Origin of the sequence: Sphaerisporangium aureirubrum, from assembly GCF_042658925.1 — a bacterium.
GTDB lineage: Bacteria > Actinomycetota > Actinomycetes > Streptosporangiales > Streptosporangiaceae > Sphaerisporangium > Sphaerisporangium aureirubrum.
Window position 1 is genome coordinate 1 of the sequence record NZ_JBHSRF010000062.1, and the last position, 57671, is coordinate 57671.

The window sequence follows — 57671 nt, forward strand, 5'->3', positions numbered from 1 at the left end:
CGGCGGGCTCGGGCGCGGCGGCGGGGTCGCGGCGGCCGGGCGGCTCGACGGGCTGGGCGGCGGCCGTGCCCTCGGCGAGCATGGCGGCGGGCGGGGCCACGCCGGGCTGGCCGAGCAGGCGCATCAGGACCTCGCCCGCCGCGGGGCGGGCCGCGGCGTCCTTGGCGAGGCACGCGGCCACGATGCCGCGCAGCGGTTCCTCGATCGCGGTGAGGTCCGGCTCGATGCTCATGATGCGGTGGAACACCGCGGGCAGGCTGTCGGAGCCGAACGGCGCGTCCCCGGTCGCCGCGAAGATCATCGTGCCGGCCCAGGCGAACATGTCGGCGGCCGGGCCCGCCTGCTCCCCGGCGAGCTGCTCGGGCGTCATGTACGCGGGCGTGCCCACCACCATCGAGGTGAGCGTGGAGGTCTTGTCCAGCGCCTTGGCGATGCCGAAGTCGATCACGCGCGGCCCGTCGGCGGCCAGCAGCACGTTGGACGGCTTGAAGTCCCGGTGGACGATCCCCGCCTGGTGGATCGCCACCAGGGCCGTCACGGTCCCGATCGCCAGGCGGTACAGCGCGGCGCCGCGGCGGGCGCCGTCCTCCTCCACCACGGCGTCCAGGGTGGGGCCGTCGACGTACTCGCTGACGATGTACGGCCGGTGCCCGGCCACGCCGGTCTCGATCACCTGGGCGGTGCAGAAGGTGGCCACCCGCTCGGCCGTGGAGACCTCCCGGACGAACCGGGCGAGCGCCTCCTCGTTCTGCGCCAGGTCGGAACGGAGCAGTTTCACCGCCACCAGGGCGCCCGCCGGCGAGCGTCCCAGGTAGACGACCCCCTGACCACCCTCGCCCAGACGCGAGGTGAGCTCGTACTCCCCCACCCGTTCCGGGTCGCCCGGCCGCAGCGGCACCGGGTTCGACATGACGCCCCCTCCATCGCCCCACATCGATCGCAATTCACACCATTGTGGGGTGCGGAACAGGGACTCTTCACCTGCTGAGCCAACCCGTACCCGTAGCGTGACCCGCCCGTCGCGCGCGGCGGGGGAATCGGGGCAGGCGGGGGGCGGTGAGGAACCCCTCGGCGATCACCGAGGCGAGCCCGACCCTCGGCAGGTCACGGGCGTCGTCGAAGGCCAGGAACCGCGGCACCCACCGGGGCCGGTACTTGGCGTTGGCCCGGTACAGCGACTCCAGCTGCCACCACCGCGACACGAACACCAGCGTCCAGCGCCACAGCCGCAGCACCGGCCCCGCGCCGAGCCGCGCGCCGCCCTCGAACACCGAGCGGAACATGGCGAAGTTCAGCGAGATCCGCTTGACGCCGAGGCCGGACGCCTCCACCGCCAGCCCGGCCACCATGAACTCCATGAGCCCGTTGTCGGCGTCCCTGTCGCGCCGCATCAGGTCCAGCGAGAGCCCGTCGTCGCCCCACGGCACGAACGACAGCAGCGCCGCGGGCCGCCCCTGCGCGTCGTGGGCCTCCACCAGCACGCAGCGGCCGTCCGCCGGGTCGCCGAGGCGGGACAGGGCCATGGAGAACCCGCGCTCGTCCCGGGTGTCGCGCCACGCGGCGGCGCGCTCGACGACCTCGCGCATCTCTTCGGCGGGCACGTCGGCGTGCCGCCGGATCCGCAGGGTGAACCCGGCGCGCCCCACCCGGTTCACCGCCTGGCGCACGCCGCGCATCTCCCTGCCGTCCAGGCCGAACTCCGCGACCTCGATGACGGCCTCGTCGCCGAGCTCCAGCACGCGCAGCCCCGCGCGGGCGTACGCCAGGGCGGCGGTCTCGCCGGGACCGATGACCGCCGGGGCCCAGCCGTAGCGGCGGGCCTCCTCCAGCCACGCCCGGATGGCGGGAGCCCACGCCTCCACGTCCCCGATCGGGTCGCCCCCCGCGAGACACACCCCGGCCACGACGCGGTAGGACACCGCGGCCTTGCCGCTCGGCGAGAAGATGGCCGTGCGGTCGTGGCGGGTGGCGAAGTAACCGAGGGAGTCGCGCGCCCCGTAGGTGCCGAGCAGCGCCCGCAGGCGTTCCTCGTCGGCCGGCGGCAGCTCGGCCCGCACGCGCTGCGAGCGGAACAGCACGGCGAACGCGGCGAGCACGGCGACGGCGCTGAGCAGGCCGATGACCAGGTCCACCCAGGACGGCGGGCGCCCGGCGCGCTGCGCGTCGAGGGTCGCGGCCCCGCCGAGCGCCCGTTCGAGCGCCCAGGCCAGGTGGTGCTCGCCGCGCAGCGAGCCGGGGAAGAGGGTGACGAGGCCGTAGCCGACGGCGCCGGACAGGGCGAGCAGGCCCGCCAGCGTGGCGAGGGCCTGGCGGAAGGACGCGCGCCGGGTCGGCGCGAAGAACTCGTCGGCCGTCGCGACGAGCACGCCGAGCAGGACGGCCGCCACGGCGAGGTTGACCTGCGAGGCGACCACCTGGCCGGTCAGCCCGAACTCCTCCACCAGGTCGGGCATCAGCGAGGCCGACAGGACCACCGCCAGGTCGCCCAGCACGAGCAGGGTGAAGACGGCCATCGTCACGCGGTGGGCGGCCCGTTTGCGGCGGGCCAGGGCCCCGGCGAGGATGGCGAGGAAGACGGCGTAGCCGAGGTTCGGCGCCACGGGGAACACGGCCGTCTCGATCACGAAGCTGACCGGCCGCAGCAGGTTCCGCAGCGGCGGGACCAGCGCGATGACCGCCGAGTACAGCGCCGCGAGCGCCATTCCGACCGACAGCGCGCGCGGGACCAGCGCCCGCAGCCCGCCGCCGTCGTCGCCCCCCGGGCGGGCCGGGCCCGCCGCGGCGGCGCGGCCCTGCTCGGCTACTGCCACACCGCCTCCCCCGCGATGACCGTTCCTGGTGATCGTCGGGTCGAATACCCGGCTGTTCACCTGCTTAGGACCACATGGGAGTGACTGATCGCTTTAGGTATGGCAAGCAACCGATGGCCGAGCATGGGCCGATGGTGGGGAGAACGCCGGATACCGGCGGGTCACAGGCCGGGCGCGCCCCAGACGGGGAACCACCGGGACAGGTCCTCCTCGACGGGCAGCTCGCCGGTCAGCGCGCCGCGGACCTGCAGCTCCAGCGCGTTGTCCCGCCGCTCTCCGCTCAGCGGGGCGAAGGGGTAGAAGGTGCCGCGCTTGTAGAGGTACACGATGGCGAGGCGCTCACCGGCGGACCCGGTGAAGGTCACCAGCGAGCACAGCAGCGACGGCCCGAAGCCGGCGGCCTCCAGCGAGGAGTTGACGCCGTGCAGGTCGGTGACCAGCGAGGCGACGTCGTCGGCCGGGCGGCGCACCAGCAGCCAGGTGTAGCCGTAGGCGTCCCGCGAGCGCTCCACGTCGACGTCGCCGAGCAGCTCGGTGACGTCCCGCTCCAGGCTCGCGAACGCGCCGCCCTCGGCGGGGCGGAAGCAGACCGAGCCGGCGCCGGTGGGGGTGAAGGCGGTGGCCGCCTGGAGGGTGACCGCCGCGGACGGCAGCGCGAACAGCGCGTCGAGATTGGGTTTGGCGGGTTTGCCCCGGCCGAGCAGCGCGTCCAGCCAGCCCACGATCACACCCCGCCGCGGCCGAGCTGGGCGGAGATGAGGTTGAGCTGCTCCAGGCGCCGCTCCAGCGGCGGGTGGGTGGCGAACAGGGTGGCGAGGCCCTGGCCGGCCCGGCGGGGCGACAGCGCGGGGGCGAAGAAGAAGGCGTTGAACGGCTGCGCCTCGCGCAGGTCGCGCGTCGGGATGCGCGCCATCTCGCCGCTCACCTTGACCAGGGCGCTGGCCAGCGCCGACGGCCGCTGGGTGAGCAGCGCGCCCGCCCGGTCGGCCGACAGCTCGCGGTAGCGGGACAGGGCCCGGGTGAGCAGGAAGCTGATCGCGTACACCACGATGGAGACGAGCATGATGATCAGGCCGATCGGCGGCCCGTTGTTGTTGCCCCGGTCGCGCCCGAGCCCGCTGTACAGCGCGAAGCGCGTCATCAGCCCGGCGACGATGCCGAGGAACGAGGCGATGGTCATCACCGCGACGTCCCTGTGCGCGACGTGGGACAACTCGTGGGCGATGACGCCCTCCAGCTCCGCCGGGTCCAGGCGCCGCAGCAGGCCGGTGGTCACGCAGACCACGGCGTGCTTCTGGTCGCGGCCGGTGGCGAAGGCGTTGGGGACGTCGCTGTCGGCGATCGCCACCCGGGGCTTGGGGGTGTTCCCCATGGCGCTCAGGCGGTCGATGAGGCCGTGCAGCTCGGGTGCCTCCTGCGGGGAGACCTCGCGCCCGTGCATCGCGAACAACGCAATCTTGTCGGACAGGAAGTACTGGACCAGCAGGAGGCCGCCGGCGAGCACGAGCACCACGATCGCTTGCACGCCAAGGGCGACCAGGACGCCTACGAACACGACGTAGAGCAGTCCCAGCAGGAACATGGTCAGGACCATGCGGACAGTCAGACCCCGGTCGGGGGCGAACCGGGTTTGCGTCATATGTCCAAGCTAACCCGGAATGAGGCCGGAATCGCCGAGCATGTCCCTTACTTCATCGATCGATGCGTCAGCGGGCGGCAAAATCAGCTCGGACGGCTCCAGCGCGTCGTCCGGGAGCGGCTTGCCGATCTGGCGCACCTTGTCGAGCAGTGCGTGCAGTTTGGAGCGGAACTGCGTCTCGTCGTCGGTCTCGATGGCCGCCTCGAGCTCGCCGTCCAGGAGGTTGAGGACGTCGATGTCGCCCTCGCCGATCTGGACCTGTCCCTCTCCCATGATGCGGATGATCACAGGCCCTCCCCCTGACGCGGGTACTGCTGCGTGGGCCCGCCCTGCGGCTGCTGCTGCTGCGGCGGGTACTGCGGCTGGGGGGCGTGCTGCGGCGCGGGCTGGCCGGCCTCGATGGCGTCGCGCGGGGCGGAACCCTGGCCGAGCTCGGCCTTCATGCGGGCGAGCTCCAGCTCGACGTCGCTGCCACCGCCCATGCGGTCCAGCTCGGCCTGGATGTCGTCGCCGCGCTGACCGCTGAAGTCGTCGAGCGCGCCGCTGGCGAGCAGCTCGTCGATGGCGCCCGCGCGGGCCTGCATCTGCGCCGTCTTGTCCTCGGCGCGCTGGATCGCGAGACCCACGTCGCCCATCTCTTCGGAGATGCCGGAGAATGCCTCGTTGATGCGGGTCTGCGCCTCGGCCGCGGTGTAGGTGGCCTTGATGGTCTCCTTGCGGTGGCGGAAGGAGTCGACCTTGGCCTGGAGCCGCTGGCTGGCGAGGGTGAGCTTCTCCTCCTCGCCCTGCAGGTTGTTGTGCTGCACCTGCAGCTCGGCGATCTGGTTCTGCAGGCCGGAGCGGCGGCTCAGCGCCTCGCGGGCGAGGTCCTCGCGACCCACGCCGAGGGCCTTGCGGCCCTGGTCCTCAAGCTTCTTGGACTGCTGCTGGATCTGGTTGATCTGCAGCTCCACCCGCTTTCGCGAGGTGGCGACGTCGGCCACACCCCGTCGGACCTTCTGCAGGAGCTCAAGCTGCCGCTGATAGGAATAGTCGAGGGTCTCGCGCGGATCCTCCATCTTGTCCAAGGCTTTGTTGGCCTTGGACCTGAAGATCATCGAAAGTCTCTTCATCACGCTCATGCGCGTTGGCCGTCCCCTTCTTAGGTAGTGCTATGCCTATGTTCCCGCACGCAGCGACGCTCGCCGGCCGTATGCTCGCTGCGCAGGCATCCATGCTCCCTCGCGCCGACGCGCGACTCCATAGGCTGCCCACTCATGCCCGGCCCCCGATTATCGCGGCAAAGTCGCCTACGTCCACCCTACGCATAACGCACGAGGGCGTCATTAAGTTGCACCGCCGGTAGGCTGACGTCGTGTTCCGACGTCGTAATGAGGCCCCCGCGGACGACTCCCCTGTCGCGTCCGCAGAAGCATCGGCCAAGACCGCCGGCAAGGGGCGGCCCACCCCCAAGCGCAAAGACGCCGAAGGCCGCCGCCGGTCGCCGGTGACCGCGCCGACCAACCGCAAAGAGGCCTACAAGCAGCTGCGCGAGCGTCAGGCGTCCGAGCGGTCGCGTGCCCGCGAGGGCATGATGCGCGGCGAGGAGCGCTATCTCCCCGCCCGCGACCGCGGCCCCGCGCGCAGGTTCGCCCGCGAATGGGTGGACTCCCGCCGCACGATCAGCCAGTACTTCCTCCCGATCTCGCTGGTCCTGCTGCTGGTGCTCTGGACCGTCCCGATGTTCGGCGGCCAGACCGGCATCGTGCTGTACTCCTACGCCATCACCTTCCTGTGGCCGTTGATGATCCTCGTGGTGGTCGTCAGCTCCATCTGGGTGTCGCAGCGGGTGCGCAAGGAGGTGGCGGCGAAGATGCCGGACGAGAGCCTCAAGGGCGTCGGCTTCTACGCGGCCATGCGGGCGCTGCAGATCCGGCGCCTGCGCTTCCCGCCGCCCGCGGTGCTGCCCGGCGGCAAGCCGGTCCCGCCCAAGAGATGACCGGCCGTCCCGGCGCGGCCCGTCGTGCGGCCTCGCCGGGGTCGCCCGTGCCCTCCCCGGGGTAGGGCCGCCGCGAGGCGGAGGTTTATGGTCTTCTGCATGGAATTCCGCCATCTTGGCCGCAGCGGTCTCAAGGTCAGTGAGATCAGCTACGGCAATTGGATCACTCACGGTTCCCAGGTCGAAGAGGACGCCGCCAAGGCGTGCGTCGCCGCGGCGCTCGACGAGGGGATCACGACGTTCGACACCGCCGACGTGTACGCCGGCACCAAGGCCGAGGAGGTGCTCGGCCGGGCTCTCGAGGGGCAGCGGCGGGAGTCGCTGGAGATCTTCACGAAGGTCTACTGGCCGACCGGGCCCGGCGTGAACGACCGCGGCCTGTCCCGCAAGCACATCACCGAGTCGATCCACGGCTCGCTGCGCCGCCTGCGCACCGACTACGTGGACCTCTACCAGGCGCACCGCTTCGACTACCAGACGCCGCTGGAGGAGACGCTCAAGACGTTCGACGACCTCGTCCGGCAGGGCAAGGTCCTCTACATCGGCGTCTCGGAGTGGAAGGCCTCACAGATCGCCGAGGCGCTGCGCATCGCCGACCAGATGGGGTTCGACCGGCTGGTGTCCAACCAGCCGCAGTACTCCATGCTGTGGCGGGTCATCGAGGGCGACATCGTGCCGCTGTGCGAGAAGGAAGGGGTCGGGCAGATCGTCTGGTCCCCCATCGCGCAGGGCGTGCTCACCGGCAAGTACCAGCCCGGCCAGGCGCCTCCCCCCGGCTCGCGCGCCACCGACCCCACCGGCGCCAACATGATCGACCGCTTCATGCGCGACGACGTGCTGTCGGCCGTCGGCGGCCTCACGCCGATCGCCGCCGACCTCGGGCTGAGCATGGCCCAGCTCGCGGTGGCCTGGGTCCTGCAGAACCCCAACGTGTCGAGCGCCATCATCGGGGCCTCCAAGCCCGAGCAGGTGCGCGACAACGTCAAGGCGGCCGGGGTGAAGCTGGACGCCGATGTGATGGCCAGAATCGACGAGGTTCTCGGCTCGGTGATCGAGCGCGACCCGTCCAGGACCGATAGTCCCAATCCCCGGCCATAGCCGGTAAATGTCCTTATCCGGGGTAAAGGCGGGACCGTAAGGTCATTCGGTCACGGGGCCCTTCGTAATTCGCGTCACACGCGTCTCAGCGGGCACGGAGGGCCCCGCCGTCACTCCACACGCAGGGACATCCCCTTGTACTCGAGCTTGTCGCCGTCCAGCAGCGACACCTGCTCCACACCGGAATTGAGGAGCACTTTCCAGTTTTCCCCGAGCCACGACTCGGCGTCCGCCTGACTGGGAAACACCTCCCGCGGAAGCGGTCCTTCGGTGACCTCGCCGCCATTAGCATTTTCATATCGCCAACGCCAAGACATGCCATACGCTCCTTTTCGCGGGGTTTGCCGGTCCCCTCCCGAGGCTGTGCGAACCCTATCTCCTGGGAGTGTCCCGCAGATCTTGCCGTGGGGGCGCGCGGACCGGCCAGGAGCACGCCGACCCGTCCTCCGACCTCGCAAGGAGCCCACCCCATGCCGCCTGACCATGCCCCGGCACGGGTGCCCGCCCTCCCCACGGCCTCCACGTCCCCCCCGCGCGCCGCGTCCCCCCGCCCCGCCCGCACGGCCGCTCCTCCGCCGCACGCGCCCGCCCGCACCACCGCTGCTCCGCCGCCCGCGCCCGCCCGCGCGGCCGCTCCCCCGCCGCACGCGCCCGGTGCCCGCCGTGCGCCCGCGGTGACGGCGGTGTCCCCACGCGCGACCGGGGCGCGGTGAAGGTCCTGCTCTCCGGGACGGCGGGGCCGTTCGGCTGGCCCGAGCCCGCCTGCGGCTGTGTCTCCTGCTCCCGGCTCTCCCCCGGCCACCGCGTGCCCACCTCGATCGTGCTCGACGACATGGTGCGGCTCGCGCCGCCCGCCGGGCTGCCCCTGGCGGCCCCCGCCGCGCTGCCCAAGGGCTACCGCATGACCGTCACGCCGGACGGCCACGCGGTCAGCGGGCCCGACCGCGGGCGGGTGCTGCACGCCGTCGCGCCCGAGGAGGAGGACCGGGGCGACCCGTCGCCGAGCTGGGCGGAGGACGCCTACGACCTGGTGCTGATCGACCTGCTCGACCGGCCGCAGCGACTCGGCGACCTGCGGCGCCGCGGCCTGGTCGCCGCGCGCACCCAGGTGGTGGCCGTCCACCTGGACCACCGGCTGCCCTCGGAGGCCGAGCTGGCCCGGCGCCTGGCCTTCTGGGGGGCGCACGCCGTCGACGACGGCACCATCCTCGACACCCGCCACCTCCCGCCGCCCCGCCCGGCCCCGCCGCGGCGCACCCTGATCCTCGGCGGCGCCCGGTCGGGCAAGTCCGCCGAGGCCGAGCTGCGGCTGATCGCCGAACCGGACGTCACCTACGTCGCCACCGGCCCCACCGGCCGCCGCGACCCCGACTGGCTGGCCCGCGTCCGCGCCCACCAGCGCCGCCGCCCCCCGTACTGGACCACCATCGAGACCACCGAGCTGGCCACCCTGCTCAGGACCGCGACCGGCCCGCTGCTCATCGACGGCATGGGCACCTGGCTGACCGCCGTCTTCGACGGCTGCGGCGCCTGGGGCGACCCCGCCCACGACCGCCCGAGAGGCCGCAAACCCGGCCGCTTCACCACCGCGCTGGACGCCGTCGCGGCCCGCTGCGACGACCTGGTCGCCGCCTGGCGCCAGACCCGCGCCCAGGTGGTGGCCGTCACCGACGAGGTGGGCCTCAGCGTCGTCCCCGCCACCGCCAGCGGCCGGGTGTTCCGCGACGCCCTCGGCCGCCTCAACCAGCGCCTGGCCGCCGAGTCCGAGGAGAGCACCCTCGTGGTGGCGGGCCGGCCCATCGCCCTCACCGGGTGAGCCCGCGCGGCGGGGGCGCCGGAGCGTGATACTTGGGGCGTGTCGACCTCCGCACCCCCTGGCCGCCCGGTCGCCGAAGGACTGCGTCTGGCGGCCAGCACGCTGACCATCTGGCCCGTGGGGATGCCCCGGGCCGACCGGGCCACCACGTCCTGGGCGATGACGCTGGCGCCGCTGGTGGGGCTCGGGCTCGGGATCGCCGCGGCGGCCGTCATGGCGGTGGCGGGCCTGGTGACCGGCGGGCTGCTTGCGGCGGCGCTCGGGGTGGGGCTGCTGGCCGTGCTGACCCGCGGACTGCACCTGGACGGGCTGGCGGACCTCGCCGACGGGCTGGGGAGCGGCAAGCCCGCCGGGCAGGCGCTGGAGATCATGAAGCGGTCGGACATCGGGCCGTTCGGGGTGATGGCGCTGGTGTTCACCCTGATCGCCCAGATCGCGGCGGCGAGCGAGGCCGGGGCGGTGGCACTGGCGGTGGCGTGCGTCACCGGGCGGCTGGCGGTGACGTGGGCCTGCACCGTGGGAGTGCCCGCGGCGCGGCCCGAGGGGCTCGGTGCGATGGTGGCCGGGACGGTGCGGCGCAGCGACGCGATCATCATCACGGTCGCGGCCCTGGTCGTGGCGCTGATCACCGGGCTGGTGACGGGCTTCCCCGTGGCGTACGCGGCCGGGGTGGCCGCCGGGCTGGGCGCCGCCTGGGCACTCCAGGCGCACGCCGTACGGCGGCTCGGCGGCGTCACCGGGGACGTGCTCGGGGCGCTCGTCGAGACCGCCACGGCCGTCGCCCTGGTGGTCTGCGCGGCGCTGATCTGACTGCGGCCCGCGCGACCGGCTCGTCCACGTGCGGCGCGACCGGAATTCGTAGGACGAACCCTCGTTTATGCGTACGGAGGAAGCACGGCTAGCATCGGCCTACGTGACGACAGTGCGACTTAACGCGCCTGACCCGAGGTCGGTGGAATCCGACGCCCTCGTGATCGGCGTCCACAGTTCCCAAGACGGTCCGCGCCCCGCCCCCGGTGCGGAAAGCCTTGACGACGCGATCGCGGGCGGCCTGAGCGCCACCCTCGGTGCGCTCGGCTTCTCCGGCCACCCGGGAGAGACCGCCAAGTTCCCGGCCTTCGGCGCCGTAGCGGCGACGGTGATCGTCGCCGTGGGCCTAGGCCCCGCCCCGGACGACGGAGAGCACGACCTGGAGGTGCTACGCCGCGCCGCCGGCACGGCCACCCGGGCGCTGGCCGGGACCTCCCGCGCCGCCCTGGCGCTGCCCGCCGCCACGGCCGAGCAGGTCGAGGCGGTCGCGCTCGGCGGCCTTCTCGGCGCCTACGTCTTCACCCGGTACCGCACCGGCGAGGAGCGGGCCCCCGTCGGCGAGATCAACGTGCTGAGCGCCGCCCCCGGCGGCGAGGACGCGGTGAACCGCGCCGTGACGCTGGCCGACTCGGTGTCGCTGGTCCGCGACCTGGTCAACACCCCGCCGTGCGACCTGCCGCCCGCCAGGTTCGCGGAGATCGCCGAGGAGCTCGGCACCAAGGCCGGCCTGACGGTCGACATCCTGGACGAGGCCGCGCTCAAGAAGGGCGGCTTCGGCGGCATCGTCGGCGTCGGCCAGGGCTCGGTCAACCCGCCCCGCCTGGTGCGGCTCGGCTACGACCACCCCGAGGCCACCGCACGGGTCGCGTTCGTCGGTAAGGGCATCACCTTCGACTCCGGCGGCCTGTCCCTCAAGCCGTCCGCGTCCATGTCGTGGATGAAGTCCGACATGGGCGGCGCGGGCGCGGTGCTCGGCGCGCTGCTGGCCGTCGCCAGGCTCGGCCTGCGGGTCAACGCCGCCGGCTACCTCTGCCTCGCCGAGAACATGCCGAGCGGCACCGCCCAGCGCCCCTCCGACGTCCTCACCACCTACAGCGGCAAGACCGTCGAGGTGGTCGACACCGACGCCGAGGGCCGCCTGGTCCTGGTGGACGGCATCGCGCGGGCCGCCGAGGAGGACCCCGACGTCATCGTGGACGTCGCCACCCTCACCGGCGCCCAGATCGTCGCGCTCGGCTGGCGCACCTGCGGCGTCATGGCTTCCGACGAGGAACTGCGCACCGACGTCGTGGAGACGGCCGTCGCGCAGGGCGAGGCCGCCTGGGGCATGCCGCTGCCCGAGGAGCTGCGCAAGGGCCTGGACTCCCCCGTGGCCGACATCGCCAACCTCAACCCCGAGCGCTCGGGCAGCATGCTCGCCGCGGGCATCTTCCTGCGCGAGTTCGTGCCGGACGGAGTGCGCTGGGCGCACATCGACATGGCGGGTCCCGCGTTCAACAAGGAGGCGCCGCACGGGTACACCCCGAAGGGCGGCACCGGGGTGATCACCCGCACGTTGGTGGCCCTCGCCGAGCGCCACCAGCCCGCCCGAGAGGCATGATGGGCCGGGGACGCGCGAGCGCTGTCCCCGTGACGCGTACCGCGGCGGGCCGGGGGCAGGAGGGCTCTGCCCCCGCGCCCACCGGCGTCCAAGGGCGTCACATGTACGCGGGACAAGTGAAAAGATGCTGTTGGGCGGGCCGGGAGCGTCGCGAGCGCGACCACGGGCAGGACCCGGCCGTGAGGGCCCACCGATCCGACAAGGAGCTTTCCAGTGGCTGATGGCAGCGGCCCCTTCGACATCGTGGTCCTGGGCGGCGGTAGCGGAGGCTACGCGTGTGCCCTGAGGGCGGCCGAGCTGGGCAAGAGCGTCGCGCTGATCGAACGTGACAAGATCGGCGGCACGTGCCTGCACCGGGGGTGCATTCCCACCAAGGCGCTGCTGCACGCCGCCGAGGTGGCCGACGAGACGCGCGAGGCCGCGACCGTCGGGGTCAAGGCGCGCTTCGAGGGCATCGAGATGCCCGCCGTCCACGCCTTCAAGGACAAGATCGTCAACCGCGCCTGGAAGGGCGTGCAGGGCCTGCTGAAGAGCAGGAACGTCACGATCATCGAGGGTGAGGGCCGGCTGGCCGGGCCGAACCGCGTCATGGTGGGCGACCAGGCGGTCGAGGGCCGCGCCGTCGTGCTGGCCACGGGCTCGGCGCCGAGGTCGCTGCCCGGCCTGGAGATCGACGGCGAGCGCGTCATCACCAGCGACCACGCGCTGCGGCTGGACCGCGTGCCGTCCTCGGTCGTGGTGCTCGGCGGGGGCGTCATCGGGGTCGAGTTCGCCTCCGTCTGGAAGTCCTTCGGGGCCGAGGTCACCATCGTCGAGGCGCTGCCCCACCTGCTCCCCCTGGAGGAGGAGTCCAGCTCCAAGCTGCTCGAGCGCGCGTTCCGCCGCCGGGGCATCAAGTACGAGCTCGGCACCCGCTTCGAGGGCGTCAAGACCACCGACACCGGGGTCGTGGTGACCCTGGAGGGCGGCAAGACCCTCGACGCCGAGCTGCTGCTGGTCGCCGTCGGCCGCGGCGCCGTGCTGTCGGGCTTCGGCTACGAGGAGGCGGGCGTCACCGTCGAGCGCGGCACCGTCGTGGTCGACCAGTACTGCCAGACCAGCGTGCCCGGCGTGTACGCGGTGGGCGACCTGATCCCCACGCTGCAGCTGGCGCACGCCGGGTTCGCCGAAGGCATCCTGGTCGCCGAGCACATCGCGGGCCTGAACCCCATGCCGATCGACTACGACGGCGTGCCCCGCATCACCTACTCGGACCCCGAGGTGGCCTCGGTGGGCATCACCTCGGCCGTCGCCAGGGAGCGCGGCCACGAGATCACCGAGCTCGTCTACGACCTCGGTGGCAACCCCAAGAGCCAGATCATCGGCACGCAGGGCGCCGTCAAGATCGTCGCCCAGAAGGACGGCCCCGTCCTGGGGGTCCACATGGTGGGCAAGCGCATGGGCGAGCTGGTCACCGAGGGTCAGCTGATCTACAACTGGGAGGCCCTGCCCTCCGAGGTGGCCCAGCTCATCCACGCACACCCGACCCAGTCCGAAGCCGTCGGCGAGGCGATGCTCGCGCTGGCCGGCAAGCCGCTGCACGTTCACAACTGAAGCCCTCAAAAGGAAGCGCGAGAGAAGAATCATGCCGGTTTCCGTAACCATGCCCCAGCTCGGCGAGAGCGTGACCGAGGGCACCGTGACCCGCTGGCTGAAGAAGGAAGGGGACCACGTCGAGACCGACGAGCCGTTGCTCGAAGTCTCCACGGACAAGGTCGACACCGAGATCCCCTCGCCGTCCAGCGGAGTGCTCACCAAGATCGTGGTCGCCGAGGACGAGACGGTCGAGGTCGGTTCCGAGCTCGCCGTCATCGACGGTGAGGGCGGCGGTGCCGCCGCGCCCGCGCAGGCGGAGCCGCAGGCCGAGCCCGAGCCGGAGCCGGAGCCCGAGCAGCCCAAGGCGGCGCAGCAGGCGCCCGCCTCCTCGATCCCGCAGCCGCCCGCGCCGCAGCAGGCCCCCCCGCAGCAGGCCCCCCCGCAGCAGGCTCCGCAGCCCGCCCCGCAGCCCCAGCAGCCGCCGCAGCCGCCGCGGCCTGAGCCTCAGCAGGCCCCGCAGCCTCAGCAAGCCCAGCAGCAGGCCCCGGCCGCGCCGTCCACCGGCGAGAGCCCGTACGTCACGCCGCTGGTGCGCAAGCTCGCCGGCGAGCACGGCGTCGACCTCGACGCCCTGAACGGCACCGGTGTCGGCGGGCGCATCCGCAAGCAGGACGTGCTGGAGGCCGCCCGGGTGCAGCGCGAGCGCGCCCAGGCCGCTCAGGCCCAGCCCCAGCCCGCTCAGGCCGCCGCTCAGGCGCCCGCCCAGCAGGCGTCCGCCCCGGCGCCCGACCTGGTCAAGGCGGACACCACGCTGCGCGGGCGCACCGAGAAGATGTCGCGCATGCGGCAGACCATCGCCAAGCGCACGATGGAGTCGCTGCAGAGCTCGGCGCAGCTCACGACGGTCGTCGAGGCCGACGTCACCAAGATCGCGCGGCTGCGCGACCGGGTCAAGGGCGACTTCCAGCGCCGCGAGGGCGTGAAGCTCACCTTCATGCCGTTCTTCGCGCTGGCCACCGTCGAGGCGCTCAAGCAGCACCCCAAGCTCAACGCGGTGATCAACAGCGAGTCCAACGAGGTCACCTACTTCGACCACGAGCACCTGGCGTTCGCGGTCGACGCCGAACGCGGCCTCGCGTCCGCGGTCATCAAGGACGCCGGCGACCTCAACCTCGCCGGGCTGGCCCGCAAGATCACCGACCTGGCCGACCGCACCCGCACCAACAAGGTGAGCCCGGACGAGCTGTCCGGCGGCACGTTCACGCTGACCAACACCGGCAGCCGCGGCGCGCTGTTCGACACGCCGATCATCAACCAGCCGCAGGTCGCGATCCTCGGCACCGGCTCGGTCGTCAAGCGTCCCGTGGTGCTCGACACCCCCGAGGGCGAGGTCATCGCGGTCCGCTCCATGGTCTACCTGGCCCTGACCTACGACCACCGCCTGGTCGACGGCGCCGACGCCGCCCGCTTCCTCACCACGGTCAAGCGCCGCCTGGAGGACGGCCGCTTCGAGAGCCAGCTCGGCCTCGACTGATACGACGGCACGGCCGATCGCCCCCGGGCCGGTGCGCGCACCGGCCCGGTGACCATGCGGGACGTCCCGGCGACCTCGGTGGCCTGACGTCCCCGCGCCCCGGTCACCGTGACTTCCGGGGTCGGCGGCCGGGCGTCTCCGTCAGCCGGTCACCGGGACTTCTGGCTCATGGCCAGGAGCCCCGTCAGCCGGTCACCGCGATTTCCGGCTCACGGCCAGGAGTCCCCGTCAGCCGGTCACCGGGACTTCCCGGTGACCCGGCGGCGGGACGACACGCTCCGCCGGGCGCCTGCGCGCCGGAGTCGCCGCGTAGGGTGATCGACATGACAGTCGTCGTGACCGGCTCGTCCGGGCTTCTCGGTACGGCCCTGGTCCGCAGCATGCGGGACCAGGGCCGTACCGTTGTCAGGCTGGTGCGCAGGCCGCCCGCGGGGCCGGACGAGGTGTTCTGGGACCCGCGCGCGGGGGTGCTGGACCCCGCGGCGCTGGAGGGCGCCGAGGCCGTGGTCAACCTGGCGGGGGCCGGGATCGGCGACCGCCGCTGGAACGACGAGTACCGCCGGCTGCTGCTGTCCAGCCGGGTCGACTCCACGCGCCTGCTCGCCACCACCGTCGCGGGGCTGGAGCACCCGCCGGGAGTGCTGCTGTCCAGTTCGGCCATGGGCGTCTACGGCGACACCGGCGACCGCGAGGTCGACGAGTCCACCGAGCCGCCGTCCGGGTCCGGCACGCCGGGCCTGTGGCTGGCGGCGCTGGCCCAGGCGTGGGAGGCCGAGACGGCGCCCGCCGCCGAGGCGGGGGTGCGGGTCGTGCTGCTGCGCACCGGCCACGTGCTCACCGGCGAGGGCGGCTACCTCGGCAGGCTGCTCCCGCTGTTCCGGCTCGGCCTCGGCGCCCCGCTCGGCTCCGGCGGGCAGTACACCTCGTGGATCACCCTGCCCGACTGGCTCGGCGCGGTGGACCACCTGCTGGCGGGCGCCGCCGCGGGCGCCGCGGGGCCGGTCGACCTGACCGCGCCGAACCCCGTCACCAACGCCGAGTTCACCAAGGCGCTCGGCCGCGCGCTCGGCCGTCCCACCCTCCCGGTCGCCGTCCCCGCGGTCGCGCTGCGGATCGCGCTGGACGGCCTGGCGGACGAGGGAGTGCTCATCGGGCAGCGCGTGCTGCCCACCCGCCTGCTAGAGATGGGGTACCGGTTCCGGCATCCCCTCATCGACGAGGCACTGGCCGCCATACTCTAGTGTGCCGTTCCGGAAACGGGAGGCCCGGTGACCCACAGTGGGGCTTCTCGCCCACGATGAGGCACCAGGAGAGATCATGAAACGATCCGGCCAGTCCCACATCCTCGCCATCGGCGGCGGCTCGTTCCGCCCCACCAAGCACCAGGGGGTGATCGAGGCGTCCGGCCTGCTGCGGTACGCGCTCGACCTCACCGGCCAGGACCGCCCGAAGCTCGGCCTGGTCGCCACGGCGACCGGCGACGACTCCCCATGGCTGCTCAAGATGTACGGCGCGTTCCGATCATGGGACGCCGAGGTCAGCCACCTGTCGGTCTTCCCGATGCCCAACGTCGACGACGCGCGCGAGTGGATCCTCGACCAGGACATGATCTACGTCAGCGGCGGCAGCGTCGCCAACCTCATGGCGCTGTGGCGGCTGCACGGGCTGGACGAGGCGTTCGAGGAGGCCTGGCACTCGGGCGTCGTGCTCACCGGGCAGAGCGCCGGCGCGCTGTGCTGGCACGTCGGCGGCAACACCGACTCCTTCGGGCCCGACCTGCGGGTGTGGGCCGAAGGGCTCGCGCTGCTGCCGTTCTCCTGCGGCGTCCACTACAACTCCGAGCCGCAGCGCCGCCCCCTGCTGCAGCAGTCGGTGGCCTCCGGCGAGCTGCCCGAGGGGTACGCCGCCGACGAGGGCGTGGCGCTGCACTACGTGGGGCGGGAGTTCATCCAGGCCGTCACCGTCGACCCCGCCGGGTACGCTTACCGCCTCGACCGCGACGGCGACGGGCGCGTCAAGGAGTTCCGGGTGGAACCTCGCCTGCTCACCCCTTGACCTCGCGTTAGGCTGACCCCGTGAACGAGCGCGGGAACCACAGCAGCACCACGAGCGGCATCGGGCGGCTCGCGCTGGTCCGCCTCGGAGTCGACGTTCCGTACGAACCGGCCTGGCAGCTCCAGCGCGAGGTGCACGCCCGCCGCGTGGCGGGCGAGATCCCCGACACGTGCCTGCTGCTGGAGCACGCCCCGGTGTACACGGCGGGCAAGCGCACCCGTCCCGAGGAGCGGCCGGCCGACGGCACCCCGGTGATCGACGTCGACCGCGGCGGCAAGATCACCTGGCACGGTCCCGGGCAGCTCGTCGGGTACCCCATCGTGCGCCTCACCGACACGCTGGACGTCATCGCCTACGTCCGGCTGCTGGAGGAGTCCCTGATCAAGCTGTGCGCCGACTTCGGCGTGACGGCCGGGCGGGTCGAGGGGCGTAGCGGCGTGTGGGTCGCGGGCGACCCCCGGCACGGGCTGCCCGACCGCAAGCTCGGCGCCATCGGCATCCGCGTCTCGCGCGGGGTCACCATGCACGGGTACGCCCTCAACTGCGTCAACGACCCCAGCTGGTTCAACCGCATCATCCCGTGCGGCATCGCCGACGCGGGCGTCACGTCGCTGTCCGCCGAGACCGGGCGGCGCATCACCGTGGACGAGGTGCTCCCGTTCGCCGAGAAGCGCCTCGCCGAGGCCCTCGGCACCGAGGGCGTGGACGTCCAGGAGGAGGACCTCCTCTCCGGACGCCTCTGACCTCGGGCCCCACACCGGCTCCGGCCCGGCGCCTGGCGTCCCCTTCGGGACCACTCCGGTCTCGGAGCTGCGTGTCCCTTCGGGATCGCTCTCGGGGCTTCGCGTCCCCTTCGGGACCACTCCGGATGGGGCTTGGCGTCCTCTTCCGGACCGCTTCTTTTTGGGGCTTCGCGTCCTCTTCGGATGGCTTCGCTCTGGGGCTGCGCTACCCCCCGAACAGCTCTGACCTGCGGTTCGGCGCCGCCCTCCGGGCCGCTCCGGCCCCGTGCCCCGCAAGCCCCGGACCGGGGTCCTGCGCGCCGATCGCGCGGACGTAAGCTTGACGGCGTGACCGTTGCTCCTGAAGGCCGAAAGCTCCTCCGCCTGGAGGTGCGCAACAGCCAGACCCCTATAGAGCGCAAGCCTCCGTGGATCAAGACCCGGCTGCACAACGGGCCCACCTTCAACGAGATCAGATCTCTCGTCAAGGACCAGGGCCTGCACACGGTGTGCCAGGAGGCCGGCTGTCCCAACATCTCCGAATGCTGGGAGGACCGCGAGGCGACCTTCCTCATCGGCGGCGACCAGTGCACGCGGCGCTGCGACTTCTGCCAGATCGACACCGGCAAGCCCGCCGAGTACGACACCGACGAGCCGCGGCGGGTCGCCGAGTCCGTCCGCCAGATGGGCCTGCGGTACGCCACCGTCACCGGCGTGGCCCGCGACGACCTGCCCGACGGCGGCGCGTGGCTGTACGCCGAGACCGCCCGGCGCATCCACGCCGACGTCCCCGGCTGCGGCGTAGAGCTGCTGGTGCCCGACTTCAACGGCAAGCGCGACCAGCTGGAAGAGGTCTTCTCCAGCCGCCCCGAGGTCTTCGCCCACAACATCGAGACGGTCCCCCGCATCTTCAAGAGCATCCGTCCCGCGTTCCGCTACGACCGCTCCCTGGCCGTCCTCACGATGGCCCACGAGGCAGGCCTGGTCACCAAGTCCAACCTGATCCTCGGCATGGGCGAAGAGCCCGAAGAGATCGTCCAGGCCATGCACGACCTCCACGAAGCCGGCTGCGACCTCCTCACCATCACCCAGTACCTCCGCCCCACCCCCCGCCACCACCCGGTATCCCGCTGGGTAAAGCCAGAAGAGTTCGTAGCCTTCCAATCAGAAGCCGAATCCATCGGCTTCACCGGCGTGATGTCCGGCCCCCTGGTCCGCTCCTCCTACAGAGCCGGCCGCCTCTACAAACAAGCCACAGAAGCCCGCCAAACCACCCCCTAACCCCGCCTCCCCTCCGCCCCCAAGCACCCCCCGCCGCACCGCACTCCCGCGCCGCGCCTCTGCTCCGCCCAGCGCCCCCGCTCAAACCGGCGCCGCGACGGCGAGACGGTGTTCGGCGAATCCGGCGCCGCCGTATGGCGGCCAGCCCCGCGTCCACGTGTTTTCCACTCGGACGGTTCCACGCGGGTGACCGGCCAGGGACGGACGTGATCTTGGCCGGAAAACTCGGAAGGACCCCTAACCGGGTCGGCGTGGTATTGGCCCACCCCTTGTCGTGTCCCGAGCTCGGCCAGCACCGCCCACCCAACCCCGCGCGACCCACCGACCGCGCACAAGCAGCGGCACCACACCCCACCCACAGCCCACCCACCTGCCGCGACACGCGACCTGTATCACCGCTCCGTATCGCCACCCGCGTAACATCCCCACCCGCGCAACACCCTCACCCGCGCACCGTCCACCCCCGCCGTCCCCAGGGGACCCTCTGCGCCGGGGCGGTGGGGGAGGAATCGGGCAAGTTGGGAGGGTCGGGGGTGGGCGGGCGGTCTTTTCGTTGGCTGGGGATTTGTATCCTTTACCCATGGCGAACAAGCCCGCAGATTCCGAGCGTCCTGGGCGCATCAAGCAGCTCCGGATGGTCGCGCAGATCGTCCAGAAGGCCAATCCCAAGGGGATGCCGATCGTTTTCGCTTCGGCGGTCGGGACGGTGGCCCTTTTTGTCGTGCTCGGGCTCGTTACCGGGTACGTGTGGCAGCTGATCCTTCTTGGGGTCATGGTCGCCATCACCGTGGGGCTGGTGGTGTTCTCGCAGCTCGCCCAGCGTGCGCAGTACTCCATGCTGGAGGGGCAGCCGGGCGCGGCCGCCGCGGTGCTCCAGGGGATGCGCGGCAACTGGCAGGTGACTCCGGCGGTGGCGGTGACCCGGGACCAGGACGTGGTGCACCGGGTGGTGGGCTTCCCGGGCATCGTGCTGGTCTCCGAGGGGCCGACGTCGCGGGTGCAGCGGATGCTGGTGGCCGAGAAGAAGCGGGTGCAGCGGGTGGCGATCGACGTCCCGGTGTACGACGTGCAGTGCGGTGACGGCGAGGGGCAGGTGCCGCTGAAGAAACTGCAGCGCCACCTGATGAAGCTCCCCCGCATGATCAAGAAGCAGGCCGTCTCGGAGATCAACTACCGGCTCCGCGCCCTCCCGCAGACCGTCCCCATGCCCAAGGGCCCGATGCCGAAGGGCGCCCGCATGCCCCGCGGCGGCAAGATGCGCTGATGTCCCACCCCACCCGCCACGAGGTGCCCGGCGGACCTACCGTGCGGGCCAACCGCGGCTGGTGGGACGCGGCGGCCGACGACTACCAGGCCGAGCACGGCTCCTTCCTGCGCGACGCGGGCTTCGTCTGGTGCCCGGAGGGCCTGGACGAGGCCGACGCGCGGCTGCTCGGCGACGTGCGCGGCCGGCGGATCCTGGAGGTCGGCTGCGGGGCGGGGCAGTGCGCCCGGTGGCTGGCGGGCCAGGGCGCCGAGGTGGCCGCGTTCGACCTCTCCTTCCGCCAGCTCCAGCACTCCCGCCGCATCGACGGCGATCTCGGCACCGGCGTGCCCGCCGTCCAGGCCGACGCGGGCGCCATCCCCTTCGCGGACGCCTCCTTCGACCTGGCCTGCTCGGCCTTCGGCGCCCTGCCCTTCGTCTCGGACGCCCGGGCCGTGCTCGCCGAGGTCCGGCGGGTGCTGCGCCCGGGGGGCCGCTTCGTCTTCTCCGTCAGCCACCCGATCCGCTGGGCCTTCCCCGACGACCCCGGCGAGCGGGGGCTCACCGCCGACCGCTCCTACTTCGACCGCGCCCCGTACGTCGAGGTGGACGCGGACGGCACGCCCACCTACGTCGAGCACCACCGCACGCTGGGCGACTGGGTCGCGGCGATCGTGTCCTCCGGCCTGACGCCGGCCGCCCTCACCGAGCCCGAGTGGCCCCCCGCGCACACCCGCGCCTGGGGCGGCTGGAGCCCTCTGCGGGGCCGTCGCCTCCCGGGGACCGCCATCTTCACCTGCGACAGGCCCCCGGCCGCCTAGGGTCCGTCCGGCAACAGGGCCAGGAGCTGTTCCGTGTGGCCCGGCAGTTCCACTTCCGCGAGGCCCGTGATGAGGTCCCGCAGCGGCACGGGCTGATCGACCAGGACCTCGCCGTTGGACAGGAGCAGGGTGGGCACCGGTGTGTCCAGCTCGGCGTCGCTCAGCGCCGGGCCGCCGAGCGCGCACAGGGCGTCTGCCTGGAGGCGGATGCGGTCCCGGAGCCCCGCGTTGCCGCCGGCGAGCGCGATGACCCGTCCGATGGTCCAGGTGTCGAGCGCGATGCGGTTGTCGTATGTGGTGTTCACACCCGAGGCGACGCGGGACGCGGCGGCGGCGGTGACGGCGTTGACGATGGAGACGTGCGCCAGGATCTGGTCGGCGTCCCACTCGCCCGGCGGCGGGACGCGGGTCGTGCCGCGTGATCCGGCCACCGTGGCGGCCGCGTCCAGCAGCGCGCGGTAGGCGTCCCGGAGCGGGGCGGTGTCCATCATGTCGTCACCCTTTCGGGGTCGTACGGAGTCTCAGGCATGCGTGCGGGACATCTCCCACGGTGCCTGCGGGAGGACCTCGCCGGTCTCGAGCAGCGACTTGAGGTTCGCCAGCACGGCCGGCCACCCCTGCGAGATCCCGCCGAGCATCTCCAGGTTGGCGAGTTTCTCGTGGGTCACGGTGAGGCGGACGATGTCCTGGTGCGGCTCGACGAGGAAGGTGACCACCGACGGTTCCCTCGGCGGCTCGGTGGCCGGGGCGTCGTCGAAGGTGATGACCAGGCGCGTCGGGGGCTCGGTCTCGACCACCCGGCCGGCGACGTCGACGACGCCTGATCCGTCGACGCGCCGGTGCTCCCAGGGCGAGCCCGGCTGCCAGTCCGAGACGTTGGCGTGTCCCCAGTAGCGCGCCGTGAGGTCCGCGTCGGTCAGGGCTTTCCACACCTGCTCCGCGGTCGCGTGGATGTAGGTGACATAGACATAGGTGGGCACGGACGTGGGTCCGTCGGTCATGGCGTACTCCTCTGCCTGGTTCTTGATCGCGCTGAGCGCGCGCAGCCGGGGCCTGTCGAAGCCCGAGATCCAGCGCTCCTCGATCTCGTGGATCGGCGCCGGGTTGAGGTAGTGGAACCGCTCCCGTCCGCGCCGGACGGCGGTGACGAGGTTGGCCCGCTCGAGGATGTCGAGGTGCTGTGTCGCCGACTGGCGTGCCATGTCCAGGCGTTCGCACAGCTCGCGCAGCGTCTGGCCGTTGTGCTCGCGCAGACGGTCGAGCAGGAGTCGTCGGGTGGGGTCGGCCAGCGCTTTGAAGACCGCGTCCATCGCTCTCGCTTCGAGGCTCACCCGCCGATTATGCAGGCATTTACCTGCATATGTCCACGATCAGTTGACCAGAAGCTCGTTTTCGCAGGTGAGAGACGGCGCGGCCGAGGGCGCCTACGAGTGGACGACGACGGTGCGGGACGCGCGGTCGTGGAGGCCGCGGTTGTCGCGGTCCCAGATGAGGGCGGGGACGGCGAGGCAGAGCAGGAGGGTCCGCAGGACGATCACCGGGAAGGGCGCGCGCTTGCCGTCCACCGTGGTGATCTTGATGCGGAACAGGAGCATGCCGAGGGTCATGCCCGTGGTCCCGGCGAGCAGGAGGTACTCCAGGGCGAAGACCAGGAGGCCGACCCAGGCGGAGCGGGCGGGGTCGACGCCGAGGATGCCGCGGCCGATGGCCCAGGTGCAGACGATCCAGTCGACCAGGACGGCGCCGATGCGGCGGCCGAAGCCCGACACCGAGCCGGGCCCCGATGCGGGGAGGCCGAGGCGTTCACCCGGCCGGCCCAGATCGGCGCCGGCCGCCCGGACGCCGCCGAGCCAGGTCTGGGTCCATCGCGGCTGCCTGTTCATGCAGGTAAGATACCTTTCAGGCGAGTCGGTCCGCCCTGTAACCCTCCCCCCGTCTGGTTAACGCGTGCGAAACAAACGAGACATGGGGCCGAAACGGCACAGGCCTAGTTTCAAGTCTGCAAGTTCGTGCCCCTGGGAGGTTGGATGTTCAGCTCCGCCGACGACGTCCTGAAGTTCATCAGGGACGAAGGGGTGCAGTTCGTCGACGTCAGGTTTACCGACCTGCCGGGCACGACGCACCACTTCACCTTTCCCACGGAGAACTTCGGCGCCAGCGTATTCACCGACGGTCTGATGTTCGACGGCTCGTCGATCCGTGGTTTCCAGGCCATTCACGAGTCGGACATGCTGCTGCTGCCCGATCCGTCGACGGCCGTGCTGGATCCGTTCCGCGATCACAAGACCCTCATCATCAACTTCTTCGTTCACGACCCGCTGACGGGCGAGGCGTACAGCCGCGACCCGCGCAACGTCGCCCGCAAGGCTGAGGAATACCTCAAGGGCACCGGGATCGCTGACACGGTCTTCTTCGGCCCCGAGGCCGAGTTCTACATCTTCGACGACGTGCGGTTCTCCTCCAGCCAGCACGAGAGCTACTACCACATCGACTCGATCGAGGGCGCCTGGAACACCGGCAAGGCACAGGAGGGCGGCAACCTCGGGTACAAGCCGCGCTACAAGGGCGGCTACTTCCCGGTCCCGCCGATGGACCACTTCACCGACCTGCGGTCTGAGATGGTGCGCCGCCTGATCGACGCCGGCATCGAGACCGAGATGCAGCACCACGAGGTCGGCACGGCCGGCCAGGCCGAGATCGACTTCCGGTTCGGCACGCTGCTCAAGACCGCCGACAACCTGATGCTGTACAAGTACATCATCAAGAACACCGCGGTGCGGGCCGGCCGTACGGTCACCTTCATGCCCAAGCCGATCTTCGGTGACAACGGCTCGGGAATGCACTGCCACCAGTCATTGTGGAAGGACGGCGAGCCGCTGTTCTACGACGAGGTCGGCTACGCTGGTCTGTCGGACATGGCGCGCTACTACATCGGCGGCCTGCTCAGGCACGCGCCGGCGCTCCTCGCCTTCACCAACCCGACGGTGAACTCCTACCACCGCCTGGTCCCCGGCTACGAGGCCCCGGTCAACCTGGTCTACTCCCAGCGCAACCGCTCCGCCTGCATCCGTATCCCGCTCACCGGTTCCAACCCCAAGGCCAAGCGCATCGAGTTCCGGGTGCCCGACCCGTCGTGCAACCCGTACTTCGCGTTCGCCGCCCAGCTCATGGCGGGCCTCGACGGCATCCGCAACAAGATCGAGCCGCCGCAGCCGGTCGACAAGGACCTCTACGAGCTTCCTCCCGAGGAGGCAGGCCAGGTCCCGCAGGTCCCCGGCTCCCTCCCCGAGGTCCTCGCGGCCCTCGAGGCCGACCACGAGTTCCTCCTCGAAGGCGGCGTCTTCACCCCCGACCTGATCGAGACCTGGGTCAGCTACAAGCGCGAGAACGAGATCGACCCGATCCGCCTCCGCCCGCACCCGCACGAGTTCGAGCTGTACTACGACGTGTGACCCGCATGGGACGGTGACCCGGGGCCTGGGCGTACGCCTCGGCTCAGGGGCCGTCCAGGGGGCCGGCGTTCGGAAAGGCCATCGGGCCGCTCTCCGTCGAGGGCGTGGTCGATGGCCTTTCGCGTGTGTTCATCCCGTGGCGGGGTCAGGAGCCTCCGGTGCGTTCGAGGTCGCCGCCGGTGTCCGATCGCCAGGGGACGCGGCGGCGCGTTCCGCGGGCGAGCAGGAAGAGTGCGGCGGCGAGGATGACGAGCAGGCCGATGGCGCCGAGGATCCATGGGTTGAAGGAATCCAGGATGGCCGGCAGGCCCCAGGCGGCGGATTTTCGCGGGAAGGTCAGCGTGCCGGTGACCTCGTGCTTGATCCGGCCGCTTTCCAGCGCGAGCCTGACCCGCCATGGGCCGTCGGGCAATCGTTCGTCGAGCATGACCATGACGGGCGCGCTTCCGCCGGGTTCGATCGTCGTGCCCACCCGCGCGGGGAACGGCCCGGCGTTGAGGCCTCCCGGCCCGTCGGACAGCCATAGCCGGCCGATCAGGTCGAGAGCACGTTCACCCGTGTTCTTGACCGCCGCCTTCACCACCGGCATTCCGGCCTCGGTGCGGCCGGGCGTCAGCTGCTCGATACGGAAGTCCGAGGGCGGGTCACCCCCCGGCCCGACGTCGAGATAGACCCTGATCCCCACCCGATTGATCATCTGGACGTTTCCGCCGGAACCCGGCCCGAGTTCGGGGGAGGCCACCTCGGCCCAGATGGCGCCGTACCGCTCTCCTTTGGTCGCGGATTCCGGAATATTGATCATCGCCTTGAGCTGAATGCGGCTGTTCGGCGGGACGAGCATTTCGGAGCGGTCGACGGATATCCACGAACTCAGCTCGTTGGCGTTCCGATCCGGCGTCGCCACGAACGTGTGGCGGCGGATCTCCGCCGCACCTGGATAAACCTTGACGCGCTGGGGTGCGCTGGAGGTGTTCCTTATCTCGAAGCGCCGGGCGACTCTGGTGCCGGGGTTGATGTGGTCCACGATGTAGAGCCAGGCCCTGGGGTCGGTCCGGCGGTTGACTGACGCTTCGAGCAGCCTGATGCCGATGCTGCCGTCCGGCTTCAGGTAGCTCGGGTGCGACATCCCCGAGCCACCGTCCGCGAGCGCCGGAGCGCCCAAGGCCGCATTCACCAGAAGGCAGAGCACCCCTATCGAAGTGTGCAACCTTGAACGCGGTGTCACGTGGTTACGCCACTGTGTGGGTGATCACGCCGGTGTACTGGCCCGCCACGTTGCTGAGAGCCAGCGCCACCGTGAGGAACGGGTTCCAGGTCGCGGAGTTGCTGCCGGTGCCGCCCGTATGGCTGTACGCGATGCGCGGCGCGTCCAGCGTCACGCCCTGCGGGGTGGTGGGTGGCGTGGTGAAGGTACCCGCCTGACCGGCGGTGAAGGTTCCGTCGCCGGTCGTCGCCGTGGCGTTGCCGGAGAAGTAGAACACGCTGGTCTCGGGGACGGACTCGCCCGGGTCGTCGCCCCCGGCGGTCGTGAAGCCCGCCGTCCCGGTCATGTCGACGGTCACCGTCCAGGCGGGAGTGGCCGACGCGCGCTCGTCGTCCACGGTGACCGGCCCCACCTGACCGTAGGCGTTCCCTCCCGGCGCCGCGTCGTTGGCGAGGTCGACCGTGTCGGGCACGGTGATCTCCAGCGCACCCGCGGTCACGTCGAATGTGACCGTGGTGCTACACGCCGTTTCCGCCGGACACGTCTCCGCCTGGGCGGGCGTCAAGGTCAACGCTCCCGCCCCGAGCGCGACCGCTGCCACCAGCCCCACCAAGCTGGTGCCGAATTTCCTGTTCATGCCCCGGATCCCCCCTTGAACAAATCGTAGATATCGACATCTCTGGCTATGACCCATTTGGATCAAGGACATCAGCACGCTAACACCGCACGACGCCGATCTCAGACCACGCTCTATCAAGTGCCGATCAAGAAGTCGGGCACCCATGTGCCACGCGGTGAACCCCTACTCCGTCGGGGTTCTAGCGGCCTTTCACCGAATATCCGGTGTATGTCCGACGCCGAATGCCGCCCACTACGGCATGTCGCCCCCGTGCCGGCCCGGTCGACTGCTATAAACCTGATCACTGTCTGGTCATGGAACCGCTGTCAGACAATTCCGTGGTCAGTCAGATCTCCTCCCGCCGATACTCCACCTATAGGTGAAGAATGTTCGAGGAGACTCGTGTCGGCTGTGCTGCGACGTGCCGGGGCCACCAGGCCTGCGGCGGGCTTCGCGCTCGTCCTCCTCACGATCGTGCTCCTCGTGGCGCCGTCCAGTGCCGCCGCCCCGCAGGCGCCGGTGGAGCTCGGCACGGCCGCCGACTACGCGGTTCTGGCCGGCAGCACGATCACCAGCACCGGTGCCACCGTCGTCACCGGCGACGTCGGGCTGAGCCCAGGCACGTCGGTGACGGGTTTCCCGCCCGGTACCGTGTCCGGGACGGTCCACACGGCCGACGCCGCCGCTGAGACGGCCAAGGCCGACCTGACGGCCGCCTACGTCGACGCCGCCGGCCGGGCTCCCGCCACCACCGTGCCCACCCAGCTCGGCGGGACCACCGTGAACCCCGGTCTCTACGCCTCCGCCGCGGGCACCTTCCAGATCACCGGCGAGCTGACCCTCGACGCGCAGGGAGACCCGGACGCCGTCTTCATCTTCCAGACCGCCTCCACGCTCACCACCGCGTCCGCCAGCACCGTGACGCTCACCGGCGGCGCCCAGGCCGACAACGTCTTCTGGCAGGTCGGCAGGTCGGCAGCTCGGCCACGCTCGGAACCGGCTCGGACTTCGCCGGGAACATCCTCGCGCTGACCTCGATCACCGTGACCACCGGCGTGAGCGTGGACGGTCGCACCCTGGCCCGCAACGGCGCCGTCACCCTGGACACCGACACGATCACACGGCCGGCCGGCGTCCTGTCCATCAGCGTGCCCGGCATGGCGGACCTGGGTTCCGCCGAGGCCGGCACCGCCGGCGTGTCGGGCCTGCTCGGCGAGGTCACGGTGACCGACGCCCGCGGTGACCCGAGCACCGAATGGACCGCCACCGTCAGCTGCACCGACTTCACCACCGGCGGCGCCACCCCCGAGACCATCGCGAACGAGTCCGTCGGCTACTCCCCGGGCTCGGCGACCAGCACCGCCGGCGAGGCGGAGTTCACCCCAGGAACGACCGGCGACCTGGGCTCCCCCCGCACCGCCTTCTCCGTCTCCGAAGGCACAGGCGACAACTCCGCCACCTGGAACCCGACAATCACCGTGACCCTGCCCGACGACGTCGTCGTCGGCACCTACACCGCCGTCATCACCCACTCGGTCACCTGAAGACCGCCGCCCTGAACCGGCCCGGTGCACCGCGCCTGACCCGGGAGCGGCCGGTGCTGCCTGAGGGGGCGGGGGGCCTGTCGCCTACGATGGGACAGGCCCTCAGGTGTGCCCGCGGGGGCGGAGCCGGAGATCAGGAAGGGTGTGGCGTGGTGTTCGGGCGGAAGCCGATCGAGGAGCGGCTGGCCGAGCGGCGGGCGTTGTTGCCGCCGTTGGAGGAGGGGAAGCACTTTGAGCACGGGCCGGCGAAGTTCGTGTTCATCTTTCTCATCGTGTTCGTGGTGCTCGGGCACTTCGTCGGCCTTTTCGTGCTGATGGGGCTCGGACTTCACTAGGTCAGTACGGCAGCGTGTACTTGGTGAAGTGTTTGGCCACGTAGGGGTTCTTGAACTTCGGGAAGGCCACGGTGCGGACGTCGCCGTCGGAGGTGAAGCGGTCCTCCGGGTGGGCCTTCAGCCAGTCCAGCCAGGCCGTGGAGCAGAAGCGGGCGCAGTCGCCCACCTTGTCCATGGCGCGGATCCTCGGGATGCCGAGCGGGTCGAAGTCCTTGCTGAACGGGGACGCGGCGGGGGTGTAGCCCGCCAGGAAGACCCCGGTGTACGCGTAGTGGACGCCGCCGCCGTCGCCGCGCATGGCCCACTGCTTGGTGTTCGGCTGGTTGCCGTACGGCAGGGCCAGGGTGGCGGGCGCGTCCTTGATCAGCGCGGTGATCAGCTTGTGCCCGGCCACGATCTGGTCGGTGACCTGCTCCTTGGAACGGCCCCGCAGGTTGAGGTGGTCGCGGGTGTGGTTGCCGATGTCGAAGCCGTTGTCCTTGAGCCAGCCGAGCACCTGCGCCTGGGCCTCCTGGCCGAAGGTGCCGAACATGTCCTTGATCACATAGAACGTCCCGACCGGACGGAAGCCGGGGTTCTTGCGGGCCACGTCCATCAGGATGCCGACAGCGGTGTCCGGCATGGGCTGCCCCGAGCCGTCCAGAGTGAGCTGGGACGGCGAGGAGTCGTCGAAGGTCAGCACCACCGGGTGCCGCCCGGCGGGGATGGCGATCCGTCCCGTGGTGTACTCGCGGGCGGTGATGGGGACGTATCCCTCCTTGGCCAGCCGCTCCAGCTCGGTGCGGAACTGCGCCGGGGTGCGGTCGTCCCCGCCGGCGGGCTTGGCGACGATGCGGTGGTACATCAGCACCGGGATCTGGCCGAGTTCGTTGGCCTTCACCTTGGCGGCCGTGGCGGCGGCGGTCCTGCGCGCCTCCTGGGCCGAGACCGGCTTGGCCGGCTTGCCGCCCGCGGCCGGCTGCGCCACGACCTTGCCGTCACCGCCGCCGCATCCGGCCAGGGCGAGCACGCCGAGTGACAGTGCCCCGATATGACGACCCGCGAAACGGCCCATGGTCCCCCCAATACGACCGAGGAATGAGATACGTCACTCCTACCCGGCCGACCTGGGGGTTCCACCCGGAACGGGTGCTATACAGATCAAGCCCTCCCCCGGGTTTCGCATTCACCGCCAGTCCCGATCGATGCTGAGATGTCATTGATTTTGGTGACTCAGCGTGCGTAACCCGGCGGAGGCTCGCCCCGGACGGATCAGGGGGTGGGGTCCGGCTGCCGGAGCTTGATCCCGGTGAGGCGGCGCAGGATGTCCCACCAGAACGGCGCGCCGAACATCAGCGCGAAGAACGTGACGAGGAACCCCGGCCAGTGGGCGGGCGACACCAGCCGGTTCAGCCAGTCGCCGCCGTTCCACAGCCACTGCGGGTCGCCGGTGTCCGGGATGCGCACCGACACCGGCGCGTTCCCCACGATCTGGACGAACGCCGGGCTGGCCAGGATCTCGGTCACGCAGGCGTAGGGGTCGCTCGGGTGCTCGGGGCACTTGTCCCGCAGCCTCCTCTCCAGCGCCGCCGCTCCCCCGTCCGCGGTGGCCGCCACCTGGGCCCGGACCGCGTTGTCGGTGAGGATGGCCTTGCCGTACTCCAGGGAGTCCATGCTGAAGAACAGCGTCAGCACCAGCCCGAGCGCGGCGATCACCCAGCGCACGTACTTCCGGTACAGCACGGTCAGGCGCTGCATCTCGCCCTCGAACCACGCCTCGACGCCCTTGCGGAACGCCTCGGCGTCGTCCTTCGCGGAGTCCCAGATGCCCTTCAGCGGCCCGTACAGCGGGCTGCCGTCCTGGCGCAGCTGCTCCAGCATGGCGGGCACGCCGCCCTCGGTGGCCGTCATCTCCATCATCGCCACCGCGAAACGGCCCGGCGGGACGAACGCGATGCTGGTGCGCCCGGAGGTGTTGTGGTCGATCTCACGCAGCCGCTCGTACAGCCGTCCCGACCAGGTGGTGGCCGTGCTGCGCACCGGCGGGGGCAGGGGGTCGAACTTCGGCCGCGCGTCCTTGTTGCCGAACGGCAGCCGCGCGAACACCTCCCGGATGGTGCCCGGGATCCAGGACCGCTTGCCCTCGGCGCCGTCCAGCATGTCCCGCAGGTAGGCCCACAGGAACTTGCTGCGGATGGAGAGGATCCGCACCAGCCCTTCGTTGATCCCGCTGACCAGCAGCGAGAACAGCAGGAACGCGATGACCAGGCCGATGGCGAGGTCGACGTAGACCGAGTTCACAAGTGATCACCCGCGAAGATAGCCGCATCTGGAGGAAGGACCCCCCGCCACGACGGAACCGGGGTCACACAACAGACGTCGCCGGACCGTGATCGGTTGTCAGCCTGCCGGTTCCGGTATGACGAGGGCCCGGTCGCGCCAGGCGAAGCCCTCGGGGACGACCACCGACGTCCACGGCGGCATGCGCAGCCCGGCCGCCTCGTCCTCGTGGATCCAGCGCACCTCGGCGATCTCCACGCCGTCCGGCTCGGCGGGCCCGGTCTCCACGGTGCAGCCGTACACCGTGATGACGTACGCCACCTGGTCGCCGTTGTCGTAGGTGGTGCGGAACGACGGCCCGCCGTACGCGCCGATCAGCCCGCGCAGCCGCACGCCGAGGCCGAGCTCCTCCTGCAGCTCACGCACCAGCGCGTCGCCCGGCGCCTCGTCGGGCTCGACGATGCCGCCCGGCGGGCACCACATGCCGCCCATCTCGGTGTGGAGCGCGACGAGCATGCGGCCCTCGCCGTCGAACACGCACGCGGTGACCGAGGGAAGCATGAGCAGGTCGCTGCCGATCTGGTCGCGCAGACGGGCAAGGTATTCCGACAACGGCACGGCCGCTCCCCCAGTACGCCGACGGGACGCTGACAACGGTAACCGCCAGGACGGCCCCATGGACCCCGGCGGCCGGACCCGGATCCGGCCGCCGGGGTCCACCCCCAGAGGTCGCCGGCCGGAGCCGGCCCCCTGGAAGTCTCAACCCCCGTAGAAGACCCGCTCGACCACCACGCGAGCGCGGCGGGTGGTGCGGAGGTAGTCGTCCACGAAGTCTTCCGAGCCGTCGGGTGGGTAGCCGAGGGCCCGCGCGATCAGCATGCGTTCACGCAGGTCGCCGGGGATGCTGTCCCCAGCGCGCCCGCGCACCAGCATGATGGCGTCGCGGATCTGCGCGGCGAACCGCCAGGCGTCCGCCACCACCTCTTCGTCGGTGGAGGCCAGCAGCCCCGCCCCCACGGCGGCGCGCAGGGCCTCCAGCGTCCGGGTGGTGCGCAGCTCCGGCAGCTCGCAGGCGTGCTTGAGCTGGATGAGCTGCGCCAGCCACTCGACGTCCGACAGCCCGCCCCTGCCGAGCTTGGTGTGCAGCAGCGGGTCGGCGCCCCTCGGCAGCCGCTCGGCCTCCATGCGGGCCTTGAGCCGCCGGATCTCCCGCACCGCCGTGTCGGAGATGCCGTCGGGTGGGTACCGCAGCGGCTCGATCAGCTCCATGAACGCCTCGCCGAGCTTCGCGTCGCCCGCGGAGAAGCGGGCCCGCAGCAGGGCCTGCGACTCCCACGGCGAGGACCAGCGCCGGTAGTAGGCGGCGTACGACGACAGGGACCGCACCAGGGCGCCCTGGCGCCCCTCGGGCCGCAGGTCGGGGTCGACCAGCAGCGGCGGGTCGGGGGCGGGCCTGGCCAGCAGCCGCCGCATCTCGTTGGCGACGGCGTGCGCCGCGTCGGTCGCCTCCTTCTCGGCGGCGCCCTCCACCGGCGAGTGCACGAACATCACGTCGGCGTCGCTGCCGTAGGAGGACTCGTACCCGCCGAGCCGCCCCATCGCGATCACCGCGAACCGCGTGGGCAGGCCGTCGCGCCGCTCCAGGGTCACCTTCTGGATCGCGGCGTCCAGCGCGGCCTGGAGGGTGACGTCGTTCAGCTCGGACAGCGCCTGCCCGATCTCCTCGATGTCGATCCGGCCGACCAGCCCGGCGACGGCCGTGCGGAACAGCTCGCGGCGCCGCAGCGTGCGCACCGCCGCGACGGCGGTCTCGGCGTCCTGGTCGTGGCGCTGCACGGCCGCCGCGGCCTCGGCCGCGAGGGCCTGCTTCGGGCGGGCCTGGAGCTCGCCGTCCGAGCCGAGCATGGCGACGACGTCGGGTGCGTGCAGCAGCAGCCCGGTGACGTACCGGCTGGTGCCGAGCAGGCGCGCCATGCGTTCGGCGACGGCGGTCTCGTCGCGCAGCAGCCGCAGGTACCACGGGGTGGCGCCGAGCTTGTCGCTGACCTGGCGGAACCCGAGCAGCCCCGCGTCGGGGTCGGGGGTGTCGGCGAACCAGCCGAGCATGACCGGCAGCAGGGTGCGCTGGATGGCGGCCCGCCGCGACACGCCGCTGGTGAGGGCGCCGATGTGGCGCAGCGCGCCGTCGGGGTCGGCGAACCCCAGGGCCGACAGGCGGGCGGAGGCGGCGGCCGTGGAAAGGCGGGCCTCCTCCCCCTGCAGCCGCGCGACGGCCTGGAGCAGCGGGCGGTAGAACAGCTTCTCGTGCAGCCGCCTGGCCTCCATGGCGTGCCGCCGCCAGCGGGTGGTGAACTCGCCCACCGGGTCGACGAGCATGCCGAGGCCGCGGCCGATGCGGCGCAGGTCGGTGACGTCCTCGGGCACGACGGCGGTGCGGCGCAGCCGGTGCAGCTGCAGCAGGTGCTCCACCCGGCGCAGGAACGTGTACGCCTCGGCGAGCGCCTTGGCGTCGTCCCTGGCGACGTACCCGCCGCGCGACAGGGCGGCCAGGGCGGGCAGCGTGGCGCGGCGGCGCAGCAGGCCGTCGCCGCGGCCGTGCACGAGCTGGAGGAGCTGGACGGCGAACTCTATGTCGCGCAGGCCCCCGGGGCCGAGCTTGATCTGCCGGTCCACTTCGCCGGCCCGGACGTGGGCCTCCACGCGGCGGCGCATCGCCTGGACGTCCTCGACGAAGTTCTCCCGGGTGGACGCCTGCCACACCAGGTCGTTCACCGCGGCGACGTACTCGCCGCCGAGCGTCAGGTCGCCCGCGACGGGCCTGGCCTTCAGCAGGGCCTGGAACTCCCAGGTCTTGGCCCATCTGCGGTAGTACGTCAGGTGGCTGGCCAGGGTGCGCACCAGCGGGCCGGCCTTGCCCTCCGGGCGCAGCGCGGCGTCCACCTCCCACAGCGAGCCCTCGGGGGTGCTGGCGGAGCAGGCCCGCATCATGCCCTGGGCCAGCCGCGTGGCGGCCTGCAGCGCCTTGGTCTCGTCGACGCCCTCCCGCGGCTCGGCCACGAAGATCACGTCGACGTCGCTGATGTAGTTGAGCTCGCGGGCGCCGCACTTGCCCATGCCGATCACGGCGAGGCGCACGTCGGCGCTCTCGGGGAGGTCGGCCCGGGCGACGGCCAGCGCGGCCTCCAGGGCGGCGGAGGCGAGGTCCGACAGCTCGGAGGTGACCTCCCCGAGCATCGCCAGGCCGGTGATGTCGCGCGCGGCGAGCTGCAGCAGGCGGCCCCGGTAGGCGACCCGCAGCGCGGAGAGGACGTCGGGCCCGCCGTCCGGGGCGCACGGCAGGGCGTCGTCGGGGTGGGCGCCGACGGACGTCAGCAGCTCGGCGCGCAGGTCGCGGTGCGGGGACCGCTGCGCGGCCTGCTCGCCCTCCAGCAGCCGCCAGTGCTCGGGGTGCCGGACGACGTGCTCCCCGAGGGCCGCGGACAGGCCGAAGACCGACAGGAGGCGCAGGCGCAGGCCCGGGTCCAGGCGCATCGCGCCGAGGACGCTCGGGTCGCGCTCGGCGAGGCGGCTCAGCGAGGAGAGCGCGAGGTCGGGGTCGGCGGCGCCCAGGAGATCGGCGAGCAGGTCGAGGTCTCCGACGGCTTCGGGTCCGAGGCCGTCCAGGAGACGCTCGGTGTGCGCGCCGTCGGCGAAACCCAGCCGGGCGAGACGCCCGGCCGTCGTCTGCATACGGGACTCGGCGTTCACAAGCTCAACGTAGTCGTTGCCTCACGCGCTCGTCGTTAGTGGTTTCGCGCCGTAATCGCGCGGTCACCGTTTATGGACAGGGGTGCAGGTGGGGTGGACAGGGGTTCGGCACGGGTCACGACGGCGGCGAACGCCTCGGCGAACGGCCGCCAGGTGGCCGCGAGCCCGGCAGCGGCGCCGCGCACCTCCGCGTCCAGGGCGGCGGGGTCGTACCCGGCGGCGGTCAGCGGGTCCGGGTTCGCCAGCCAGGAGGTGAAGATCTCGGGGGTGGCCTCGGGGTGGAACTGCACGGCCCAGGCGCGGTCGCCGAGGCGGTAGCCCTGGGCGGGGTAGGGGTCTCCGGTGGCCAGCGGGACGGCGCCCGGCGGCGGCACGGTCATGGCGTCCCCGTGGTACTGCACCGCCCAGGCGACCGGCGGGAGCACGCCGAACAGCGGGTCCCGCGCGGCGGCGTCCAGCGGGGTGACGGGCCGCAGGCCGACCTCCAGGCCCGGGGCGCCGCGCTCCACCGTCCCGCCGCAGGCCAGGGTCATGAGCTGGGCGCCGAGGCAGACGCCGAGCGTGGGCACCGACGCCTCCACGGACGCGCGCAGCAGGTCCCGCGTGGCGGGCTGCCACGGGAACCCCTCGTCGTCCCAGGCGGACGCGGCGCCGCCCAGCACGATCAGCCCGTCCCCCGCCGCCTCCGGGACGGCCTCGCCAAGATAGGGGCGCACGACGTCGCAGGTCACGCCCGCGCCGGCCAGCCAGTCTTCGAAGTAGCCGAGGCCCGCCTCGGCCTCGTGCTCGATGACGAGAACACGATGATTCATAGGTAGATGATGCTCGATGTCCGATATAACGGCCCACCCGGGGGGACGGCGACACCCGGCGGCACGGGTGCGGGCCGGCCGCCCGCGTCCCGATCCGGCCGCACCCGATCAGGCGGCGCCCCGATGCAGAGCCCCCGATCCGGCAGGGATCGATCCGGCCCGGCGCGGACGCCGATCCCGCTGCGCGCGGACGCCGGAGGCGGGCACATATTCCTCCCGGGAATTCTCGCTCGCTGATGTGGAGCTCCGGCTTTCCCGTTTATCGGGATTTGGGACTCCTGATGCGGATGTGCGGCCCGTACGGCCCGGGGACGGCGTGTCACCTCGGATATCCCCGCGCGGGCACGGTCCATAAATGTGTTCGAGAAGACAGCCATGCGAATGCGACATAATACGCAATAAACGACAACTTCATCTCTTCCGGGCGGCGGCATCGGTGGCTAGAGTTGCAGACATCAGGGAATTGGGTTTTCCGTACGAGGAGATAGATGCCCCCTTCCGGCGCAGAGCCGCAGGACCCCCCGTCCGGCGGCACACCCCCCTCCGGCCGCGATCACGACGCCGCACCGCCCGGCGGCATCGGCCCGCACGACACGGCCAAGGAGCTGACCCGCCGGATCGAGGAGCTGACCCGCCAGATCGCGGCGCTCACCGAGACGACGCGGCGCGAGCACGAGCGGGCGGCCCACCGGGAGCAGGTCATCGACCGGCTGCACGGGGAGAACCAGCAACTGCGGCACGGGCTCCTTCAGGAGGCGCTGGCCCCGGTCCGCGCGGGCCTGTACCGCCTGCACGACACGGTGACGCGCGAGGCCGCCCGCTGGAACGGGCCGAACCCCCCGGCTCCCGAGCTGACCGGCCCGCTGCTCGCCGCCACGGCCGACGACGTGGCCGAGGTGCTCGGGCGCGCCGGCGCCGAGCGGGCGGGCGTCAAGCCCGGCGACCCCTACGACGCGGCCCTGCACCGGCCCGCCAAGACCGTCCCGGTGGAGCCGGAGGCGGACGGCACGGTGGTCGAGGTGCTGTCGGAGGCGTTCACCGCGAGCGACCGGGTACTGCGCAAGGCCACGGTGGTCGTCGGCCGCGCCGCGGAGAAACCGGCTGACGCAGAAAGCGATAACGAGCCCGACAAATCAAGAAATGACGATAATGACGGTACCCCGTGCCCCGGACCGGACGGTGGTACGGAGAAAGGGAGCGAGTAGGCGATGGCTGTTTACGGTATCGACCTGGGAACGACCTACTCGTGCATCGCCTACGTCGACGACGTCGGGCGTCCCACGGTGCTGCGCAACCTGGAGGGCACCGACACCACCCCGTCGGTGGTGTTCTTCGAGTCCCCCGACAACGTCGTGGTCGGCGCCACCGCCAAGGACAGCGCCGTGCTCGAGCCCGACCTGGTGGTGAGCCGCATCAAGCGCGACATGGGGCACGACGTCCCCCGCGTGCGGCACGACCGGCCGTACACCCCCGAGGAGATCTCGGCGTTCGTCCTGCGCAAGCTGGCCGACGACGCCCACACGGCCACGGGTGAGACCGTGGACGACGTGGTGATCACCGTGCCCGCGTACTTCGGCGCCGCCGAACGCGACGCCACGCGCAAGGCCGGGCACATCGCCGGTCTCAACGTGATCGACATCATCTCCGAGCCGATCGCCGCCGCCATCACCTACGGCCTGCTCAACCCCGACCAGGACCACACCATCCTGGTCTACGACCTCGGCGGCGGCACGTTCGACACCACCGTGATCACGCTGCGCGGCGGGAACATCGAGGTGATCTGCACCGACGGCGACCACGAGCTCGGCGGCGCCGACTGGGACGACCGCCTGGTGGAGCACCTGGCCGAGCGGTTCGAGCAGGAGCACCCGGACGCCGGGAGCCCGCTGCTGGACAAGCAGTCCGAGCAGCAGCTGCGCCGGGACGCCGAGGACCTGAAGAAGACCCTGTCGGTCCGCACGCAACACGTCGTGCGGGTGGTGCACGAGGGCCGGGTCTGCGCCGTGGAGGTCACCCGCGAGGGGCTCGTCGAGCTCACCCGCGACCTGCTCGACCGCACGGTGGAGATCACCCGCCGCACGCTGGACACCGCCGCGGCCAAGGGCATCGACACCTACGACCACCTGGTGCTGGTCGGCGGCTCCACCAAGATGCCCGCCGTCGCCGAGACTCTGCAGAAGGAGCTCCAGCTGGAGCCCCGCCTCCAGGACCCCGACCTGGCGGTCGCCAAGGGCGCCGCGCTGTACGCCTTCGAGGAGACCTACCGGCGGCTGCTGCGCGCCGGCGAGGCCGGCCTCGCCGAGGACATGGCCGCCCGCGCCGGGCTCACGCAGGACCAGCAGCAGCGCATCGCCGCGCGCACCATCAAGACCGTCGCCTCGCGGGGCTTCGGCATCGTCGTCACCGACCGGGAGTCCCGGCGCCGCAGCGTCGAGCACCTGGTGCACGCCAACGACGCGCTGCCCGCGGCTGTCACCAGGGACTTCTACACCGTCGACCCCGGGCAGACCGGGGTGGACATCGAGGTCATGGAGCAGGCCGGCAGCGTCGAGTCCGACGAGCTGGAGGACAACGGCCTGATCGCCGAGGGAGTGCTGCGCATCCCACCAGGCAAGCCCGCCGGGTGGCCGATCGAGGTGACGTTCGCGCTCGACCCCGCCGGGCTGCTCCAGGTGACCTCCCGCGAGCGTGAGACCGGTGAGGAGCTGGAGCTGCGCGTCCAGATCGGTGGCATGTCCGAGGAGGACGTGGCCGAGTCGCGGGCCGCCCTCTCCCGGGTCCAGGTCAGCTAGCCGGGCGGCCATGGCCTTCGACGAGGAGCGCTACGTCCGGGAGGTGCTGGAGCCCGCCCGCGAGGCGGGGGGCACGCCGCCCGCCGACCTCGGGGCGCGCTATCAGCTCGGCGAGGCGATGACCGCGCGCGACGTCGCCGAGACCGCCAAGCAGGTCCGCCAGTGCTGGCGGCGGGCCCGCGGCATGCTCAAGTACCGGCGGCTGATCGACCGCATGGAGGCCGACCACGCGCGGTTCGCGCCGCTGTTCGCCGCCGCGGCCGAGGGCGACCTCACGCCGCTGCGCGCCGCGCTGCGCGACTCCCACGCCCGGGCGGGGCGGCGGCTGGACGACGCCGCGCGCCGCCTGGACGACGCCGCGGGGCCGCTGCGCCTGCTGTCGCCCGCTTTGCTGTCCACCATCGCCCGGTCGGTCGGCGTCGGGCAGGAGGAGGCGCTGCGGCTGGCCGCCGCGCGGTCCATCGACGTGCGCGAGCCGGACCCTCTGCCCCGGGCCGCGCCGTACTCCGGGTACGGCCGGGCGCGGGAGGCGCTGGACGCGCTCGGGCTGCCGCACCTCGGGCGGTTCGTGTTCGGGGACGACTGCGCGGGCATGGAGGTGCTGGACGACGTGGTGGTGCCCGGCGCCGAGCCGGTCGCCGAGGCGGTCGCGGCGGCCGAGGCCCGGTGGGCGGCCCGTCCCCGCGGCCCGTGGACGGTCAGCGCCGACACCGTGCTCACCGCGCTGCGCGGCACTCCCGACCCCGCCACGCTGGTGCGGTACGACATTGTGGCCCGGCTGCGCGAGCGGGTCCGCGAGCATCCGTACGACGACACGCTGCTGCGGCACGCCACCGGCGAGCTGGACCTCGCGGCCGCCGACGCCCGGCGGCTGATCTTCGCGGTGCGCGGGGAGAGCGGCGGCGTGCCGTCCGGCCCGGCGGCGCGGCTGCGCGAGCTGGTGGACGCCGGGGAGATCCACGCCGCGGTGGACTACGCCGACGCCCTCGGCCCGCAGGACCTCACCGGGGAGGCCGCCGAGCTGGCCACCGAGGTGCGGGCCCGGCTCGCGGGGGCCGTGCGGCTGCGGGACCGGGCGCGGGCGGCCATCGACCCCGACGACGCGTGGATCGCGCTGCGGGACGCGCTGCAACGGGTGCCCGACCTTCCGGGCGCCGCCGACATGCTGGCCCGGCTCGCGCCCTACCCCGCGCGGGGGGTGCGCGCCGAACCGCAGGGCGACGGGGTCGGGCTGACGTGGCAGCCCTCGCCGTCCCGGGCCGGGCGCGTCGTGTACGACGTGCACCGCAACGGGGCGCCGCTGAGCACGACCGAGCGCACCACCGCCCGCGACGACCGGCCGCCGGTCAACGTGCCGGTCACCTACTCGGTGGTCGCCCGCCGCGACGACGCCTCGGCGCCGCCCGCCGTGGCCGCCCCCGTCGTGGTGCGGCCGGAGCCTGGGGACGTGCGGCTGACCGCGGGCGACGGGGTGGTGTGGGGCCGGTGGACCCGTCCCGCCGAGGCGTCCCGGGTGGTGGTCAGCAGGGACGGGCTGCCGGTGCAGGTCATCGACACCGGGTTCCGCGACGCCGGGGTGGTCAACGGCACCGCCTACGTGTACGTCGTCGCCGCGGCCTACCCCGGCCCGGAGGGCGAGGTCTTCACGCCCGGGGTGCGGCACACCGTCACCCCGCGCGGGCTGCCCCGCCCCATCGCCGGGTTCACGCTACACCCCGACCCGTCGTCGCCCGGCACGCTGCTCGCCTGGTACGACGAGCCGCCGTCCGGGGTGGTGGAGTTCGTCGCGCTGGACTCGGCGCCGCAGTGGACCGCCGGGACCACGGTGCCGCTGGCCGACCTGCGGGCCGCCAGCCGCGCCGTGCCGTCCATCCCGACCCGGGAGGGGCAGGCGATCCGGCCGGGTGCGCAATGCGTGCTGCTCGCCGTCACCATCGCCGGGGACCTCGCCACCGTCGGGGGGCACCTGGAGCACGTCAACCTCGCGACGCCGACCGGGCTGTCCGCTCAGCGCAGGGGCGCTACGGTGTACGTCGGGTTCGACTGGCCGCCGGACGTCCCGGAGGTCGAGGTGCGCTGGGCGGGACGGGACATGCTGGTCAGCTCGGCGGCGTACCGCGCCCAGGGGGGTGTGCGGCTGGAGGCGCCCGAGTCCGAGGCGCTGACCGTCGAGGTGGCGCCCACGGCGCTGGTGCGCGGGGAGCGGCTGTGCGGGCCGCCGGCGTGGGTGCGGCTGGCGGGACGCGTCCCGGTCCGGTACGACCTGCTCAGGGAGGGCCCGGCGTGGCGGCGCACGGTGGTGGTGGAGGTGACCTCCGACCGGCCGGTGCGGCTGCGGCGGCTGGCGCTGGTGCTGAAGGCCGGGCACGTGCAGCCGAAGTCCGCCGACGACGGGGTGCTGCTCGACCACTGGACGGACGTCGACCTGCCGGCGCGGCTCAGCGTGCCCGCGCCGCGGCAGGACAAGCCGTACTGGCTGCGCTGCTTCGCCGAGGGCGCCTCGCCCGCCGGGCGGCGCTGGTCCCCCGGGGACGACGATTTCGACGGGATCGCGGACGGGGGCATCATGGACGAGGACACCGCGGGTGAGGGCCCGGCGGACGGAGGCGAGGTCGCTTTGATCGACCCGCCTGTGCGGCGGATGAAAGTGGGGTGAGGGGGACCCCGGTGATCACGTGCCCGTACTGCTTCGCGAGGGTGGAGCGCAACCGCATCGCGTTCCGCTGCCTCGGCAGGTCGGGGCTCGGCACGGGGTGCGAGCCCTGGCTGGACGAGATCCTGGCCGCGTACCTCGGCTCGCCCAGCGCCGCCTCGCTGCCGCCGGTGTTCTCGGTGCGGCGGCCCGGACGGCGTGCCGACTGCCCCGAGTGCGGGCGTTCCAGCGGGTGGCGGGTGTGCCCGGCGTGCCACAACCGGCTGCCCGCCGAGTACTGCGCCAACCCCGGGCGCATCGTCGCGCTGGTCGGGGCGAAGGGGTCGGGCAAGAGCACCTACATCGCGGTGCTGCTGCACGAGCTGACCAACCGGGTCGGGGCCGAGCTGGACGCCTCGCTGGTGGCCTGCGACGACCGGACCATCGCGCGGTACAAACGTGACTTCGCGCGGCCGCTGTACGGCGAGCGGCGCCTGCTGAGCACGACCCGGCCGGCGGCGACCGAGCCGCGCGACCCGCTGGTGTACCTCCTCACCCGCACGGTGCCCGGGCGGCTGCGGCCCCGGACCATGTCGCTGACCCTGGTGTTCTTCGACACCGCGGGCGAGGATCTCCGCAGCCGGGAGTCCACCGAGACCCACCTGCGGTACCTCAACGCCGCGGACGCCGTCATCTTCCTGCTCGACCCCCTGGAGCTGCCCGGCGCCAAGGCGTCGCTGAGCGGCCCCGCCCAGAGCCGCGGCGGCGTCAACGCCGGCGACCCCGACAGCGACCCCATCAACGTGATCAGCCGCGTCACCGAGCTGCTCCGCGACCGCTCCGGCTCCGGCCGCCTGGACGTCCCCGTGGCCGTGGCGCTGAGCAAGATCGACGCCCTGCGCGAGAGCATGGACGCCCAATCCGCCCTCCACCGCGCCCGCACCCCCAGCGGCACCCTGGACCTGGACGACCGCGAGGCCGTCCACGAACAGGTCCGCGCCCTCCTGGACGACTGGCAGGCAGGCATGGTCGACCGCTACCTCCGCCAGCACTTCACCGACTTCGCCCTGTTCGGCCTCTCCGCCCTGGGCGGCGTCCCCGACTCCGGCACCGTCGGCCCCGGCGGCATCCGCCCCTACCGAGTGGAAGACCCCCTCCTCTGGCTCCTCCACCGCTTCGGCATGCTAAAAGGCACCCGGAGATAACCCCATGCCCCTCCCCCTCCCCACCAGGGCAAACGCCCCCACCACCCACGCCACCAGGACAAGTGGCCGCACCCCCACCAGCCACGCCACCCACGCCACCCACGCCACCCACGCCACCAGAGCAAACGCCTCCACCACGCACGCCACTAGGAAAGGTGGCCTCACCCACGCCACCCACATCACCCGAGCAAACGGCCCCACCACCAGGACAGGTGGCCTCACCCACACCACCCACACCACCCACACCACCAGAGCTAACACCCCCACCAACCACATCACCAGGGCAGGTGGCCTCACCCACGCCACCAGGGCAGGTGGCCTCGCTCCCACCATCCACGCAGCCGGCGGGCGGCGGGGCCGCCGTGCTCGCGGCAGCGCGGCACCTCCGGTCGGGCGGGCAAGTCGGTTCGTGTTCGGGTTCTGCCGGATGTGGGGGTGACGGGGTGGCCTGGCAGTTGCACTACACGTCCGCGGAGTACGGCCCCGGGGGGCGGGCCGGGTTTCAGTTCGTGGCGGAGTCGGCGGGGGTGCCGGCGGGGGTGAGCGGGGCGGTGGCCGTTCATCTGGCCTACCGGCCGCCGCCGGAGGCGCCGCTGGCGCCGGACGCGGCGCAGATCTCGGCGTTGCCGGTGGCGCTGGCGTACGGGCCCGCCGGGGACATGCGGGTGCTCACGCGGTGTGTGTATCTCGGGCGGGACTACTCGGGACGGTACGGGAACTTCCTCGGGCACGCGGTCGTGGCGGCGGCGGACGAGCTGATGGGGCTGCGGCCGGTGGAGTTCTGGCGCGCGGCCCTGTGGACGGACGCGCCGGCCACGCCGGGAACCGTGTTACCCGAGCTCACCGAGCTGACGCCCGGCGATCACCTGGACCCCGACTCCCTGGGCGAGTGGCTGGCCTCCGGAGGAGAACCCGGCTACGCCCGGCTGGCCGCCCTGCTGCAGATCGTCGGCGTGGCGCTCAGCAGGGGCCACGGCCGCCTGGTACTGGTCGCCGCGGACACCGGGCGGGCCGAGGAGATCGTCCGGTGGATCGGGGTCATCTCCTACTCCCTGCCGTGGCCGGTCGCCGGCCGCCTCACCTTCCTCACCTACAGCGCCGACCCCGCCACCGCCCAGTACGTCATCGTCGGCACCACCCCCGACGTCTGGATCCCCTCCGACACCGACGCCACCGTCGTCCACCTCGCCTCCCCCACCCCCCCCGCCCTGACGCCGGGCCGGTTCGCCCACACGGTCACGGACTGCTGGCGGCGGATGGACATGGCGGGCATCGACGCCATCGGCGAGCTGACCGTGCCGGACGAGAACCCCGGAGGGTTCAGCCCGGACACCGCCGCCGCGCTGCTGGCGTTCTGCCGGGGCGACCCGTCGGTGACCGCCGCCGAGCAGGGCGAGATCGCGCGCACGCTCCCCCACGGCCTGCCGGGCTGGGCGTGGCGGGAACTCGCGGGAACGTGCGGCCGGATGGGGTTCGAGCTGGCCACGGCCGCGCGGGCGGCGGCGCCCGACGAGGTGGCCGAGGATTTCGCGGCCCGGTGCGCCGTGCTGGCCCTGCGCGACCCGGCGCTGCCGCCGCCGGAACCCCCCCGGGGGGAGACCAGGCAGGCACTGGCCGCCGAGGCCGCGGGCGTGCTGGCGTCCGCCCCGGACGCGGCCTCCCTGGCGGACGTGCTGCGCGCCGCGCACGCGATCGCCGTGCCGGTGCCGCCCGGCGACGTGGAACGTGCCGCGCACCGCGCCGTCCAGGCGGGCGGCGACCTCGCCGCGCTGCTGGAACGCACTCCGCCCGTCCTGCGCGAGTCCGTGGTCGCGGGCCTGCTCACCGGCCTGGAGGCGGCCTCCCCCCGGGCCAGGCGCCGCATGCTGACCGACCAGATGTGCGACCACCTGGAGCACCGCGACCTGGCCTGCGCCCCCCGCACCGGCGCGGCGGTGCTGCGCGCGCTGACCCTGCGCGGCCGCGTGTCCCGCGTCGACGCCACCACCGGCCTCCTGCGCCTGCTCACCGCCGAGGCGTCCGGCGACGGGTACCCGCTGAACGACACCGCCCCCCCGGCCGTACCTGAGGACGTCCGGGAGGCGGTGGAGTCGGTGCTCGAAGAGGTCTGGGAGGAGGCGCCGGAGCTGGAGGAATGCTCGGCACTGCTGGGACGTCTCGGCCCCGGCGTCAGCTCCTCCCCCTGCCTGTGCGACCTGCCCGCCCGCGTGTACCTCGCCTGCGGCATGGCCGACCCCGGCGTGGTGCGCCTCGCCGAGACGGTCCACGCCCGCGTCCCCGGCTACCCCGCCGCCGACGCGCGGGCCGTCCTGCTGGCCGCCGCCGTCCCGGACGCCCCCGACCCCGCCGCCGTCGCCTCCGTCCTGCGGAACCTGGACGCCCTCACCTCCGAGGCGCACGAGGACCTGATCCGCGAGGCCCTCACCGTGGCCGCCGCCTCCCTCACCACCCGCGCCCCCCGTTTCCGCGCCGACGTGGTGGTCGCCCTCCCGCCCGCCCTCCGCACCCCGCTGGCCCGCGCCTGGCTGGACGGCAAGCTGCCCCGCGACGAGCAGGTCGCCCTGGCCGAGACCGCGGTCCGCCTGCACCACGCCGGCGTCACGGTCCCCTCCCTCGACTCCTGGGCCCGCAGCCGCCTGACGGCCTGGTCCCTGCACTCCTCGGTGGAGTCCCGTCTCCGGCGCGACGAAGCCCTCACGCCTTCGCTGCGGGAGATGTCCCGAGGCCGCCGCAGCCCCCCGTGGAAACGAGAAGCACCCTGATGCCCCCGCCCTGCCCCTCTCCCCCGCTCCGCCGCCGGCCGCGCGGCGGGGCCGGCGCCGTGCCTCCCGGGACGGGGGAACGCTGAATGCCCCTGGTCGTCGTGGTGCTGGTGGTCTTCTGGGGCGCCTGCATGTTCTTCGGGTTCCTGTACGGGTTCCCGGTGGTGGGTGTGGTCACGGTGGTGGCGACCACCCTCGCCGGGGTGGGGTACTACTTCGCGCGGTCCGCGCTCATGCTGGGGCCCGGGCGGGACGAAGGCGAGTCGGGGGTGGCGCCCGCGGAGTCGGCGACGGGGCGTGACCCGGTCTACCGGCACTACCTGTTCCGCCAGCTGGCGCTGGACGCGTGGCGGGTGCCGAGGGCCGTGCTCCCCGAGGCCGGCCGCGCGGGGTGGCGGGCGATCGTGCGGGTGACGCGGTGGCTGGAGGGCGGCGTGCAGGGGTTCTTCCTGCTGCCGATCTGGCTGGGAGTCGTGGCGGGGGTCGTGGTCGCGGCGGTGCCGCTCGGGGTGGCGGCCGTGGCGGTGGGGGCAGCGCACCTGGTGGTGTTCGCGGTGGGCGGGGCGGCGTGGCTCGTGGCGGTGGTGCTGCTGCGGGGCACCGAGTCGGTGGTCATGCTGGTGCGGCGTATCCTCCAGACCTGCCCGCATCCCCGGTGCTACGCCGGGATCGCGCTGCCCGAGTACGCCTGCCCCACCTGCGGCGAGCGGCACCGGAGCCTGCGCCCCAACCTGGACGGCGCGCTGCGGCACGTCTGCCGGTGCGGCACGAGGCTGCCCACCGCGATCGTGCTCGGCAGGTTCCGGCTGCGCGCGTACTGCCCGCAGTGCCACCGCGCCCTGCCGCACCGCATCGGCCGCGCCCGCATCGAGCCGCTGCCGTTCGTCGGGGGCCCCGACGCGGGCAAGACCACGTTCATGATCCTCGCGATCAACGCCCTGCACGCCGCGGTGAAGGCCGCGGGCGGGCGGGCCGGGTTCGTGGTGGAGGGCGACCAGCAGGCATTCACCCGCCTGGGCGAGGAACTGCGCCTCGGCCGGGTGTCCAAGACCACCAGCGCCGCGCCGTCCGCCACCATGGTCGACATCACGCTGCCCCGCACGACCGCGCAGGGGGGCGACCGCATCCTCTACCTGTTCGACCCCTCCGGGGAGGGCTTCACCGGCGCCACCAAGGTGGAGGCGATGAGCTACCTGGCGCACGGCGAGGCGATGCTCATCGTGGTGGACCCCTTCGCGCTCCCCCTGGTCCAGCACGGCCTCACCGCCGACGAGCGGCGCGTCCTTGAGAAGGCGGGCGTCGTCCTCTCCCCCGAGGACCCCTCGGACACCTTCCAGCGGGTGCGCAACGAACTGGCGGCCCGCGCCGACGGCGGCCGCCAGAAGCGCGTGGCTGTGGTGGTCAGCAAGGCCGACCTGCTGCGCAAGACCGCGATCGGCCAGGACGCCGACCGGCTCCCCGAGTGGTTCGACGGCGTCGGCCTCGGCAACATGGTCCGCGACCTGGCCCGCAGCGCCGCCGAGGTCCGCTACCTGGCCTCCGGCTTCCCGCCCGACTTTCCCGGCATCGCGACCATGCTCGCCTGGCTGACCCGTCTCCCCCTCAACGGCGACGCCTCCGCGCTGACCGCCGTGGGCGCCGACGAGCTCGCGCTGACCGACCTGCGCGGCCCGTGGACCCCGAGCACCCGGCGCACCGGCCTCGTCCCCCTGAGCCACCTGCTGTTCCGCTGGTCGCTGCTCGCCACCTCGGCGGCCCTCACGGTGGCGGCCCTGGCCGCGCTCACCGCGTGGGCCGTCACGCTCGTCCGGCCGCTGCTGCCGATCTGAGTACGGCTCAGCGGGGCAGGATCCACGTGGCCTTGGCGACCGCGACCAGGGTGCCGTCCATCTCGTAGATGGCGCTGGCCCCGAACAGCTTGCGGCCGTCCCGCCCGGTGGGCCTGCCCACCACGGAGTACGTCCCGTTCGGATACACCCGCCGGAACACCCGCGCGGTGAGCCGCCCGAGCAGCCCCGGCCCGGCCGGCGTGTGCGCCCATCCGCTGGGGCAGTCCAGCGCCGCCCAGACCAGCGCCTCGGGCACCGCCCCGTCGTCCCCGGTGACGGTCACCGGCACCCGCCACCCCGCGGCCACCAGATCGGTCCCCTCGACCCGCCCCGGGAAGATCCGCAGCCCGTCCCCCGGCGCCCGCAACCCGCAGACGAAACACCCCGGCACCGGATGCTCCCCGGTGAGCCCGACGAACCCCTCCTCCGCCCGCGCCGCCTCGGTGAACGGCACGAACGGCGGCGGCGTCAGCTCCTCCACCACCGGAATCGCCTCGGCCAGCAGTTGCCCGTCATACGACAACGAGATCGAGTTGGCCACATGCCCCACAGTCAGATCCGTCTCCAACGGCACCGGCCGCCGCAACGTCACCTCAACCGCATGCCCACACTCCACCGTCCCCGCCAGCTCCCCAGCGATCCACCCCCCGTTAGCCGTCCCCTCCGGCCCGCAAAACCGACCCGGCACACTCAACACGGCCCGCAACCCAGCGGAAGTCATCACCCCGAAGCACCCCCATCGCTGCTCCAACAGGGCCTCGAACGACCCCCCGCCCCAAAACGCGAGGCGGCGTCAGATATTAACCCGCCGCCGCCATCCCCATGGAACCACCCCATGGTGACCACTCCGTTAGACCGGCGTAACAGGGGCATGACGGCCCGGAGCCACGCGCACCGCCGGAGGATCGACCGCGGGGCCCGCTGTCCGGACTCCCCGCGAAAAGCCCGGCGACCGCGGAACACATTTGCCATTTCACTCGTTCTCGCTGTGACGGCAATGTGACAGTGCGCTTCGAGCCGGTGTGGTGATACGGCCTCCCTTGCCGTTGGACGAGTTCATGCCCCTGCCTCGTCAGCGGAATGAGTGAGCCCATGGTCTTATGGATCATTGCGTACGCGGTCATGATCTTCGCTCTGGCCGACGCGGCCAGCCGTCCGGGAGAAGCCTGGACGGCGGCCGGCCGCAGTAAGTTCCTCTGGGTCGTAGTCCTGACATTCGGGGTGTTCGCACCTATCTTCGGAATGCAGGTCTTTGTCATCTACGACGACGTACTTCCTGAGCCATTGGGGTCGATCCCCGGCGTGACCCCGGTGAGCGTGACGACGACCGTCGGGGTGCTGTTCGCGCTTCGGTACTTCCTGAGGATCCGGCCCGGGCTCGCCGGCGGTGCCCAGCCCGGCTGCCTGACAGCCGTCCTCGTGGTGGGGAGCCTGGTGGTGGCAGGCAACTGGATCTTGTCCGGAGGTCCCTCCTACTCGCCGGTCACTTCAGAGCGGCAGCGGTTGATCGACACACCGGTACACGCGATAAGCACACCTCTGTTGGCGGGCGGCCTGACCCGGGACGATGCCGCCCAAATACCGGGCTCAGCGGAAGTCAAGCGGGCTATGGAAGCGCCCGACGGCGATTACCGTTACGCCAGAGACGCGGTGTACACCGATGCCGGCGGCACCAAGTACGCCTTTCTCGGTGGCATCCGCAAGTACGAGCACGATCTCGAATCGAGCGTAGAGAATTTCCGCGAAAACCTCGAGGGGACCTGGGGCACGCGGCCGATCGTCACCGAGATCGCCCCCGGACCGGGAGGCGGCTCGGCGATGTGTGGGCAGAACCCCGACAACCGGGACGTCCTATGCGAATGGACCACCGAAGACTCGTTCGGGCAGGTCCGACCGCTGAACATCGGTACCGTCACGGACCTCGGCAAGCTAGCCGACATCACACGCAGAATTCGCACAGGCGTCGAAAAGTAACGCGAAAGCTCGCGGCGCCGTCGGCCGATTACCGACGGCGCCCCGTTCTCCCGCTAGACGGAGAATCGCTTCCGAGCCATGGTCACAGGACCGGCAGGTAGCGGCCCAGTTCGAACTCGGTGACCTGGCGGCGGTACTCGTGCCACTCGTGGCGCTTGTTGCGCAGGAAGTAGTCGAAGACGTGTTCGCCGAGGGTTTCGGCGACCAGTTCGCTGCGTTCCATGGTGGTGATGGCCTCGTCGAGGCTCTGGGGCAGTGGCTCTATGCCGAGGGCTCGGCGTTCGGCGCTGGTGAGGGCCCAGACGTCGTCTTCGGCGCCGGGGGGCATCTCGTAGCCTTCCTCGATGCCCTTGAGGCCCGCGGCGAGGATCACGGCGTAGGCCAGGTAGGGGTTGCAGGCGGAGTCGAGGGAGCGGAACTCCACTCGGGTGGAGTTGCCCTTGTGGGGCTTGTACATGGGGACGCGGACCAGTGCCGAGCGGTTGTTGTGGCCCCAGCTGATGTAGCTGGGGGCCTCGCCGCCCTGGCCGGCCGTGGCCTCGGCGCCGCCCCAGAGGCGCTTGTAGGAGTTGACCCACTGGTTGCAGACGGCGGTGATCTCGGCGGCGTGCTTCAGGAGGCCGCCGATGAAGGAGCGGCCCATCTTGGAGAGCTGGTAGTCGGCGCCGGGCTCGTAGAAGGCGTTGCGGTCGCCCTCGAACAGCGACATGTGGGTGTGCATCCCCGAGCCGGGGTGCTCGGCGAAGGGCTTCGGCATGAAGGACGCCCAGATGCCGTGCTCCAGCGCGACCTCCTTCATCACCAGGCGGAACGTCATGATGTTGTCGGCGGTGGTCAGCGCGTCGGCGTACCGCAGGTCGATCTCCTGCTGGCCGGGGGCGCCCTCGTGGTGGCTGAACTCCACCGAGATCCCCATCGACTCCAGCATCATGATCGCGTTGCGGCGGAAGTCGTGCCCGGAGCTGTGCGGGGTGTGGTCGAAGTACCCGCCGGAGTCGTTGGGCACCGGCTTGGCGCCGGGCTCGGGGCGCTCCTTGAGGAGGAAGAACTCCACCTCGGGGTGGGTGTAGAAGGTGAAGCCCATGTCCGCGCACTTGGCGAGGGTGCGCTTCAGCACCCAGCGCGGATCGGCGTGCGAGGGCGAGCCGTCCGGCATCAAGATGTCGCAGAACATGCGAGCGGCCCCGGGCGTCTCGCTGCGCCACGGGAGGATCTGGAACGTCGACGGGTCCGGCTTGGCGAGCATGTCCGACTCGTGTACCCGGGCGAAGCCTTCAATGGCGGACCCGTCGAAGCCGATGCCCTCCGCGAAGGCCCCCTCCAGCTCCGCCGGGGCGATCGCCACCGACTTCAGGAAACCGAGCACGTCGGTGAACCACAGCCGGATGAACCGGATGTCCCTCTCTTCGAGCGTGCGGAGTACGAACTCCTGCTGGCGGTCCAAGGCATCCCCTTCTGCCCTACAAGTTCGGACACCATCGTCGCCGCGCGCAGCCTGTCCCTGAGTCGGCGTTAGACATGTCTGGTCATCTACCAGTCTGCCCGCTTGGTGTTTCGCACACGTTACGCGGGTTCGTTGTTAGAGGCATCCGGGCCGCACCGAACCCGACCGAATACCGGATATGGGGCCTTCGACCTGGCCGTAAGACGAACCTCGCCAGGCGGATTACGGACACCGGCCCTTGTCACGTAATGTGACAGCATCATCTCGATGTGTGTTCGTCCATGCCCGGCGGCCGGCCGGGCGGTCCGAGGGAGACCCAGACCCACATGAGCGTGGAACGGCGGCTCGCCCCGGCGCTGCGGCGCCGGGTGGCCTGGACGGCATGGGTGGCGGCGGCCTGCACCCTGGTCGTCCTCGGCGGCCAGGCCGGGCGGGACGCCGCGTGCGCCGCCGCCTCGGGACCCGCGCGGGCCGGTTGGGCGGCGGGCCGCGAGGGTGGCACGTGCTCCCTCCCTGGGGCGCCGCCGGGGCGGCACGTCGCGGCCGTCTCCGCGGTCGAGTACGCCGGGGCCGCCGCCTGCGGCGCGTACCTCGACGTCACCGGGCCGCTCGGGACGGTGCGGGTGCAGGTCGTCGAGGAGTGCCGCGCCTGCGCGCTCGGGGAGCTGGACATGAGCCGTCCGGCGTTCGACCGCATCGCGGGGCTCGACGGCGGCGGGGTCGGCCGGGTGCGGGTGCGGTACCACACCGTGCGCAACCCCGAGGTGCCGCTGCCGGTGGCGTTCCGCCTCAAGCGCGGGGCGTCGCCGGGCCTGCTGGCCATCCAGGCCATCGACCACGGCAACCCGCTGCGCACCCTGGAGATCCGTGAGCGCGGGCGATGGCGCCACCTGCCTCGCGCCGCGGACAACTACTGGATGACTCCGGGCGGCGCGGGCTCCGGCCCGTACACGGTGCGCATCACCGACGTGTACGGCCAGCGGCTCACCGCCCGGGGCATCCACCTGGCCTTCGGCCGCATCCAGCGCACCACGCACCGCCTGTACAGCCCCGCCTCCTCCTCCCCCGCCCCTCGCCTCCGGACCACCACCTCCCGTCCCCGGAACGTCCCCGACCGGCCGCCACGTCCGGCGACCACACCCCCGCCCGTACGGGCATCGGCACCTCCGGCCGTGCGACCGGCGACACCCCCGGCCGGACAACCTGCCGCACCCCCGGCAACAGGACCCGGGGCCGCATCTCCCCCCGCGAAGACGGACGCCGGCCCGCCGGTCAGGGCGGATGCCGGCGCCGCGCCCGATGGGAGCACGGAGGTCGAGCGCTACGGCGCGGCGGCACAGGGGGAACCCGGCGGGGAGCCGGTGGAGACGCTCCCGCCGAAGAGCGCGAAGCTGGCCGCGCTGCCCACCTCGCGCCCGTTCCTCTGCTGAGCGTTCAGGAGCCGCCGATCAGGGAGTCGCCGGTGGCCGTCCGGCGGTAGAGCACCTCGCGGCCGAGGCGGCGGCGGGACACCAGGCCGTTGCCGCTGAGGACGGACAGGTGCTGGGAGACGGCGCCGGGGGTGAGTTCGAGGCGCCGGGCCAGGGACGTGGTGGAGGCGGGCTGGACCAGGGAGACCAGGAGACGGGCGCGTGTGCTGCCGATCAGGGCGGCCAGGGCGCCGGGCTCGGGCAGCGGGCCCTCGTCCCAGAGGGTCCCGACCGCCCGCGCGGGGTAGACGAGCATCGGCCGGTACGGCAACGTCATGATCGCGATGTCCGGCCAGCGGAAGGCGCTCGGCACCAGCAGCAGCCCGTCGCCGTCGAGGCCCTCGGTCTCGCAGTACGCCTTGGCGGCGACCAGCCGGTCCCCCTGCCAGCTCACCGAGGGATGCAGGTCGGCGAACAGCTCCTCGGCCCCGCCGGTGGCGAACCTCCTGGCCCGCCACATCACGTCCGCCTCCAGCAGGCCGTACACCCGGGGCCAGTACTCGGCGAGCGCCACCTCCCAGTACGCCGCAAGCGTGTCGGCCACCCGCCGGACCCCCGCCGCCGGGTCCGCCCGGAACCGCGCGATGACCTCGGCGTCCGAGCCGAGCGTCCACCCGGCCTCCTCGGCGGCCTTCTCCGGGTCGGTCGCCCGCACCCGTTCCAGCTCGGCGGCGAAGTCGGGCAGCGGGGTGTCCGGCGGCGGGGTCAGGAAGTCGGCCATGTACCCCTGGATCGGCGCGAGGGCGAACACCTCGGACAGGTCCACGGCGCCGAGGCGGGGCCGTACGGCGCGCAGCCACGGCAGGTGCAGCGAGTGCCGGGCCGGGGATCTGAGCACCCGCAGGCTGGCGACCAGCTCCCACAAAGGCGAGAACGCGAACCGCATCCGCGCCAGGTCGTCCATCCCGAACCGCCACTCGACGCCCACTGCCCGCCCCGTCCCCGTACCATGGCGAAAGCGGCGTCCACCTGCCGTTCCGCGATGACCTTTTAGTCAAGCCTAAAGGAATGGCGTCCTCGGCGCGACGTCGCCAGGGTTGAAGGCATGATCGGCACGACCACGGCGACCTCGTTCCTGCGGACCAGGGTCGGCGGATTCCCCAAAGCGTTCTGGGTGCTGTTCGGCGGCACCCTCGTCAACCGGCTCGGCACGATGGTCGAGCCCTTCATCGGGGTCTACCTGACCCAGGCCCGCGGCATGTCGCTGGCCGCCGCCGGGCTCGTGATGGCGGTGTTCGGCGTGGGATCGCTGATGTCGCAGCTCGTCGCCGGCTGGCTCACCGATCGCCTGGGGCGGCGCGCCACCCTCACCGGGGGCATGGTGGCGACCGCGGTCATGATGATCCTGCTCGGGTACAGCACCTCGCTGCCCGCCATCGTCGCCGTGATGGGCGTGCTCGGCCTGGTCGTGGACGCCTACCGGCCCGCTTCCCAGGCACTGGTGGCCGACCTGATCGCGCCGGGCGACCGGTCGCGGGCGTTCGGGATGCTGTTCTGGGCGGTCAACCTCGGCTTCGCCATCGCGATGGTCGCCGGCGGGTGGCTGGCCCAGTCGGGGTTCCTGTGGCTGTTCTGGATCGACGCGATCACCTCGGTGATCTTCGGGGTGCTGGTGTGGCGGGCGGTGCCGGAGACCCGGCCGCAGCGGGGAACGGCACCCGGGGGCTTCCGCGACGTGATCAGGGACCGGCTGATGATGGCGTACGTCGCCATCTCGCTGATCTTCACCTTCGTGTACCTGCAGGCGTACACCACCCTGCCGCTCGCCATCACCGGCCAGGGGCTGTCGACCGCCGCCTACGGCGTGGCCATGTCGGTGAACGGCGTGCTGATCGTGGTGGTGCAGCCGCTGGTGAGCCACTGGCTGGCGCGGCGCGACCCGAGCAGGGCGATGGCCGCGGGCATGGTGATCGTGGGGATCGGGTACGCGCTGACCGCGTTCGTGTCGACGGCGGCGGGCTACGCGGCGACGGTCGTGGTGTGGACGCTCGGCGAGATCACCACCGCGGGCATGGCGGGGGCCCTGGTCGCCACGCTGGCCCCGCCGCACCTGCGCGGCCGGTACAACGGCGTGTACGGTTTCGCCTGGTCGGGCGGCGGCCTGCTGGCCCCGCTGATCGGCACCCGCCTGCTGGCCGTGAGCGAGGGCACCCTCTGGTTCACCGTCGGCGCCCTGGCCGTGTTCGCCGGAGCCTGCCAGCTGGCCATCGCCCCCGCCATCCGCCGCCGCGCCGCCCGCCCCCACCACGACCCCGCCCACCCGGCACCCCCCACCGGCCCGGACGACACGTCCACTCTCACGGGCACCACGTCCCCGGACGACGTCGCGGTCCCGGCGAAGGCGACCTGACCACCACGGACGGCGTCACAATCCCGGCCCACCCTGGACCGGCGTCGCGATCACAGCCGAGCTCTCTCATCGGCCCGGCCGGCCGTTCATCCCCGATGCGCGGCCACGCCGCCGGCCGGGGCCGGGCGGCTGCGCCGCAGGTGCTCGATGCTGGTGTCCAGGGCCGCTTCCAGGTGGCCGATGTGGCCGGTGGACAACAGCAGCAGGACGCCGCCCTGGACCCCGGCCAGGATCGAGGACGCGGTGCGGCCGGCGTCCAGCGCGGGGTCGACCTCGCCGATGGCCTGCATGTGCCGGACGCCGGCGGTGATCTCCGCCTGCCACTGGCCGACGAGCTCGGTGACCACCGCCTGCGCGCCGGGCGTGCTGCGCCCGAGCTGTGAGACCAGGGAGTTGAGCGGGCAGTACTGCCCCTGGCGGCGATAGCGGTCGACCACGATGTCGCGCCAGGCTTGCCACGCGGCCCACGACGTGAGCGCGCCGAGCTGCGGCTGCTGGTCGGACAGCACCCGCTCCGCCTCGTACCGGGCCACGGCGAGCAGCAGTTCCTCCTTGCCCTCGGGGAAGTAGTGGAACAGCTGGCTCTTGCTGGTGCGGGTGCGCACCCGGACGTCGTCCAGCGTGGTCACGGCCACGCCGTTCTCCCTGATCTCCTCGGCGGCACCCTCGATGATCTTGAGCCGGGTCGCGGCGCCCTTCGGGGTCAGCGCGCGGGTCATCCCCACCTCCGAATTTCTGGACTTGCGAGTCCAAAATACCGGAGGCAACGTGGGTCGCGCACCACCACCGCACCAAGGGGGAAGATCATGTCCGCGTCTCTGCAGAACCGTACAGCCCTGGTCACGGGCTCGACCGACGGCATCGGCGTCGCCATCGCCGAGGCCCTGGCGGCCCAAGGCGCCCACGTCGTGGTCACCGGCCGCGACGTCGAGCGCGGCGAGAAGGTCGTCGCCGCGATCACCGGGTCCGGCGGCCGGGCCACCTTCGTCCGGGCCGACCTCGGCCGCGGAGCCGCGGCGGCCCGCGAACTCGCCGACGCCGCGCACGCCGTGGCGGACGGTCCGCTGGACATCCTGGTGAACAACGCCGCGCTGCTGATCACCCCGGGGGCGACCGCCGAGGTGGACGAGGACCTGATCGACCGCGCGCTCGCGGTCAACATCAAGGCCACGTTCCTGCTCACCGGCCTCATCGCTCCCGCGATGGCCGCGCGCGGCCACGGCGCCATCGTCAACATGGGCTCGATCAACGGCCTCTTCGGCATGGCCGGCTCCGCCCTCTACAGCACCACCAAGGCCGCCGTGCACTCGCTGACCAAGTCATGGGCCGCCGAGTACGGCCCCGCCGGAGTGCGGGTCAACACCGTGGCCCCCGGCCCCACCGTCACCGAGAAGATCCAGGCGCGGATGGAACTCATCGCCCCGATACTGGCCGGCATCCCCTCCCGCCGGGCCAGCACCCCCGCGGAGGTCGCCAAGGCCGTCGTGTTCCTCGCCGGCGACGACGCGGCCCACATCCACGGCGCCACCCTGTCGGTCGACGGCGGCCGCGCCGCCGTCTGACGGCCTCCGCGCGCACGGCCGTACGGTGGCCGCGCGCGTTGTCCACAGGGCCGGGGCCGCTCCCGGCCGGGCGGGGCCCGCGCACGTAAAGTGGTCTCCGTGCCTCAACTGCGAATCGCCCTGGCCCAGACCAATCCGGCGGTCGGCGACCTGACCGCCAACGGCGTCAAGCTCGTCGAGTGGGTCCATCGGGCCGCCGACCGGGGCGCCCATCTGGTGGTCTTCACCGAGATGTTCCTCACCGGCTACCCCGTGGAGGACCTCGTGCTGCGCTCGTCCTTCGTGGACGCCTCCATCGCGGCGCTGGAGACGGCCGCGGCGCGGCTGGCCGAGGACGGGCTCGGCGAGCTCCCGGTCGTGGTGGGGTACGTCGACCGCTCGGGGGTCGCGCCCCGGGCCGGGCAGCCGAAGGGGGCGCCGCTGGACGCCGCCGCGCTGCTGTACCGCGGCCGGGTGGTCACCCGCACGGCCAAGCACCACCTGCCCAACTACGGCGTCTTCGACGAGTACCGCTACTTCGTGCGCGGCGACCGGCTGCCCATCTTCCGGCTGCACGGCGTGGACGTGGCGATCGCCGTCTGCGAGGACCTCTGGCAGGACGGCGGGCCGGTGCGCGCGGTCGCCGAGGCCGGGGCGGGCCTGCTGGTGGTGCCCAACGCCTCGCCGTACGAGCGGGAGAAGGACGACGTGCGGCTGGCGCTCTGCGCGAGCCGGGCCCGGGAGGCTGGCTGCGCCCTCGCCTACGCCAACCAGGTCGGCGGGCAGGATGAGCTGATCTTCGACGGGGACTCCATCGTGGTCGGCGCGGACGGCGAGCTGGTCGCCCGCGCGGCCCAGTTCCGCGAGGAGCTGCTGGTCGCCGACCTGGAGCTGCCCGCCGCGGACCCATCGGCCGGGCCGGGCTCGTTCCCGGTGGACGCGGGCGACGGCACCACGATCACCGTGGAACGGCTGGTGCTGTCCGGCGATCCGCTCCCGGCATACGAGCCGGAGCCGCCGGTCGTGGCGCCCCGGCTCGACGACCTGGAGGAGGTCTACTCCGCGCTGGTCCTCGGGGTGCGCGACTACTTCACCAAGAACGGCTTCAGGTCGGTCGTCCTCGGCCTGTCCGGCGGCATCGACTCGGCGCTGACCGCGACCATCGCCTCCGACGCGGTCGGCCCCGACCGGGTGCACGTGGTGCTGATGCCGTCCCGCCACTCGTCCGACCACTCGGTCTCCGACGCGCGCGACCTGGTGACCCGCCAGGGGGTGCATTCCCGGCTGGTGCCCATCGAGGGCGTGGTCGACGCGTTCGAGAAAGAGATCGACCTGCACGGCCTCGCCGCGGAGAACCTCCAAGCCCGCGTCCGCGGCATGCTCCTCATGAGCCTGTCCAACGAGCACGGCCACCTGGTGCTGACCACCGGCAACAAGAGCGAGCTCGCCACCGGCTACTCCACCCTCTACGGCGACTCCGCCGGCGGCTTCGCCCCCATCAAGGACGTCCTCAAGACCACCGTCTGGGACCTGTCCCGCTGGCGCAACACCCAGGCAGGCCGCCAGACCGACCTCCTCCACCCCTTCCCCGCCCCACCCATCCCCGAGAACTCCATAACCAAGGAACCCAGCGCCGAACTCCGCCCCGGCCAGCGCGACACCGACTCCCTCCCGCCCTACGACGTCCTCGACCGCCTCCTGGCCGACTACGTAGAACACGACATGGGCAAAGCCGAACTGATCGCCGCCGGCCACACCCCCGACCTGGTAGCCCGCGTGATCCGCCTGGTAGACCTCGCGGAATACAAGCGCCGCCAGTACCCCCCCGGCCCCAAAATCACCCCCAAGAACTTCGGCCGCGACCGCCGCCTCCCCATAACCAACCGCTGGCGAGAATCCCCAACCACCTGACCCCACCCCCCACCCCGCGCCCATAGGGCATCGCTTCCGGTACGGCGGGACGCGGGACGGCGAAGGCGATGAGCGGGCTGTGGCGTACTTCCGACGGCGTTCAGCTGTCTACCGGTGCCGGCTGTGTCTTCGATCGGCGCCGCGACGGCGGGACGCGGTGCGGCGAACTCGGCGCCGCCGTACGGCGGTCAACCCGTGGTGTGCGCGGCGCCGGTGAAATGGTCCTCGCCAAGGGCGCGCTCCGCGCGGAAAGGCGCAAGGGCTGTTCTCCTGCGGGGGACACCCCCGCACCCCCGGCCCTGCCGGGCTCATCGTGCCCCACCGCACCCAGCGCCCCGGCCGAGACGTGCTCCCGACCCACCTAGGGGCCCTTCTCCGGCGCCGCGACGGCGGGACGTGGCACGGCGAACTCGGCGCCGCCGTACGGCGGGGAAGCCGGGCAGCCGTACAGCGGGTAACTCAAGCGTGCCCAAGCGCCGGTGAAATGGCCCTTGCGATGGGCGCGCTGCGCGCGGAAAGCCGCAAGGGCTGCTCTTATGCGGGGGACACCCCCGCACCCCCGGCCCTGTCGGGCTCGTGCGCGGGCGCCCCGGTGAAACGGTCCTTGCTAAGGGCGCGCTCCGCGCGAAAGGGCGCAAGGGCTGCTCTTGTGTGGGGGAAACCCCCGCACCCCCGACCCTGCCGAGCTCGTCATTTCCACCGCGATACACCCCAGCGCCGCATCGTCGGCGACGGGGGCCGCACGGAGTCAGGCGGGCGGCACGCACATCGGTGACGTCCCGTGGGGTGGTGTAAATCAAGTGATCGA

The 57671-nt window shown here is 72.3% G+C and carries 49 protein-coding genes; 28 read left to right on the forward strand and 21 right to left on the reverse strand.

The window, feature by feature from the left end:
• From ACFP1K_RS29965 to ACFP1K_RS29990, 6 genes are all read right to left on the reverse strand, one after another.
• On the reverse strand, window positions 1-910 hold a 910-nt coding region (locus ACFP1K_RS29965; RefSeq protein WP_380759545.1), incomplete at its 3' end, for a serine/threonine-protein kinase.
• A gap of 67 nt (window positions 911-977) precedes the next feature.
• Entirely contained in the window at window positions 978-2810 is a 1833-nt protein-coding gene (locus tag ACFP1K_RS29970) for a phosphatidylglycerol lysyltransferase domain-containing protein (protein ID WP_380759547.1), read from the reverse strand.
• A 161-nt stretch (window positions 2811-2971) separates the two neighbouring features.
• On the reverse strand, window positions 2972-3532 hold the full coding sequence (gene pspAB / locus ACFP1K_RS29975; RefSeq protein ID WP_380759549.1) for a PspA-associated protein PspAB: 561 nt from the start codon (window positions 3530-3532) through the stop codon (window positions 2972-2974).
• Window positions 3533-3534: 2 nt separating this feature from the next.
• Window positions 3535-4449: a zinc metalloprotease HtpX gene (htpX, locus tag ACFP1K_RS29980; protein ID WP_380759551.1), complete on the reverse strand. Its 915-nt coding sequence runs from the start codon at window positions 4447-4449 to the stop codon at window positions 3535-3537.
• A 9-nt stretch (window positions 4450-4458) separates the two neighbouring features.
• A complete protein-coding gene (gene pspAA, locus ACFP1K_RS29985) occupies window positions 4459-4737 on the reverse strand; it encodes a PspA-associated protein PspAA (protein ID WP_380759554.1) in 279 nt (92 codons plus the stop codon).
• Window positions 4734-5570, reverse strand: a complete 837-nt coding sequence (locus ACFP1K_RS29990; protein WP_380759557.1) for a PspA/IM30 family protein — start codon at window positions 5568-5570, stop codon at window positions 4734-4736. Before ACFP1K_RS29990 ends, pspAA begins: the two co-directional genes overlap by 4 nt.
• A gap of 233 nt (window positions 5571-5803) precedes the next feature.
• Here ACFP1K_RS29990 and ACFP1K_RS29995 point away from each other — a divergent pair, with 233 nt between their 5' ends.
• Together ACFP1K_RS29995 and ACFP1K_RS30000 are read left to right on the forward strand one after the other, a co-directional pair.
• Window positions 5804-6427: a DUF3043 domain-containing protein gene (locus ACFP1K_RS29995; RefSeq protein WP_380759559.1), complete on the forward strand. Its 624-nt coding sequence runs from the start codon at window positions 5804-5806 to the stop codon at window positions 6425-6427.
• Window positions 6428-6526: 99 nt separating this feature from the next.
• Window positions 6527-7525: an aldo/keto reductase family protein gene (locus tag ACFP1K_RS30000; protein ID WP_380759560.1), complete on the forward strand. Its 999-nt coding sequence runs from the start codon at window positions 6527-6529 to the stop codon at window positions 7523-7525.
• A gap of 110 nt (window positions 7526-7635) precedes the next feature.
• On the opposite strand, the gene ACFP1K_RS30005 is transcribed toward ACFP1K_RS30000, so the two are convergent.
• On the reverse strand, window positions 7636-7842 hold the full coding sequence (locus tag ACFP1K_RS30005) for a hypothetical protein (protein ID WP_380759563.1): 207 nt from the start codon (window positions 7840-7842) through the stop codon (window positions 7636-7638).
• 392 nt (window positions 7843-8234) lie between these two features.
• Between ACFP1K_RS30005 and ACFP1K_RS30010 the strand changes: the two genes are divergently transcribed.
• The 11 genes from ACFP1K_RS30010 (at window position 8235) to ACFP1K_RS30060 (ending at window position 20982) form a co-directional block, all read left to right on the forward strand.
• Window positions 8235-9341 (forward strand): bifunctional adenosylcobinamide kinase/adenosylcobinamide-phosphate guanylyltransferase, encoded by a 1107-nt coding sequence (locus ACFP1K_RS30010; protein ID WP_380759565.1) that lies wholly within the window; start codon window positions 8235-8237, stop codon window positions 9339-9341.
• 39 nt (window positions 9342-9380) lie between these two features.
• A complete protein-coding gene (cobS, locus tag ACFP1K_RS30015; protein ID WP_380759567.1) occupies window positions 9381-10151 on the forward strand; it encodes an adenosylcobinamide-GDP ribazoletransferase in 771 nt (256 codons plus the stop codon).
• A gap of 67 nt (window positions 10152-10218) precedes the next feature.
• Window positions 10219-11751 (forward strand): leucyl aminopeptidase, encoded by a 1533-nt coding sequence (locus ACFP1K_RS30020; protein WP_380759569.1) that lies wholly within the window; start codon window positions 10219-10221, stop codon window positions 11749-11751.
• A gap of 213 nt (window positions 11752-11964) precedes the next feature.
• The gene (lpdA, locus tag ACFP1K_RS30025; RefSeq protein WP_380759572.1) at window positions 11965-13344 is read left to right on the forward strand and encodes a dihydrolipoyl dehydrogenase; all 1380 of its coding nucleotides are present in this window, start codon (window positions 11965-11967) and stop codon (window positions 13342-13344) included.
• 31 nt (window positions 13345-13375) lie between these two features.
• Window positions 13376-14860 carry a 2-oxoglutarate dehydrogenase, E2 component, dihydrolipoamide succinyltransferase gene (sucB, locus tag ACFP1K_RS30030; RefSeq protein WP_380759574.1) on the forward strand — a complete coding sequence of 495 codons (1485 nt, stop codon included), beginning with the start codon at window positions 13376-13378 and terminating at the stop codon, window positions 14858-14860.
• A gap of 323 nt (window positions 14861-15183) precedes the next feature.
• Window positions 15184-16101, forward strand: a complete 918-nt coding sequence (locus ACFP1K_RS30035; protein ID WP_380759576.1) for a TIGR01777 family oxidoreductase — start codon at window positions 15184-15186, stop codon at window positions 16099-16101.
• Between the two features lie 76 nt (window positions 16102-16177).
• Window positions 16178-16915 (forward strand): Type 1 glutamine amidotransferase-like domain-containing protein, encoded by a 738-nt coding sequence (locus ACFP1K_RS30040; RefSeq protein ID WP_380759578.1) that lies wholly within the window; start codon window positions 16178-16180, stop codon window positions 16913-16915.
• Window positions 16916-16974: 59 nt separating this feature from the next.
• Complete coding sequence (gene lipB, locus ACFP1K_RS30045) at window positions 16975-17658, forward strand: lipoyl(octanoyl) transferase LipB (RefSeq protein ID WP_380759642.1); 684 nt, start codon at window positions 16975-16977, stop codon at window positions 17656-17658.
• Window positions 17659-17985: 327 nt separating this feature from the next.
• Window positions 17986-18918: a lipoyl synthase gene (gene lipA / locus ACFP1K_RS30050; protein ID WP_380759580.1), complete on the forward strand. Its 933-nt coding sequence runs from the start codon at window positions 17986-17988 to the stop codon at window positions 18916-18918.
• A 580-nt stretch (window positions 18919-19498) separates the two neighbouring features.
• Window positions 19499-20182: a DUF4191 domain-containing protein gene (locus ACFP1K_RS30055; RefSeq protein WP_380759582.1), complete on the forward strand. Its 684-nt coding sequence runs from the start codon at window positions 19499-19501 to the stop codon at window positions 20180-20182.
• A complete protein-coding gene (locus tag ACFP1K_RS30060) occupies window positions 20182-20982 on the forward strand; it encodes a class I SAM-dependent methyltransferase (RefSeq protein ID WP_380759584.1) in 801 nt (266 codons plus the stop codon). Before ACFP1K_RS30055 ends, ACFP1K_RS30060 begins: the two co-directional genes overlap by 1 nt.
• Here the strand turns inward: ACFP1K_RS30060 and ACFP1K_RS30065 are convergent.
• From ACFP1K_RS30065 to ACFP1K_RS30075, 3 genes are all read right to left on the reverse strand, one after another.
• Window positions 20979-21473, reverse strand: coding sequence for a hypothetical protein (locus ACFP1K_RS30065; protein WP_380759586.1), 495 nt, complete (start codon window positions 21471-21473; stop codon window positions 20979-20981). The two genes, ACFP1K_RS30060 and ACFP1K_RS30065, sit on opposite strands and share 4 nt — an antisense overlap.
• Before the next feature lie 30 nt (window positions 21474-21503).
• On the reverse strand, window positions 21504-22313 hold the full coding sequence (locus tag ACFP1K_RS30070; protein ID WP_380759588.1) for an ArsR/SmtB family transcription factor: 810 nt from the start codon (window positions 22311-22313) through the stop codon (window positions 21504-21506).
• 93 nt (window positions 22314-22406) lie between these two features.
• A complete protein-coding gene (locus ACFP1K_RS30075; RefSeq protein WP_380759590.1) occupies window positions 22407-22865 on the reverse strand; it encodes an RDD family protein in 459 nt (152 codons plus the stop codon).
• 144 nt (window positions 22866-23009) lie between these two features.
• Between ACFP1K_RS30075 and glnA (ACFP1K_RS30080) the strand changes: the two genes are divergently transcribed.
• Entirely contained in the window at window positions 23010-24434 is a 1425-nt protein-coding gene (gene glnA / locus ACFP1K_RS30080; RefSeq protein WP_380759592.1) for a type I glutamate--ammonia ligase, read from the forward strand.
• Between the two features lie 145 nt (window positions 24435-24579).
• Here the strand turns inward: glnA (ACFP1K_RS30080) and ACFP1K_RS30085 are convergent, their stop codons facing one another.
• Together ACFP1K_RS30085 and ACFP1K_RS30090 are read right to left on the reverse strand one after the other, a co-directional pair.
• On the reverse strand, window positions 24580-25560 hold the full coding sequence (locus ACFP1K_RS30085) for a hypothetical protein (protein ID WP_380759594.1): 981 nt from the start codon (window positions 25558-25560) through the stop codon (window positions 24580-24582).
• Between the two features lie 103 nt (window positions 25561-25663).
• A complete protein-coding gene (locus ACFP1K_RS30090; protein WP_380759596.1) occupies window positions 25664-26275 on the reverse strand; it encodes a hypothetical protein in 612 nt (203 codons plus the stop codon).
• Window positions 26276-26659: 384 nt separating this feature from the next.
• On the opposite strand from ACFP1K_RS30090, the gene ACFP1K_RS30095 reads away from it, so the two are divergent.
• The 3 genes from ACFP1K_RS30095 (at window position 26660) to ACFP1K_RS30105 (ending at window position 28136) form a co-directional block, all read left to right on the forward strand.
• A complete protein-coding gene (locus tag ACFP1K_RS30095) occupies window positions 26660-27289 on the forward strand; it encodes an ice-binding family protein (RefSeq protein ID WP_380759598.1) in 630 nt (209 codons plus the stop codon).
• Window positions 27286-27801, forward strand: a complete 516-nt coding sequence (locus ACFP1K_RS30100; protein ID WP_380759644.1) for a hypothetical protein — start codon at window positions 27286-27288, stop codon at window positions 27799-27801. Before ACFP1K_RS30095 ends, ACFP1K_RS30100 begins: the two co-directional genes overlap by 4 nt.
• Before the next feature lie 149 nt (window positions 27802-27950).
• Window positions 27951-28136, forward strand: a complete 186-nt coding sequence (locus tag ACFP1K_RS30105; RefSeq protein ID WP_380759600.1) for a hypothetical protein — start codon at window positions 27951-27953, stop codon at window positions 28134-28136.
• 1 nt (window position 28137) lies between these two features.
• Here the strand turns inward: ACFP1K_RS30105 and ACFP1K_RS30110 are convergent, their stop codons facing one another.
• The 5 genes from ACFP1K_RS30110 to ACFP1K_RS30130 all read right to left on the reverse strand — a co-directional run bounded on the left by ACFP1K_RS30110 (window position 28138) and on the right by ACFP1K_RS30130 (window position 34954).
• Window positions 28138-29190, reverse strand: coding sequence for a polysaccharide deacetylase family protein (locus tag ACFP1K_RS30110; protein WP_380759603.1), 1053 nt, complete (start codon window positions 29188-29190; stop codon window positions 28138-28140).
• Window positions 29191-29387: 197 nt separating this feature from the next.
• The gene (locus ACFP1K_RS30115; protein WP_380759605.1) at window positions 29388-30416 is read right to left on the reverse strand and encodes a hypothetical protein; all 1029 of its coding nucleotides are present in this window, start codon (window positions 30414-30416) and stop codon (window positions 29388-29390) included.
• Between the two features lie 99 nt (window positions 30417-30515).
• Window positions 30516-31013: an NUDIX domain-containing protein gene (locus ACFP1K_RS30120; RefSeq protein WP_380759607.1), complete on the reverse strand. Its 498-nt coding sequence runs from the start codon at window positions 31011-31013 to the stop codon at window positions 30516-30518.
• A 141-nt stretch (window positions 31014-31154) separates the two neighbouring features.
• The gene (locus ACFP1K_RS30125; RefSeq protein ID WP_380759645.1) at window positions 31155-34124 is read right to left on the reverse strand and encodes a bifunctional [glutamine synthetase] adenylyltransferase/[glutamine synthetase]-adenylyl-L-tyrosine phosphorylase; all 2970 of its coding nucleotides are present in this window, start codon (window positions 34122-34124) and stop codon (window positions 31155-31157) included.
• Between the two features lie 53 nt (window positions 34125-34177).
• Window positions 34178-34954 (reverse strand): type 1 glutamine amidotransferase, encoded by a 777-nt coding sequence (locus ACFP1K_RS30130; RefSeq protein WP_380759609.1) that lies wholly within the window; start codon window positions 34952-34954, stop codon window positions 34178-34180.
• A gap of 488 nt (window positions 34955-35442) precedes the next feature.
• On the opposite strand from ACFP1K_RS30130, the gene grpE reads away from it, so the two are divergent.
• From grpE to ACFP1K_RS30160, 6 genes are all read left to right on the forward strand, one after another.
• The gene (grpE, locus tag ACFP1K_RS30135) at window positions 35443-36159 is read left to right on the forward strand and encodes a nucleotide exchange factor GrpE (RefSeq protein WP_380759611.1); all 717 of its coding nucleotides are present in this window, start codon (window positions 35443-35445) and stop codon (window positions 36157-36159) included.
• Window positions 36160-36162: 3 nt separating this feature from the next.
• Window positions 36163-37746 carry an Hsp70 family protein gene (locus tag ACFP1K_RS30140; protein ID WP_380759613.1) on the forward strand — a complete coding sequence of 528 codons (1584 nt, stop codon included), beginning with the start codon at window positions 36163-36165 and terminating at the stop codon, window positions 37744-37746.
• A 10-nt stretch (window positions 37747-37756) separates the two neighbouring features.
• Complete coding sequence (locus ACFP1K_RS30145) at window positions 37757-40402, forward strand: hypothetical protein (RefSeq protein ID WP_380759615.1); 2646 nt, start codon at window positions 37757-37759, stop codon at window positions 40400-40402.
• Window positions 40403-40413: 11 nt separating this feature from the next.
• Window positions 40414-41583 carry a TRAFAC clade GTPase domain-containing protein gene (locus ACFP1K_RS30150; protein ID WP_380759617.1) on the forward strand — a complete coding sequence of 390 codons (1170 nt, stop codon included), beginning with the start codon at window positions 40414-40416 and terminating at the stop codon, window positions 41581-41583.
• 443 nt (window positions 41584-42026) lie between these two features.
• Window positions 42027-44345, forward strand: a complete 2319-nt coding sequence (locus tag ACFP1K_RS30155) for a GAP1-N2 domain-containing protein (protein WP_380759619.1) — start codon at window positions 42027-42029, stop codon at window positions 44343-44345.
• An 86-nt stretch (window positions 44346-44431) separates the two neighbouring features.
• On the forward strand, window positions 44432-46174 hold the full coding sequence (locus ACFP1K_RS30160; protein WP_380759622.1) for a TRAFAC clade GTPase domain-containing protein: 1743 nt from the start codon (window positions 44432-44434) through the stop codon (window positions 46172-46174).
• A gap of 7 nt (window positions 46175-46181) precedes the next feature.
• Here the strand turns inward: ACFP1K_RS30160 and ACFP1K_RS30165 are convergent, their stop codons facing one another.
• Window positions 46182-46715 carry a hypothetical protein gene (locus tag ACFP1K_RS30165; protein WP_380759624.1) on the reverse strand — a complete coding sequence of 178 codons (534 nt, stop codon included), beginning with the start codon at window positions 46713-46715 and terminating at the stop codon, window positions 46182-46184.
• 551 nt (window positions 46716-47266) lie between these two features.
• Between ACFP1K_RS30165 and ACFP1K_RS30170 the strand changes: the two genes are divergently transcribed.
• Window positions 47267-48148, forward strand: a complete 882-nt coding sequence (locus tag ACFP1K_RS30170) for a DUF2516 family protein (protein ID WP_380759626.1) — start codon at window positions 47267-47269, stop codon at window positions 48146-48148.
• Window positions 48149-48230: 82 nt separating this feature from the next.
• Here ACFP1K_RS30170 and glnA (ACFP1K_RS30175) read toward each other — a convergent pair whose 3' ends face one another.
• A complete protein-coding gene (gene glnA, locus ACFP1K_RS30175) occupies window positions 48231-49592 on the reverse strand; it encodes a type I glutamate--ammonia ligase (RefSeq protein ID WP_380759628.1) in 1362 nt (453 codons plus the stop codon).
• Between the two features lie 326 nt (window positions 49593-49918).
• Here glnA (ACFP1K_RS30175) and ACFP1K_RS30180 point away from each other — a divergent pair, with 326 nt between their 5' ends.
• Window positions 49919-51022: an expansin EXLX1 family cellulose-binding protein gene (locus ACFP1K_RS30180; protein ID WP_380759630.1), complete on the forward strand. Its 1104-nt coding sequence runs from the start codon at window positions 49919-49921 to the stop codon at window positions 51020-51022.
• A 4-nt stretch (window positions 51023-51026) separates the two neighbouring features.
• Here the strand turns inward: ACFP1K_RS30180 and ACFP1K_RS30185 are convergent, their stop codons facing one another.
• Entirely contained in the window at window positions 51027-51989 is a 963-nt protein-coding gene (locus tag ACFP1K_RS30185; RefSeq protein WP_380759632.1) for an ArsR/SmtB family transcription factor, read from the reverse strand.
• 117 nt (window positions 51990-52106) lie between these two features.
• On the opposite strand from ACFP1K_RS30185, the gene ACFP1K_RS30190 reads away from it, so the two are divergent.
• A complete protein-coding gene (locus ACFP1K_RS30190) occupies window positions 52107-53411 on the forward strand; it encodes an MDR family MFS transporter (RefSeq protein ID WP_380759634.1) in 1305 nt (434 codons plus the stop codon).
• An 86-nt stretch (window positions 53412-53497) separates the two neighbouring features.
• On the opposite strand, the gene ACFP1K_RS30195 is transcribed toward ACFP1K_RS30190, so the two are convergent.
• Window positions 53498-54130, reverse strand: a complete 633-nt coding sequence (locus tag ACFP1K_RS30195; RefSeq protein ID WP_380759636.1) for a TetR/AcrR family transcriptional regulator — start codon at window positions 54128-54130, stop codon at window positions 53498-53500.
• An 87-nt stretch (window positions 54131-54217) separates the two neighbouring features.
• On the opposite strand from ACFP1K_RS30195, the gene ACFP1K_RS30200 reads away from it, so the two are divergent.
• Together ACFP1K_RS30200 and ACFP1K_RS30205 are read left to right on the forward strand one after the other, a co-directional pair.
• Complete coding sequence (locus tag ACFP1K_RS30200) at window positions 54218-54973, forward strand: SDR family NAD(P)-dependent oxidoreductase (RefSeq protein WP_380759638.1); 756 nt, start codon at window positions 54218-54220, stop codon at window positions 54971-54973.
• A gap of 99 nt (window positions 54974-55072) precedes the next feature.
• A complete protein-coding gene (locus ACFP1K_RS30205; RefSeq protein ID WP_380759640.1) occupies window positions 55073-56863 on the forward strand; it encodes an NAD+ synthase in 1791 nt (596 codons plus the stop codon).
• Window positions 56864-57671: the final 808 nt, after the last annotated feature.

Coding starts and splice junctions, on each gene's coding strand:
- htpX (WP_380759551.1), bottom strand. CDS start 4,449: ATGACGCAAACCCGGTTCGCCCCCGACCGGGGTCTGACTGTCCGCATG.
- ACFP1K_RS29990 (WP_380759557.1), bottom strand. CDS start 5,570: ATGAGCGTGATGAAGAGACTTTCGATGATCTTCAGGTCCAAGGCCAAC.
- ACFP1K_RS30000 (WP_380759560.1), top strand. CDS start 6,527: ATGGAATTCCGCCATCTTGGCCGCAGCGGTCTCAAGGTCAGTGAGATC.
- ACFP1K_RS30005 (WP_380759563.1), bottom strand. CDS start 7,842: ATGTCTTGGCGTTGGCGATATGAAAATGCTAATGGCGGCGAGGTCACC.
- ACFP1K_RS30020 (WP_380759569.1), top strand. CDS start 10,219: ATGCGTACGGAGGAAGCACGGCTAGCATCGGCCTACGTGACGACAGTG.
- sucB (WP_380759574.1), top strand. CDS start 13,376: ATGCCGGTTTCCGTAACCATGCCCCAGCTCGGCGAGAGCGTGACCGAG.
- ACFP1K_RS30035 (WP_380759576.1), top strand. CDS start 15,184: ATGACAGTCGTCGTGACCGGCTCGTCCGGGCTTCTCGGTACGGCCCTG.
- ACFP1K_RS30040 (WP_380759578.1), top strand. CDS start 16,178: ATGAAACGATCCGGCCAGTCCCACATCCTCGCCATCGGCGGCGGCTCG.
- ACFP1K_RS30055 (WP_380759582.1), top strand. CDS start 19,499: ATGGCGAACAAGCCCGCAGATTCCGAGCGTCCTGGGCGCATCAAGCAG.
- ACFP1K_RS30060 (WP_380759584.1), top strand. CDS start 20,182: ATGTCCCACCCCACCCGCCACGAGGTGCCCGGCGGACCTACCGTGCGG.
- ACFP1K_RS30065 (WP_380759586.1), bottom strand. CDS start 21,473: ATGATGGACACCGCCCCGCTCCGGGACGCCTACCGCGCGCTGCTGGAC.
- ACFP1K_RS30075 (WP_380759590.1), bottom strand. CDS start 22,865: ATGAACAGGCAGCCGCGATGGACCCAGACCTGGCTCGGCGGCGTCCGG.
- glnA (WP_380759592.1), top strand. CDS start 23,010: ATGTTCAGCTCCGCCGACGACGTCCTGAAGTTCATCAGGGACGAAGGG.
- ACFP1K_RS30085 (WP_380759594.1), bottom strand. CDS start 25,560: ATGTCGCACCCGAGCTACCTGAAGCCGGACGGCAGCATCGGCATCAGG.
- ACFP1K_RS30090 (WP_380759596.1), bottom strand. CDS start 26,275: ATGAACAGGAAATTCGGCACCAGCTTGGTGGGGCTGGTGGCAGCGGTC.
- ACFP1K_RS30110 (WP_380759603.1), bottom strand. CDS start 29,190: ATGGGCCGTTTCGCGGGTCGTCATATCGGGGCACTGTCACTCGGCGTG.
- ACFP1K_RS30125 (WP_380759645.1), bottom strand. CDS start 34,124: ATGCAGACGACGGCCGGGCGTCTCGCCCGGCTGGGTTTCGCCGACGGC.
- ACFP1K_RS30130 (WP_380759609.1), bottom strand. CDS start 34,954: ATGAATCATCGTGTTCTCGTCATCGAGCACGAGGCCGAGGCGGGCCTC.
- grpE (WP_380759611.1), top strand. CDS start 35,443: ATGCCCCCTTCCGGCGCAGAGCCGCAGGACCCCCCGTCCGGCGGCACA.
- ACFP1K_RS30140 (WP_380759613.1), top strand. CDS start 36,163: ATGGCTGTTTACGGTATCGACCTGGGAACGACCTACTCGTGCATCGCC.
- ACFP1K_RS30145 (WP_380759615.1), top strand. CDS start 37,757: ATGGCCTTCGACGAGGAGCGCTACGTCCGGGAGGTGCTGGAGCCCGCC.
- ACFP1K_RS30160 (WP_380759622.1), top strand. CDS start 44,432: ATGCCCCTGGTCGTCGTGGTGCTGGTGGTCTTCTGGGGCGCCTGCATG.
- ACFP1K_RS30170 (WP_380759626.1), top strand. CDS start 47,267: ATGGTCTTATGGATCATTGCGTACGCGGTCATGATCTTCGCTCTGGCC.
- ACFP1K_RS30180 (WP_380759630.1), top strand. CDS start 49,919: ATGAGCGTGGAACGGCGGCTCGCCCCGGCGCTGCGGCGCCGGGTGGCC.
- ACFP1K_RS30190 (WP_380759634.1), top strand. CDS start 52,107: ATGATCGGCACGACCACGGCGACCTCGTTCCTGCGGACCAGGGTCGGC.
- ACFP1K_RS30195 (WP_380759636.1), bottom strand. CDS start 54,130: ATGACCCGCGCGCTGACCCCGAAGGGCGCCGCGACCCGGCTCAAGATC.
- ACFP1K_RS30200 (WP_380759638.1), top strand. CDS start 54,218: ATGTCCGCGTCTCTGCAGAACCGTACAGCCCTGGTCACGGGCTCGACC.